37 protein-coding genes and 2 pseudogenes are annotated in these 44359 nt (G+C 66.4%); 14 read left to right on the top strand and 25 right to left on the bottom strand.

Features of this window, described 5'->3' with window-relative positions; all coding sequences use genetic code 11:
• Positions 1 to 142: 142 nt before the first annotated feature.
• The 4 genes from HNO81_RS17245 to fdhA all read left to right on the top strand — a co-directional run bounded on the left by HNO81_RS17245 (position 143) and on the right by fdhA (position 6906).
• A complete protein-coding gene (locus tag HNO81_RS17245) occupies positions 143 to 2497 on the top strand; it encodes an FdhF/YdeP family oxidoreductase (RefSeq protein ID WP_175319326.1) in 2355 nt (784 codons plus the stop codon).
• Positions 2498 to 2847: 350 nt separating this feature from the next.
• Positions 2848 to 4152, top strand: coding sequence for an SRPBCC family protein (locus HNO81_RS17240; protein ID WP_175319325.1), 1305 nt, complete (start codon positions 2848 to 2850; stop codon positions 4150 to 4152).
• A complete protein-coding gene (locus tag HNO81_RS17235; RefSeq protein ID WP_175319324.1) occupies positions 4149 to 5558 on the top strand; it encodes a ferredoxin reductase in 1410 nt (469 codons plus the stop codon). The genes HNO81_RS17240 and HNO81_RS17235 overlap by 4 nt, the downstream gene beginning before the upstream one ends.
• Positions 5559 to 5691: 133 nt before the next feature.
• Positions 5692 to 6906 (top strand): formaldehyde dehydrogenase, glutathione-independent, encoded by a 1215-nt coding sequence (gene fdhA, locus HNO81_RS17230; RefSeq protein ID WP_175319323.1) that lies wholly within the window; start codon positions 5692 to 5694, stop codon positions 6904 to 6906.
• Between the two features lie 216 nt (positions 6907 to 7122).
• Here the strand turns inward: fdhA and HNO81_RS17225 are convergent, their stop codons facing one another.
• Together HNO81_RS17225 and HNO81_RS17220 are read right to left on the bottom strand one after the other, a co-directional pair.
• The gene (locus HNO81_RS17225; RefSeq protein ID WP_175319322.1) at positions 7123 to 9630 is read right to left on the bottom strand and encodes an FAD-dependent oxidoreductase; all 2508 of its coding nucleotides are present in this window, start codon (positions 9628 to 9630) and stop codon (positions 7123 to 7125) included.
• Between the two features lie 255 nt (positions 9631 to 9885).
• On the bottom strand, positions 9886 to 11217 hold the full coding sequence (locus HNO81_RS17220) for an MFS transporter (protein ID WP_254703548.1): 1332 nt from the start codon (positions 11215 to 11217) through the stop codon (positions 9886 to 9888).
• On the opposite strand from HNO81_RS17220, the gene HNO81_RS17215 reads away from it, so the two are divergent.
• Entirely contained in the window at positions 11192 to 11587 is a 396-nt protein-coding gene (locus HNO81_RS17215; protein ID WP_175319293.1) for a hypothetical protein, read from the top strand. The two genes, HNO81_RS17220 and HNO81_RS17215, sit on opposite strands and share 26 nt — an antisense overlap.
• A gap of 160 nt (positions 11588 to 11747) precedes the next feature.
• On the opposite strand, the gene HNO81_RS17210 is transcribed toward HNO81_RS17215, so the two are convergent.
• Genes HNO81_RS17210 through purU form a run of 4 tightly spaced genes read right to left on the bottom strand, consistent with a single transcriptional unit; the run spans position 11748 to position 16728 of the window.
• On the bottom strand, positions 11748 to 12653 hold the full coding sequence (locus HNO81_RS17210; RefSeq protein ID WP_175319320.1) for a bifunctional 5,10-methylenetetrahydrofolate dehydrogenase/5,10-methenyltetrahydrofolate cyclohydrolase: 906 nt from the start codon (positions 12651 to 12653) through the stop codon (positions 11748 to 11750).
• Positions 12650 to 13276, bottom strand: coding sequence for a cyclodeaminase/cyclohydrolase family protein (locus HNO81_RS17205; RefSeq protein ID WP_175319319.1), 627 nt, complete (start codon positions 13274 to 13276; stop codon positions 12650 to 12652). Before HNO81_RS17205 ends, HNO81_RS17210 begins: the two co-directional genes overlap by 4 nt.
• Positions 13277 to 13280: 4 nt before the next feature.
• Positions 13281 to 15773 carry an FAD-dependent oxidoreductase gene (locus HNO81_RS17200; protein ID WP_175319318.1) on the bottom strand — a complete coding sequence of 831 codons (2493 nt, stop codon included), beginning with the start codon at positions 15771 to 15773 and terminating at the stop codon, positions 13281 to 13283.
• A gap of 49 nt (positions 15774 to 15822) precedes the next feature.
• Positions 15823 to 16728 (bottom strand): formyltetrahydrofolate deformylase, encoded by a 906-nt coding sequence (purU, locus tag HNO81_RS17195; protein ID WP_175319317.1) that lies wholly within the window; start codon positions 16726 to 16728, stop codon positions 15823 to 15825.
• A gap of 122 nt (positions 16729 to 16850) precedes the next feature.
• Here purU and HNO81_RS17190 point away from each other — a divergent pair, with 122 nt between their 5' ends.
• Both HNO81_RS17190 and HNO81_RS17185 read left to right on the top strand, forming a co-directional pair.
• Positions 16851 to 17531 (top strand): GntR family transcriptional regulator, encoded by a 681-nt coding sequence (locus HNO81_RS17190; RefSeq protein WP_175319316.1) that lies wholly within the window; start codon positions 16851 to 16853, stop codon positions 17529 to 17531.
• Positions 17532 to 17685: 154 nt separating this feature from the next.
• The gene (locus tag HNO81_RS17185) at positions 17686 to 17967 is read left to right on the top strand and encodes a hypothetical protein (RefSeq protein ID WP_175319315.1); all 282 of its coding nucleotides are present in this window, start codon (positions 17686 to 17688) and stop codon (positions 17965 to 17967) included.
• Positions 17968 to 18061: 94 nt separating this feature from the next.
• Here HNO81_RS17185 and HNO81_RS17180 read toward each other — a convergent pair whose 3' ends face one another.
• The 8 genes from HNO81_RS17180 to HNO81_RS17145 all read right to left on the bottom strand — a co-directional run bounded on the left by HNO81_RS17180 (position 18062) and on the right by HNO81_RS17145 (position 26031).
• A complete protein-coding gene (locus HNO81_RS17180; protein WP_175319314.1) occupies positions 18062 to 19996 on the bottom strand; it encodes a BCCT family transporter in 1935 nt (644 codons plus the stop codon).
• A 323-nt stretch (positions 19997 to 20319) separates the two neighbouring features.
• Positions 20320 to 21129 carry an IclR family transcriptional regulator gene (locus HNO81_RS17175; RefSeq protein WP_175319313.1) on the bottom strand — a complete coding sequence of 270 codons (810 nt, stop codon included), beginning with the start codon at positions 21127 to 21129 and terminating at the stop codon, positions 20320 to 20322.
• A gap of 82 nt (positions 21130 to 21211) precedes the next feature.
• Positions 21212 to 21550 carry a hydroxyisourate hydrolase gene (gene uraH / locus HNO81_RS17170; RefSeq protein ID WP_175319312.1) on the bottom strand — a complete coding sequence of 113 codons (339 nt, stop codon included), beginning with the start codon at positions 21548 to 21550 and terminating at the stop codon, positions 21212 to 21214.
• Entirely contained in the window at positions 21547 to 22044 is a 498-nt protein-coding gene (gene uraD, locus HNO81_RS17165) for a 2-oxo-4-hydroxy-4-carboxy-5-ureidoimidazoline decarboxylase (protein WP_175319330.1), read from the bottom strand. Before uraD ends, uraH begins: the two co-directional genes overlap by 4 nt.
• Before the next feature lie 166 nt (positions 22045 to 22210).
• Positions 22211 to 22639, bottom strand: coding sequence for an ATP-binding protein (locus HNO81_RS17160; protein ID WP_175319311.1), 429 nt, complete (start codon positions 22637 to 22639; stop codon positions 22211 to 22213).
• Positions 22632 to 22964, bottom strand: coding sequence for an STAS domain-containing protein (locus tag HNO81_RS17155; protein ID WP_175319310.1), 333 nt, complete (start codon positions 22962 to 22964; stop codon positions 22632 to 22634). The genes HNO81_RS17160 and HNO81_RS17155 overlap by 8 nt, the downstream gene beginning before the upstream one ends.
• Positions 22964 to 24922, bottom strand: a complete 1959-nt coding sequence (locus HNO81_RS17150) for a glycosyltransferase family 2 protein (protein ID WP_175319309.1) — start codon at positions 24920 to 24922, stop codon at positions 22964 to 22966. The genes HNO81_RS17155 and HNO81_RS17150 overlap by 1 nt, the downstream gene beginning before the upstream one ends.
• Entirely contained in the window at positions 24919 to 26031 is a 1113-nt protein-coding gene (locus HNO81_RS17145; protein WP_175319308.1) for a PP2C family protein-serine/threonine phosphatase, read from the bottom strand. The genes HNO81_RS17150 and HNO81_RS17145 overlap by 4 nt, the downstream gene beginning before the upstream one ends.
• A gap of 243 nt (positions 26032 to 26274) precedes the next feature.
• Here HNO81_RS17145 and HNO81_RS17140 point away from each other — a divergent pair, with 243 nt between their 5' ends.
• The gene (locus HNO81_RS17140) at positions 26275 to 26577 is read left to right on the top strand and encodes a hypothetical protein (protein WP_254703547.1); all 303 of its coding nucleotides are present in this window, start codon (positions 26275 to 26277) and stop codon (positions 26575 to 26577) included.
• A gap of 252 nt (positions 26578 to 26829) precedes the next feature.
• On the top strand, positions 26830 to 28209 hold the full coding sequence (locus tag HNO81_RS17135; protein WP_175319306.1) for an MFS transporter: 1380 nt from the start codon (positions 26830 to 26832) through the stop codon (positions 28207 to 28209).
• Positions 28210 to 28278: 69 nt separating this feature from the next.
• Here HNO81_RS17135 and bcp read toward each other — a convergent pair whose 3' ends face one another.
• The 7 genes and pseudogenes from bcp to HNO81_RS17100 all read right to left on the bottom strand — a co-directional run bounded on the left by bcp (position 28279) and on the right by HNO81_RS17100 (position 35706).
• Positions 28279 to 28758 (bottom strand): thioredoxin-dependent thiol peroxidase, encoded by a 480-nt coding sequence (gene bcp, locus HNO81_RS17130; RefSeq protein WP_175319305.1) that lies wholly within the window; start codon positions 28756 to 28758, stop codon positions 28279 to 28281.
• 81 nt (positions 28759 to 28839) lie between these two features.
• Complete coding sequence (locus tag HNO81_RS17125) at positions 28840 to 29508, bottom strand: winged helix-turn-helix transcriptional regulator (RefSeq protein ID WP_175319304.1); 669 nt, start codon at positions 29506 to 29508, stop codon at positions 28840 to 28842.
• A 9-nt stretch (positions 29509 to 29517) separates the two neighbouring features.
• Entirely contained in the window at positions 29518 to 30861 is a 1344-nt protein-coding gene (gene allB / locus HNO81_RS17120) for an allantoinase AllB (RefSeq protein ID WP_175319303.1), read from the bottom strand.
• Positions 30854 to 32047, bottom strand: a complete 1194-nt coding sequence (locus tag HNO81_RS17115) for a glycerate kinase (protein ID WP_175319302.1) — start codon at positions 32045 to 32047, stop codon at positions 30854 to 30856. The genes allB and HNO81_RS17115 overlap by 8 nt, the downstream gene beginning before the upstream one ends.
• 2 nt (positions 32048 to 32049) lie before the next feature.
• Complete coding sequence (gene gcl / locus HNO81_RS17110; RefSeq protein ID WP_175319301.1) at positions 32050 to 33840, bottom strand: glyoxylate carboligase; 1791 nt, start codon at positions 33838 to 33840, stop codon at positions 32050 to 32052.
• Positions 33841 to 33975: 135 nt separating this feature from the next.
• Positions 33976 to 34878: pseudogene (locus HNO81_RS17105) on the bottom strand (2-hydroxy-3-oxopropionate reductase); the annotation flags it as partial.
• Positions 34879 to 34905: 27 nt separating this feature from the next.
• Positions 34906 to 35706 (bottom strand): hydroxypyruvate isomerase family protein, encoded by an 801-nt coding sequence (locus tag HNO81_RS17100; RefSeq protein ID WP_175319300.1) that lies wholly within the window; start codon positions 35704 to 35706, stop codon positions 34906 to 34908.
• A gap of 194 nt (positions 35707 to 35900) precedes the next feature.
• Here HNO81_RS17100 and HNO81_RS17095 point away from each other — a divergent pair, with 194 nt between their 5' ends.
• Entirely contained in the window at positions 35901 to 36800 is a 900-nt protein-coding gene (locus tag HNO81_RS17095; RefSeq protein ID WP_175319299.1) for a hypothetical protein, read from the top strand.
• Between the two features lie 112 nt (positions 36801 to 36912).
• Here HNO81_RS17095 and HNO81_RS17090 read toward each other — a convergent pair whose 3' ends face one another.
• Both HNO81_RS17090 and HNO81_RS17085 read right to left on the bottom strand, forming a co-directional pair.
• The gene (locus HNO81_RS17090) at positions 36913 to 38166 is read right to left on the bottom strand and encodes an MFS transporter (protein WP_371818300.1); all 1254 of its coding nucleotides are present in this window, start codon (positions 38164 to 38166) and stop codon (positions 36913 to 36915) included.
• Positions 38167 to 38271: 105 nt separating this feature from the next.
• Positions 38272 to 39492, bottom strand: a complete 1221-nt coding sequence (locus HNO81_RS17085; protein WP_175319297.1) for a M20 family metallopeptidase — start codon at positions 39490 to 39492, stop codon at positions 38272 to 38274.
• Between the two features lie 138 nt (positions 39493 to 39630).
• On the opposite strand from HNO81_RS17085, the gene HNO81_RS17080 reads away from it, so the two are divergent.
• Positions 39631 to 40653, top strand: a complete 1023-nt coding sequence (locus tag HNO81_RS17080) for an Lrp/AsnC family transcriptional regulator (protein WP_175319296.1) — start codon at positions 39631 to 39633, stop codon at positions 40651 to 40653.
• Between the two features lie 11 nt (positions 40654 to 40664).
• Here the strand turns inward: HNO81_RS17080 and HNO81_RS17075 are convergent, their stop codons facing one another.
• Positions 40665 to 41450 carry a hypothetical protein gene (locus HNO81_RS17075; RefSeq protein WP_254703546.1) on the bottom strand — a complete coding sequence of 262 codons (786 nt, stop codon included), beginning with the start codon at positions 41448 to 41450 and terminating at the stop codon, positions 40665 to 40667.
• 373 nt (positions 41451 to 41823) lie between these two features.
• On the opposite strand from HNO81_RS17075, the gene HNO81_RS17070 reads away from it, so the two are divergent.
• The 3 genes from HNO81_RS17070 (at position 41824) to HNO81_RS17060 (ending at position 44044) form a co-directional block, all read left to right on the top strand.
• Positions 41824 to 42123, top strand: coding sequence for a putative quinol monooxygenase (locus HNO81_RS17070; RefSeq protein WP_175319295.1), 300 nt, complete (start codon positions 41824 to 41826; stop codon positions 42121 to 42123).
• A gap of 33 nt (positions 42124 to 42156) precedes the next feature.
• Positions 42157 to 43035, top strand: a complete 879-nt coding sequence (locus HNO81_RS17065; protein ID WP_175319294.1) for a Rieske 2Fe-2S domain-containing protein — start codon at positions 42157 to 42159, stop codon at positions 43033 to 43035.
• 181 nt (positions 43036 to 43216) lie between these two features.
• Positions 43217 to 44044: an MBL fold metallo-hydrolase gene (locus HNO81_RS17060; protein WP_175319327.1), complete on the top strand. Its 828-nt coding sequence runs from the start codon at positions 43217 to 43219 to the stop codon at positions 44042 to 44044.
• A gap of 50 nt (positions 44045 to 44094) precedes the next feature.
• Here the strand turns inward: HNO81_RS17060 and HNO81_RS20025 are convergent.
• Positions 44095 to 44359 (bottom strand): annotated as a pseudogene (locus HNO81_RS20025) (HNH endonuclease); the annotation flags it as partial.

Below are 44359 nucleotides of genomic sequence, written 5' to 3'. Positions count from 1 at the left end.
AACCGGGGGCTCTGTTTCCCCCTTCGCGTTGTCGGCACCCGTGTGCTTGGGGGGCGCGCGGGTTTCCCGGGCGCGCCTCCACTGCAAATGAACAAGACAGCCTGCACGGGAGTTCCCGGGTGCCGGCGAGGAAGTTGGAACAATGAAGTTCGGCAAGCAGCCTGCCCCCGTCGCGGACATCAACGAGGACAACCTCGAAGTCCACAAACCCAAGACCGAGGCCGCCGGCGTCAAGGCCGTCATGGTTGCCCTGGAGCGCGCGGTGGCGCAGGCCGGCGTGTCCCGGACAGCACATTCCCTGCTCCGGCTGAACCAGCGCGGCGGGTTCGACTGCCCGGGCTGCGCGTGGCCGGAGTCGGATAAGAAGCGCAAGACTGCAGAGTTCTGCGAGAACGGTGCCAAGGCCGTGGCCGAGGAGAGCACCCTGCGGACCGTGGGTGCGGAGTTCTGGGCCAGGCACTCCATTGCCGAACTCTCGGGGAAGACTGAGTACTGGCTGGGCAACCAGGGCCGGCTCAGCGAACCGATGGTGATCCGGGAGGGTGATACCCACTATTCGCCGATTTCCTGGGCTGACGCCTTTGAGTTGATCGGGGAGCACCTCCGTGCGACCACGCCGGACCGCAGCGTCTTCTACACCTCCGGCCGGACCGCGAATGAGACCGCGTTCCTCTATCAGGTGTTCGCACGGTCGCTGGGCACCAACAACCTGCCGGACTGCTCCAACATGTGCCACGAGTCGTCCGGGTCCGCGTTGAACCCGACCATCGGCATTGGCAAGGGCACCGTGTCCCTCGATGACATCCACGACGCCGAACTGATCTTCGTGGTGGGCCAGAACCCCGGCACCAACCATCCGCGCATGCTCTCGGCGCTGAAGGAATGCAAGGACAAGGGTGGCAAGGTGGTGGCCGTGAACCCGCTGCCCGAGGCCGGCCTGTTCAACTTCAAAGACCCGCAGACCATCTCCGGCGTAGTGGGCGGCGGCACCCCGCTCGCCGACGAGTACCTGCAGATCAAGGTGGGCGGAGACCTGGCGCTGTTCCAGGCGCTGGGCCACCTGCTTCTGGTGGCCGAAGAACGAAACCCGGGAACCGTCGTCGACCATTCCTTCATTGCCGCGCAGACGGACGGGTTTGACGCCTACCTTGAGGCCCGGGCGCAGCTGGACTGGGACGAGACCGAGAAGGCCACCGGCCTGTCCCGGTCGCAGATCGAAAAGGTGGCCGGGATGCTGGTGGCGTCCAAGGCCTCCATCTTCTGCTGGGCGCTGGGCGTAACGCAGCAGCCGCACTCCGTGGACACCATCAAGGAGATGGTCAACGTCCTGCTGCTGCAGGGCAACTTTGGCAAGCCCGGTGCCGGTGCCTGCCCCGTCCGCGGGCACTCCAACGTCCAGGGCGACCGGACCATGGGCATCTGGGAGAAGCCGAAAGAGTGGCTCCTCGCGGCGTTGGATGCCGAATTCGGGTTTACCTCACCGCGGCACCACGGCTACGACGCTGTTGAGTCGATGGAGGCGTTCGAGCGCGACGAGGTGGACGTCTTCGTGTCCATGGGCGGCAACTTCTCGCTCGCCTGTTCCGACACCGAAGCCCTTGAAGCGGGAATGCAGCGGATCGGCCTGACAGTGCACATCAGCACCAAGCCCAACCGCTCGCATATCGTGCACGGCCGCACCTCGCTGATCCTGCCCACGCTGGGCCGCACGGACAAGGACGACAAGCATCCCAAGGGCGCGCAGTTCCTGTCGGTGGAGGATTCCATGTCCGTGGTCCACTCCACCCAGGGACGCCTCAGCCCCGTCTCCGAGCACCTGCTGGCCGAGCCAGTGATCGTGGCCCGGATGGCGGAGGCGACGTTCGGGCCGGACCACTCCGTGGATTGGCGCGGCATGGCCGAGGACTACGACGTGATCCGCGACCACATCGCCCGCGTCCTGCCGGGGTTCGAGGACTTCAACGCGCGGGTCCGCACAAAGAACGGGTTCGTGCTGCCCAACCCGCCGCGGGACACCCGGTCCTTCGCCACCGACATTGGCCGGGGCCGGTTCACGGTGAGCCCGCTGGAATACCTGACGCCCCCGCCGGGCCACCTGGTGCTGCAGACCATCCGCAGCCATGACCAGTACAACACCACCTTCTACGGTTTGGACGACCGCTACCGCGGCATCTCGGATGGCCGCCGCGTGATTCTGATCCACCCGGAGGACCTCGCCGAATCCGGCTTCCAGGACCGGGACCTGGTGGACGTGGTGAGCACGTTCCAGGGCGTGGACCGCAGGGCGGACAAGTTCCGCCTGGTGGCGTACCCCACCGCGAAGGGCTGCGCCGCCGCGTACTTCCCGGAGGCCAACGCCCTGGTCCACAAGGAGAACGTGGCCCGGGTGTCCAACACCCCCGGCTTCAAGGCAATGTTCGTCCGTTTCGAGCCGCACCAGGAGGACGTGGCGGCGGCCCAGGCCTCTGCCGGGGAACTGGCAGGTACCCACGCTTAGCCGGCGGTTGGACCCCTGCAACAGCCCCGCGACGGCGGCGCACCGGCAGCCCGGTGTGCCGCCGTTTTCATGCCGGCGGGCGGAGGTTGGCGTGGGGTGGATGGCCGCTCGCCCGGTGCTTTTTCGTCATATCTGAAATTCATTGACAGTGGCCGTGGCAGGAGTCACACTGTTGCATATGGTGATCGCTGTTGCGTTGGATGCTTCCAGTCTCCCTTTGGAGTCATCCCTCTGTTACTGATGGACCTCCCCCCGTTCACGAACAGAACGTCCCGGAAACTTTCCGGTGGCCCACCTGCTCCTTAATCACTTCATTTCGTTCAATATCCAGCCCGATCGGGAGGAAACCCATGACTACCTCAGTGAACGCGCCCCTCAGCGCCCGCGGAAAGCTCGCCGCAACAATGCCCGCCGAGCAGCTGGCTGAAATCACCGAACTGTTCGCCATGCGGCGCACGGGCTACTCCCTCGATGCCCCCTTCTACACCGACCCCACCATCTTCAAGCTCGACATGGAGGCCATCTTCGGCCAGCACTGGATCTTTGCCGGCAGCGTCGCCGAGCTTCCGGAGCCGGGCGACTACATCACGGTCGACTACGGCCCCTACTCCCTGATCGTGCTGCGCACGGACGAGGGCGGGGTCAACGTCCTCCACAACGTCTGCCGCCACCGCGGTGCACGCGTCCTCACTGAAGCCGCCGGTTCCACCGGAAACCTGGTCTGCGGCTACCACTCCTGGACCTATTCGCCCGAGGGCAACCTGATCCACGCCTCCGCCCCCGGCGAAGCCAAGTTCGACAAGAACTGCTTCGCCCTCAAGCGCGCCCACAGCCGCGAGGTTGCCGGACTTATCTTCGTCTGCATCGCAGACGTTCCGCCCGCCGACTTCGACGAGACCGCCAAGATCTTCGAGCCCTACCTCGCACCCCACGACCTCGCCAAGACGAAGATCGCCTACCAGCAGAACATCATTGAAGAGGGCAACTGGAAGCTCGTCATGGAGAACAACCGTGAGTGCTACCACTGCGACGGGCACCCGGAACTTGCCTGCTCGCTCTTCCCCACCTGGGGCCTGACTGAAGGACTGATCCCGACCCACCTCGAAGAGGTCTGGGACCGCAACAAGCAAGCCCAGGCCTCCCTCGAGGAGCGGTGCCGCCGCTACGGCCTGCCCTACGAGGTGGTTGAGGAACTCGATACCCGCATTGCCGGTATCCGCATATCCCGCGAATCCCTGGACGGCGAAGGCGAATCGTTCTCGGCCGACGGCCGCAGGCTCTCCAAGAAGCTGCTCGGCGACCTGCGTGACTTCCGCCTGGGCCGCTGCTCCATGCACCTGCAGCCCAACAGCTGGTTCCACTTCCTGGGCGACCACGTCATCACCTTCGGCGTCTTCCCCATCAACGAGCACCAGTCCCTGGTCCGCACCACCTGGCTGGTGGCCGACGACGCCGAGGAAGGCGTTGACTACGACCTCGACAAGCTCACCTACACCTGGAAGCAGACCAACATCCAGGACAAGGCGTTCGTGGAACTCTGCCAGCAGGGCGCTGCCAGCCCCGCCTACGAGCCCGGCCCGTACATGAAGAGCGAATACCAGGTGGAGGCTTTCATCAACTGGTACGTCCAGCGCGTGCAGGAGCACTTGGCATGATTGAGGTCCTCACCGACACGCCGGTCCAGCAACCACCACAGCGGATCCGCGGCCTCGAAATGCCGTGGAACCGGGTGATGGGCAGCATCGAAGGGCCGGCCAGCGCAGCCAAGGCCCTGGGCCCCTGGCATCCGCAGGAGTTCATGGCCGAATGCGTGGAGACCGTTCCCGAAGTGGGCGGCATGATGACGTTTGTGTTCCGCCGCTGCGACGGTGCCCCGCTGGCGTTCCGCCCGGGCCAGTACGTGAACATCGCCTTCCCCGTAAACGGCGGGGACCAGGACCCCGTGGACCGCAGTTACTCGCTGTCCAGTTCGCCCACCGAACCGTGGACCTTCAGCGTCACCGTCAAGCGCGACGCCGGCGGGCTGGTTTCCCCCTGGGTGCACCAGAACGTCCGGCCCGGCACCGTCCTGGACATGCTGGGACCCGTGGGGGCCTTCCACCTGCCCGATGCCGACAGGCGCGCCCGGTACCTTTTCCTGGCCGCCGGCGCCGGCATCACTCCCATCATGTCGATGGTGCGGACCATCCACTCCCTGCCCGGAACCGCCGACGTGGTGGTGCTCTATCACGGTGCGGAAGCCGGCGGTTTTGCCTTCCACCAAGAGCTGGCCTACATCGCTTCCGTGGACTCGCGGGTCAAGGTCTTCTATGCCCTGGGTGACCGTGGCAGGCCCGAAAACTGGGAGGGGTTCACCGGGCGGCTGACGGCGGCCATGATCGATGAGGTGGCGCCGGACGCCAACGGCCGCCAGGTATACGCGTGCGGACCCGAGGGGTACCTGAACACCGCCACCGAGCTGCTCAGGAACGTGGGCGTCGACGACACCTCCATCTATATGGAATTCTTCTCCGGCGACCGGCAGACCCTCCTTGAATACCAGGCCGAACTCGCCCTGGCCGCAGACATCGCCGAAGAGATCGCCGAGGAAATCGCCGAGTCCGCAGAGGACTACTTTGAAAGCCAGCCTGCGGCATTCGGGATGTACGAGCCCGGCTACGACCAGGATGGCACCCTGCAGGCAACGGGACTCGCGCTGGAAGCCGCCGGCCCGGAAGCCGCTGCCGCCTCCGGCGCGCCGGCCGAGGCGCCGGAGACGCAGTCCCCGGACGCCGCGAGCTTCGACACCGTGGGAACCGGCAGCCTCACCCTGTCCTTCATGCGCACCGGGATCAACGTACGGATCGACCCTGAGGAGCACATCCTGGAGGTCGCCCAGCGGGCCGGTGTTCGGATCGGCGCGAACTGCAAGGAAGGCATGTGCGGCTCCTGCAAGGTGGTCAAGCTGTCCGGAGAGGTCGACATGAACCACCAGGGCGGAATCCGCAAACGGGAAATCGACGCCGGCAAGTTCCTGCCCTGCTGCTCCACCGCGCGCACCGACATGGTGATCGACGCCTAGCCCCTGGAACGGCGCGAGCCGGCGCACCCCCAATGTTTTCACCGCAAGTGAAAAGCAAGACCACACGGAAGGCCTGAGGCACCAGCGTCAGGCCTTCCGTGGCAACCGAATGCCAACCATAGGAGCCAAGCCCATGTCAGGTAACAAAGCAGTTGCGTACAAGGAGCCCGGAGTCGTCGAGGTCATCGACACCCCATATCCGTCGTTTGAGCTGAAGGCCGGCCCCGGCGTCAATCCCGCCAACGTGGGCCGGAAGGTACCGCACGGGGTCATCCTGCGCACCGTGAGCACCAACATCTGCGGGTCCGACCAGCACATGGTCCGCGGCCGGACCACCGCCCCCGCCGGCCTGGTCCTGGGGCACGAGATCACCGGCGAAGTCATCGAAACCGGGCCCGACGTCGAGTTCATCAAGGTCGGGGACATCGTCTCGGTCCCCTTCAACATCTCCTGCGGGCGCTGCCGGAACTGCAAGGAACGCAAGACCGGAATCTGTCTCAACGTGAACCCGGACCGCCCCGGCAGCGCCTACGGCTACGTCGACATGGGCGGCTGGGTGGGCGGGCAGGCCGAGTACGTCCTGGTTCCCTACGCCGACTGGAACCTGCTGCGGTTCCCGGACCGGGACCAGGCCCTGGAGAAGATCATGGATCTGACCATGCTCTCCGACATCCTCCCCACCGGCTTCCACGGCGCTGTCACGGCAGGCGTCGGCGTCGGTTCCACCGTCTATGTAGCCGGTGCAGGCCCTGTGGGTCTTGCCGCAGCCGCCAGCGCCCAGCTCCTGGGAGCGGCCGTGGTGATCGTGGGCGACCTCAACGAAGACCGCCTGGCCCGGGCCCGGTCCTTCGGCTGTGAAACCGTCAATGTGGCCAACGGCGACCCCGCCGACCAGATCGAGCAGATCCTGGGCGTCCGGGAAGTTGACTCCGGCATCGACGCGGTCGGGTTCGAGGCCCGCGGGCACGGCCACGGTGCCCAGGAAGCGCCGGCCACAGTGCTTAACTCGCTCATGGACCTCACTACCGCAGGCGGCGCCGTGGGCATACCCGGCCTCTACGTCACGGGGGACCCGGGTGCTGCGGACGAGGCCGCCCGGAAGGGAAGCCTCTCCCTGTCACTGGGAACCGGTTGGGCCAAGTCCCTGTCCTTCACCACGGGCCAGTGCCCGGTGATGAAGTACAACCGTCAGCTGATGATGGCGATTCTGCACGACAGGATCCAGATCGCCAAGGCGGTCAACGCTACGGCCATTCCCCTCGACGACGCCCCGCGCGGGTACGCGGAGTTCGACGCCGGAGCGGCCACGAAGTATGTCCTGGACCCGAACGGCTACCTCCTCAACTGATATCCAGAGCCCGGTTGGAGACCGGTTTCTGAAGCGCATGGAACCAGTCCCAAGGATCAACCTTGGGACTGGTTCCTTTTTCGTTTCCGCAGTGCGCGCTCCGCTGTGCCCGCTCCGCTGTGCCCGCTCGGCACTGCCCGCTCAGTGGGCAACAAAAAGGTGGTTGGGCCTGCTGGTCTCAAGCAGGCCCAACCACCTGGCGTGGTGGGGGCAGGGTCAGCCGCGGAGGCGTTCCATGCCCGGGTCCACCAGCGGCTCGGCGGAGACGGTGGCGGCCACGCGGCGCCCAAAGTACTCGATCTCCACAGCGTCGCCGATCTCCACGGCGCAGGGCAGCCAGGCGTAGGCGATGGGCTTGCGGACGGTGTAGCCATAGGCCGCGCTGGTGACGTATCCAACGGCCTCGCCGGCCACGAACACCGGTTCCTTGCCCAGCACCACTGACGTGCCGTCGTCGACCGTCAGGCAGCGCAGCGTCTTGGCAGCCGGCTGTTCCTTGAGTCCTGCCAGTGCCTCTGCGCCGACGAATCCGGTCTTGTCCTTGGCCACGGAGAAGCCCAGGCCCGCCTGGTACGGGTGGTGCTCGGTGGTCATGTCCGTGCCCCACAGCCGGTAGCCCTTCTCCAGCCGCATGCTGTTGAAGGCGCCCCGTCCGGCAGCGATGATGCCGTGCTCGCGGCCGGCCTCGAACAGCAGGTCCCACAGCTTCAGCCCGTACTCGGCGGTGGTGTAGAGCTCCCAGCCGAGTTCGCCGACGTAGGAGAGCCGCATCGCCGTGACAGGGATGCCGCCCACCGAGATCTGCTTGGTCCGGAAGTACTTGAGGCCGTCGTTGGTCAGGTCGTCGTCGCTGACCTTGCCGATGACCTCGCGGGCCAGCGGGCCCCACAGGCCGATGCAGCAGGTGCTGCCGGTGATGTCGGTGACGTGCGCCCACTGGGAGGGATCGGCCGCCGACTGCCGGCGCGCCTCCACCCGGAGGTAGTCGAAGTCAACATTGCTGTTCACGCCCAGCTGGAACTCTTCCTCCGCGAGCCTGGCCACCGTCACGTCGCTGCGGATGCCGCCGTCGTCCGCCAGCAGCAGGCAGTACGTCACGGCACCGGGCTTCTTGGCGATGTTGCCCGTGCTGAGCCGGTGCAGCAGTGCCTGCGCGCCCGGGCCGGTGACGGAGAGCCGCTTCAGCGGCGTCATGTCGAAAAGTCCGACGGCGGTGCGCGTCTTCCACGCTTCGGCGGCGGAGATAGGGGAGTGGAACATGTTTGCCCACTCCTCGCGCTCCGGGGCGCGCCATTCTTCCGGCAGTTCGGCCAGGAGTCCCCGGTTGGCTTCGAACCAGTGCGGGCGCTCCCAGGCGGCGGACTCGAGGAAGAAGGCACCGAGTTCCTTCTGGCGCACGTTGAACGGGCTGACGCGCAGGTCCCGCGGCGATTCGCGTGGCTGCAGCGGGTGCAGAACATCGTAGATCTCCACGAAGTTCTGCTGTGAGGTCTCGCTGACGTAGGCGTCGGAGGTCTGCACCTTTTCGAAACGGGTCAGCTCGCAGCCGTGCAGGTCTGTCTGCGGTTGGCCGTCAATGATCAGCTCAGCCATGGCCTTGGCCACGCCTGCCGAGTGCGTGACCCAGACGGCCTCGGCCACGAAGAAGCCTTCGAGGTCCGGTGCCTCGCCCATGAGGGGGCCGCCGTCGGGGGTGAAGGAGAAGATGCCGTTGAAGCCGTCCTGGATCTCGGTGTTCCGCAGTGCCGGCAGCAGGTCCTGGCTGTCTTCCCAGGCGGGCACGAAGTCTTCGAGGGTGAAGTCCAGGCGCGAAGGCATCCGGTGGTCGGACATGTCCTCGGCAGCGACCTTCGGCAAAGCGGACATGTCCACGGGCATCGGGCGGTGGGCGTAGCTGCCGATGCCGATGCGGTCGCCCCACTCGCGGTAGTACAGGTCCTTGTCCTGGTAGCGCAGGATGGGCTTGCCGGCGCCGTTGGGGAGCTCGTTGACGTTCTCCAGTTCGGCAAGGGGCGTGGTGATGGCGTACTGGTGGGCCAGCGGCAGCAGGGGCACTTCCAGGCCCACCATCCGGCCGAGTTCACGGCCCCAGAACCCTGCGCAGGACACCACGATGTCGGCAGGGATCACGCCGGCGGAGGTTTCGACGCCGGTGACCTTGCCGCCGTCCCGGGCGATGCCGGTGACGGTGGTGGAACCGCGGTAGGTGACCCCGCGTTCGCGCGTGCGCTCGATCAGCAGCTGCACGGCCCGGGCCGCCAGCGCGAGTCCGTCCGTGGGGATGAGCAGGCCGCCCAGGACCTCGCGGCCGCCGGTGAGCTTGCCGGTGTTCAGCAGTGGGTAGATCTTTTCGCATTCGTCGGCGTCGACGATCCTGCTTTCGACACCCCAGGAGGTCATGACGCCCATCTTGCGCTTCAAATCGGCCAGGCGCCCGGGGGTGGTTGCCAGCTCCAGGCCGCCCACCTGGTTGAAGCAGGACTGGCCGTCCTTGCCCAGGGCGAGGAGCTTGTTCACGGTGTACGTGGCGAATTCCGTCATGGTCCTGGACGGGTTGTTTTGGAACACCAGGCCCGGTGCGTGCGACGTGGAGCCGCCGGCAAGCTCCAGCGGGCCCTGCTCGACGACGGTGATGTTGTTCCAGCCGCGGCTTGCCAGCTCGTCGGCGAGGTTGGTGCCGACGATGCCGGCTCCGATGATGACGACGCGGGGTGATGCGCTCATGATTTTGGTTCTCCTGGTTGGTGCTGGACTCCGCCTGACCGGGTGATGACATTGGCTTCGCTATGAGCAACACACATCACTATATGCAACAGAGTGTCCTAGCTCACAGGGGATGTCAAGGCTTTCCCGCTTTGTTGCGGAGGCCGGCGGCGCCGCGTCAAAAGGCGGCAAAGAGGCCCCCGCCGCTGGTGCGGCGAAGGCCTCTTTCGTAGTGGTTACGGTGACCGGCCGGCGGGTGGCCGGGCAGCTGCGAAGTCAGTGGGAAAAGTTTGCAGAGATCTCGGCGAGGGTGCGCCCCTTTGTCTCCGGCGCGAGCCATTGCGAGAGGATTGCGCCGAGTAATGCGACGGCGGCGGCCACCACCATGCTTGGGCCCATGCCGATGTTGCTGATGGCCCACGGCAGGGCGAAGGTGCCCAGTGCGGCTCCGATGCGGCTGAAGGCCGCGGCAAAGCCCATGCCGATGCCGCGCAGGTGGCCCGGGAAGACCTCGGCCGGATAGACCTGGGTCATTGTGGTGTAGCCGGCGTTGAAGAAGGAGAAGGCGAGGAACAGGGCGAGGATGAGGATCGCCGGCGCGTCCGCCCAGAGTCCGATGACCAGCAGGATGCCTGCACAGAGCCACTGCCCGGGCACGGTGAGGATCCGGCGGCCCAGCCTGTCAATCAGAAGCACGCTGGTGACAACGCCCGCGGCCGCAAGTGCGGACAGTCCCACCCCGCCGGCCCAGCCGCCGCCGAAGCCGAATTGGGTGAGGACGTCGTCGGCGAAGGTGGCGATCGCGAAGTACGGAGTGACCGCGCAGAACCAGAAGCCCGAGGTGAAGAGAGTGGCGCGCCAGTTCTCCTTCGAAAACAGCATGCCGAAGGAGGCGCCCTTGATTTTGGTCCTGTTCCGTGCCGCCTGGGCCTCCTGGATCATCCTCAGGTCGATCTCCTCGGTGATGCTGTCATGCATCTGTGGCGATTCGACGTACCGGCGTGCGATCGCGAGTGCTTCCTCATTTCGTCCCTTGGTGATGAGCCAGCTGGGGGATTCCGGCAGGCCCAGGCGGGCGATGAACAGGATGAAAGCCAGTATTGTGCTGGTGCCGATGACCAGGCGCCACGGGGTGCCGGCGTCGTGCAGGAGTGTGCCAATGATGAAAGCCATCATGAATCCGACGTACCAGGCGATCAGGGTCAGCCCGAGCAGCCGGCCGCGGAGCTTGGGCGGGGAGAACTCCGACAGCAGTGGCCCGCCGATGGAGTATTCGCCGCCGATCGCGACGCCCATGAGGAACCGGATGATGGCGAGCTGGATCACGGCTCCGTCTCCGGAGGTGACGAAGAACTGTGCGGCTGAGGCGGCCAGGAACAAACCCATGTCCACGAGGAACATGGGTTTGCGTCCGAACTTGTCAGTGGCCCAGCCGGCCAGCGGGGAGCCGACGAAAATGCCGGCCAGTGGGCCGGCGGCGATCATGCCCAGTGACAGTTCGTCGAGCTGGAGGTCTGACCGCATGGGGCCGGTGACGGGGCCGATGATTCCGAGGATGTAACCGTCGAGAAACATCCCGCCGATGAAGACAGCAACAAGCCGCACCATGAAGCGGCGTTTGAACGCGGAGCTGGTCTCTCTTGAGCTGGAGGTGCCGGCGGAGGCCCGCGTCCTGGTCGGATTGATCATTGAGATTCGTTCCCTTCTGGCTTCAGCGCTGACCGCTGACAGCGCCAAGGCGCCGATTGGTGGGCGCGCGGACAGCCGCAGCCATTGGCGGCCGGTGGGTGGGGCCGGCCGGCTTGATGCCGGCCGCTATGGCCCCGAAGGATGTTTTTGGCGTCCCAGGTTCCCGCGCACCGCGAATCTGGGCGAAGTTCGTTCCGTGATGATCAACAACGTTCGCTTTGTGCAACAAATCGTGCGCCAGCCCACATTCAATGTCAAGAGTATGACTCGTGGACGGCGGTCTGTGTAGGCGTTTCTGCGATAAGCCTTGGGCACGCCGGAAGCCCTTGGCCAGTTGTGGGGCCCCGTTTTTCGAAAACGGTGCTTCGATGAGGAATACCTCCCCAGGTCTTAGGCCCACCGAAGCACCTTTCACAAAAACGGGACACCCGTTGCCGGCACCGTCCCCCTTAGCCCGCGGCTTCCAGGACCTGGGCCCCGGCGGTTCCGGCCGCCAGCGGCAGGGACGGGAATTGCCGGCGTGCAGCCTCCACGGTGTGCAGGAGCAGCAGCGCGGTGGTCACGGAGCCGACGCCGCCGGGAACAGGGGTCAGCCCCGCTGCGGTCCCGGTGACGCTTGCTTGGTCCACATCACCCACCAGCGAACCGTCGGAAAGGACATTCGTGCCGACGTCGACCACCACCGTCCGGGAGGAGACCTGGCTGCCGGTCAACAGTCCGGCGCGGCCGGCGGCGACCACCACGACGTCGGCATCCTTGGTATGGCGCTCCAGCGGGCCCGACCTGGAATGGCAGACCGTCACGGTGGCATCGCGTGCCAGCAGGAGGAGGGACAGGGGCTTGCCGACGACGGCGGAGCGGCCCACCACCACCACGGCCTTGCCCGCAACGGGAATTTGGTAGTGGTCAAGGATGTCGACCACCGACCGGGCGGTGGCGGGAGCAAAGGCCGGCTGGCCGACGGCCAGGCGTCCCAGGCTCAACGGATTTGCGCCGTCAATGTCCTTTTCCGGGGCGATGAGGCCCACCAGGTTGTCCGTCCGGACCCCCGCCGGCAGCGGGGTTTGCAGGATGATGCCGTGGGCGGACGGTTCAGCGCTGACGTCCCGCAGGACGCCGGCCAGCTCGGTTTCCGTTGCATCATGGCCCAGGTCGATGATCCGGCAGCCGACTCCGGCACGCTCCGCTGCGCGCTCGATGGAACGGACGTACCAGCGCGTTGACTCATCGGCGGTGGCCATGACCACCGCCACGACCGGCCGGACGCCGTCCAGTTCAAGCGACCGGGCCTGCTCCTGGACCTCCCGGTGGATCAGGCCGGCCAAGGGCTTTCCGGAAAGTATTGCGGTGCTCAACCCAGGATCCTTTCCCGAACGCGGGCGGAGAGGCCATCTGCTGCCAGGACCACCTTCTCTTCGATGCTGTCCGTCTGTTGGGCAAGCAGCGCGCGTGCCTCCGGATCCTTGACCGCCACCACGTTGATGTCGATGTTGACGCGCGCCGTGGTGGCAGCTGCCCGCGCAGCGTCAGCAGCGGCGGCAACGTCGCTGATGACGTTGGCGTTGGCGACGTCGAACAGCTCGGTAGCGAGGTCCACGATCCGTCCGGACAGCTGAATGAGCCGGGCGGGCGTTTCTGCCGCCTGGATGAGGGCGGACTGGATCCCGGCTGCCCGGGCGGCCTTGAGGTCATCGGTGCCGGACGGGAGCTTGTATGAGTCGATGACTGCCTGGAAGGCTTGTTCATCCGCTTCAGCAAGGCGCAGTGCCTCGGCCACAAAGTCGTCGGCAGCCTGGGTGATGCGCTGCACCAGCGGTGCGTGCTGGTCGTATTTGGCGCCGGTGGTGTATCGAGCCACCATGGCCACCAGTGCCGCCGCCTGGGCCGCGTGCAGCGCCGCCGCGGCGCCGCCGCCCGGCGTCGGCTGCTTGGCGGCCAACCGGGCGAGGTAGCTGCTGACTGTCTCGGAACTGATCATGGCGCTAGCCGCGGAGCCGGGTCATGGTGGGGTCGTACAGCGGATCCTGGGTGACCGTGGCGACGATCCGGCGTCCGAAGTACTCGATTTCGACGGAGTCGCCGATGGAAACCTCGGCGGGAAGGTAGGAGTAGGCGATCGGCTTCCTGACCGTGTAACCGTAGGCGGCGCTGGTGACGTAACCCACCGCCTGGTCTTTGTAGAACACCGGTTCCTTGCCCAGCACCAGGCTGCGTCCGTCGTCGACCGTCAGGCAGCGCAGGCGGCGTCCGGAGTTTTCTTCGGTGCGTCCCTCCAGGGCCGCCTTCCCGACGAAGTTCTCCTTGGCCATCTTCACGGCGAAGCCCAGGCCGGCCTCGAAGGGGTCGTGCTCGGTGGTCATGTCCGTGCCCCAGGAGCGGTAGCCCTTTTCCAGGCGGAGCGAGCTGAAGGCGGCGCGGCCGGCGGCGATGATGCCGGACGGCTGGCCGGCCTTCCACAGCGCGTCCCAGAGGCGCTGGCCGTTGTCGGCGCTGGTGTACAGCTCCCAGCCGAGTTCGCCCACGTAGGACAGGCGCATGGCGGTGACCGGGACGCCGCCGATGACCACCTGCTTGGACCGGAAGTACTTCAGGCCGTCGTTGGAGAAGTCGTCGCTGCTGACCGCACCGACCACCTCCCGGGCCAGCGGGCCCCAGAGGCCGATGCAGCAGGTGCCGCCGGTGGTGTCGCGGACCTGGACCCAGTCTTCGGCGCTGCCGCTCGCTGTCTGGTGCCGGGCTGCCCGGTCGAAGTAGGCGGTGTCGATGTTGCCGTTGGCGCCAAGCTGGAAGGTCTGCTCGTCCAGGCGGGCCACGGTGATGTCGCTTCGGACCCCGCCCTGCCCGTCCAGCAGCAGAGTGTAGGTGACGGCTCCGGGCTTCTTGTCCATTTCCGCGGTGGTCAGTTCCTGCAGCAGCTTCAAGGCGCCGGGCCCGGAAATTTCGAGGCGCTTCAGCGGGGTCATGTCGTACATGGCGACGGCGGTGCGCGTCTTCCAGGCCTCAGCCGCGGCAATGGGCGAGCTGAACATGCCGGACCATGAGTCGCGGGCCGGCGGCTGCCAGTCAGCGGGCATTTCCTTGAGGAGTTCGGCGTTGGCCTCGAACCAGTAGGGCCGCTCCCAGCCGGCACCTTCCAGGAAGAAGCCGCCCAGCTGCTTGTGCCGGGCGTGGAAGGGGCTGACGCGCAGATTCCGCGGCGAAAGCTTGGGCTGCAGCGGGTGCAGGACGTCGTAGATCTCCACGAAGTTCTGCTGCGAGGTTTCGCTGACGTATTCCGGGGTCAGCTGGACGTCCTCGAAGCGGTGGATGTCGCAGTCGCCCAGGTCGATGGAAGACTTGCCGTCCACCAGGAGCTCGGCCACGGCGCGGGCAATGCCCGCCGAGTGGGTGACCCACACGGCTTCGGCCACGAAGAAGCCGTCCAGTTCCTTGGACTCACCCACCAGCGAGCCGCCGTCCGGGGTGAAGGAGAAGATGCCGTTGAAGCCGTCCTCGATCTCGCTTTCGCGCAGGGCAGGCAGAATCTGCTTGGTGGCCTCCCACGCCGGGAGGAAGTCTTCCACGGTGAAGTCCAGTCGGGAGGGCATGTGGTGTTCGCTGATCTCGTCCGGCGTGAAGCTGCCGAGTTCATCCAGGTCCACGGGCATGGGCTTGTGGGCGTAGGAGCCAATGCCGTACCGGTCGCCGTGTTCGCGGTAGTAGAGGTCCTGGTCCTGGTGGCGGAGGATGGGGAGCTGTGCACCGTTGGGCAGCTCGTTCTTCCCCTTCAGGGCCGGCACCGGCGTGGTCTTGACGTACTGGTGTGCCAGCGGCAGCAGCGGCACGGACATGCCGATCAGCTCTCCCACCTTTGCGCCCCAGAACCCGGCGCAGGAGACCACGATGTCTGCCGGGATCACGCCGTCGGGCGTCTGGACTCCGGTGACGCGGCGGCCGGACTGTTCGAGGCCGGTGACTTCGGTGTTTCCGATGTATTTAACGCCGGCTGCCTCGGTGCGCTTGATCAGCAGCTGGACCGCGCGGGCGGCGCTGGCCAGGCCGTCGCTGGGAACGTGGAGGCCGCCCAGGATGTCCTCGTCGTTGATGAGCGGGTAGAGCGCCTTGCATTCTGCCGGGGAGAGAATGGAGCCCTCGATGCCCCAAGCCTGCGCGTAGCCGAGCTTGCGCTTCAGGTCCGCGAGCCGGGTTTCGGTGGTGGCGACTTCCAGGCCACCCACCTGGTTGAAGCAGCTGACACCGTCTTCGGTGAGGGACAGCAGTTTCTCCACGGTGTACTTGGCGAACAGGGCCATGGACTTGGAGGGGTTTGTCTGGAAGACCAGTCCCGGGGCGTGCGAGGTGGAGCCGCCGGGCATGGTGAGGGGTCCCTGGTCCAGGACCGTGATGTTGTTCCAGCCGCGCGTGACGAGTTCATCCGCGAGGATGGTGCCGACGATGCCGGCTCCGATAATGACAATGCGTGGTGACGATACCAAGGGAGTCTCTCCTGCTGCTCTACGGGTTATGTCTGCGGACGGGGGCTGCTTACCGGAACACCACGGTGCTGGTCTGGTCCAGCAGCACGCGGTGCTGGCAGTGCCAGCGAACGGCCCGGGAGAGGGCCAGTGCCTCGGCGTCCTGGCCCACGGTGGACAGCTGCGCCGGGCCGTAGGTGTGGTCCACCCGGATGACTTCCTGCTCGATGATCGGCCCCTCATCCAGGTCGGCGGTGACGTAGTGGGCGGTGGCGCCCACCAGCTTGACGCCGCGGTCGTAGGCCTGGTGGTAAGGACGGGCGCCCTTGAAGCCGGGGAGGAAGGAGTGGTGGATGTTGATGGCCCGGCCCTCGAGTGCGCGGCAGAGGTCATCGGAGAGCACCTGCATGTATCGGGCCAGGACCACGAGGTCTGCCTCGTACTCATCCACGAGTTCCAGCAGCCGGCGCTCTGCGTCGGCCTTGGTGTCCGGAGTGACGGGGACGTAGATGAAAGGGAGCTCTGCGGCTTCCGCCATTGCCCGGTGGGTCTCGTGGTTGGACACGACTGCCACCAGTTCACCGCCGAGGCTGCCGCCGCGCCAGCGGAAGATGAGGTCGTTAAGGCAGTGGCCGAACTTGGACACCATGACCAGGACGCGCTTGGGGGTCTGGTCATGGAAGCTGAACTTCATGTCGAACCGGCCGGCGATGCCCGCGAACTCTTCCTCGAGCATGGCGGGCGTGTAGCTGGGGGAGCCGGAAAACGCCGTGCGCAGGTGGAGCGTCTCGCGCAGGCTGTCGTCGAACTGCTGGTGCTCGTCGATGTTGAAGCCACGCTCGAACAGGAACGTGGTCACGGCCTGCACAATTCCGGCCTGCTCCTTGCAGGACAGGGTCAGTACCAGCTTCTGCGCCTTCTCTTCCTTGAGCGCCGGCAGGGTGATGGTTGCTGAGGCTGCTTCGATGAGGGTCATAGCCGCTCCTCCTTCTAGATATATTCAAAAGCTGCGGACTGATATATTAGATTGAGTGTCAGCGTATACTGGTCCAAAGGTGAGGTCAATAGTTTTTTTCAGTTGCTAAGAAGGGGCTCGGCATGGCATTCGAAGCTTTGGCGGTGGCGGACGACGCGGCGCGGAAGTCCTTGGCCGACGTCGCCTACGAGAGTATCCGTGACTGGCTGCTGACCCTGGAAATCAAGCCCGGCGAACTGCTCAACGATGAGCTCCTGGCCAAAAACCTTGGTGTTGGGCGGACTCCGGTGCGCGAAGCCCTGAAGCGGCTGGAGCTGGACCGGCTGGTGAAGACCTATCCGCGAAGGGGAACGTTCGCCACCCGGGTGGACGTCACCGATCTTTCCTTCATCTCGGAGATCCGCGCCCAGCTTGAGCCGCTCGCGGCAGCCCGTGCCGCACGGGTGGCGTCCCCTGCGGTCCGGGACGGGCTGCGTGCCACCCTGGGCAAGGTGGAAGCTTTCGATGCGTCCTCGGCAACCGTGACGGAGACGCTGCAGCTCGACGCCCAGGTGCATCAGGGGATCTACGCCGCCGCTGCCAACCCGCACCTGGAGGATATCCTGATCCGCTACGACAACCTGGCGACGCGCATTTGGTGCATGGTGATCGACCGGCTGCCGGACCTGTCCCACCATGTCCGTGAACACCTCGACCTGCTCCGTGCCGTCATTGACGGGGATGAGGAGCGGGCCGCGGAGCTTGCCCGAGTGCACGTCAGCGGCTTTGAAAATGCGGTCCGGGAGGCGCTTTTCAAGGCCTAGCTGCCCCCAGGCATTGCACCGGGCGCCTCCAGGGCCACATGCTGCACGTTGACACCCGGTGTGACCTGGGACATACTCTGAGTCCAGATTGATATATCAAACAAATATCAGTGATGGATGTGAGCGGCGACGACGCCGGCGATCGGAGTGACCAGTGAATTCCCAGGCAACCCATGAAGCGCCCCGTGGCGCCGTCGCCCTCGACGCTGGGCAGGAGGCGCCGGACGCCGACGTCTCGAAACAGCTTCCCGGCCTTCGGGCCGACTGGGCGCGCCTGGCGGGCCGCCGAGTGGAAGTGTGGCTGCAGGACGAGTGCGTGGCCAGCGGGGTGGTGGACCAGGCAGCTGAGGACGGCTCGGTGCTCTGGATAGCTGCCCAGGGCATCAGCACCCGGCGCATCTTCGACAAGTCGTCGGGCTACCAGATACGGGTGTAGTCCCTCCGTAGGGGGAGCCGCGGCTCCCCCTACGGACAGCAAAGATTGGAGCCCCGGCGCTGCAGGCGCCGGGGCTCCGTCCGTTCCGGATGTCCTACCGCAGGGCGGCCCTTTCCGGCTCCGGCTCTTCCGCGTCCGGACCCGTGCCGGCGCAGTTGGCGCCTTGGGCACATCCTTCGGCGCATTCATGCTTCGTCACAAGTTCAAACTGGACACCCCGGTGCTGCTCGACGCCGGTCCGGATGGCCCGCTCCACCACGGAGTCCGCCAGCCTGCGGCGAAGGGACAAGGGGTCCCTTCGCAGGTCCTTGGTGAGGGCGAAACAGAGCAGCAGCATGACGATGACAAAGGGCAGGGCAGCGACGATGGTGATCCGCTGCAGGCCCGACAACGCTTCGGATGGCTGGTCGCCGCCGGCGAGAAGCATGACGGCGGCCACGGCGCCGGTGAGGGCGCCCCAGAAAATGACCAACGCACGCTTGGGCTCGGAACTGCCATTGGAGCTCAGCGACGCCATGATCAGGGAGGCGGAGTCGGCGCCGGTGATGAAGAAGATTGCCACCAGGACCATGGCCAGAACGATCACTGCCGCAATGGTCCAGTCCGGCAGGGGGAGGTTCTTCACCAGGTTGAACAGGGCGCCGTCAAAATCGATGGTCGCCTTGCCGTCGGTGACGGTCATCAGGCCGGGCGTGCCGGCTTTGTCTGCCTCCTGCTGGATGTGGAACGCGGTACCGCCGAAGATGCCGAACCAAATGACACTGACAACGCTGGGGACCAGCAGGACGCCGGTGACGAACTGCCGGATGGTCCGGCCCCGGCTGATCCGGGCGATGAACATGCCCACGAAGGGCGTCCAGGAGATCCACCAGGCCCAGTAGAAGATGGTCCAGCCGGACATCCAGGTCCGGAGCGCCTCGTCGCCGACGGCCTCCGTGCGGGACGACATTTCTGCCAGGTCGCGCACGTAGTCGCCCACGGCCGAGGGAATGAGGTTGAGGATGAACAGGGTGGGGCCTGCGACGAACACGATGACTGCAAGGACCACCGCGAGCACCATGTTGACGTTGGACAGCCACTGTATGCCGCGGCTGATGCCGGACACTGCGGACGCAATGAAACACGCGGTCAGGATCGCCACGATGCCCACGAGCACGGGGGTACCGATCTCGCCGGTCCAGCCGTTGGAGGTGAAGCCGCTGCCAATCTGCAGGGCGCCAAGGCCCAGTGACGCGGCGGTGCCGAAGAGGGTGGCGAAGATGGCCAGGATGTTGATGACCTTGCCCACCGGCCCCTCCACGGTCCTGATGCCGAACAGGGAAGTGAAGGCGGCGGAGATCAGCTGCCTGCGTCCCAGCCGGTAGGTGCCATAGGCCATGGCGATGCCCACCACCGCGTACATGGCCCAGGGGTGCAGGGTCCAGTGGAAGATCGAGGTGGCCATGGCCGTCTGGATGGCTGCGGGGGTGCGTCCGTCAACCGTTCCGGGCGGGGGAGAGACGAAGTGGTACAGCGGCTCGGCCACGCCGTAGAACATCAGGCCGATGCCCATTCCGGCGGCGAACATCATGGCGATCCATGACACCGTGCGGAATTCGGGCTTCTCCCCGTCCTTGCCGAGCGGAATGTTGCCGAATTTGCCCAGGGCCAACCACAGGACGAAGACGACGAACAAGGACGCGAGGACCATGAAGAGCCACCCTGTGTACTCCATGACCCAGTCCAGGGCGTCCTTGGACGTGGTGGCCAGGCTGTCCTTGTCGAGGAATCCGCACGCCACGAAGGCCAGTGCGATGGCACCTGTTATGCCGAACGTCGCCTTGTCCATGGTCAGTTTCCGGTTGCGGCGCTGGGAGACGGCCTGCTCCCGGTTGCTCTGCCGCAGTTCCTCCAGGATTTGCTCGTGCTCGTTGACGGTGGGAAGGGCCGCCGTCGCTTCCCCTTGATCGGTGTCCGACGGCTCACGGGGAACGTCCCCTGATGGCGGAACTTTTGGCTTGATGGAACTCAGATCACTGTTAATGGCCATGAAAGCGGGTCCTTTGGCTAGTCCATGGGCTTGCGTTTGGTGCCGGCTGCGGGCGGCGCAATCCGCCGAGGGATTGCCGCCTGGCCGTTGGCCGGCAGGTGTCAGGGCCTCAAGCCCTGTGGGGGAGGTGTTCCGCAAAGATCAACAAGGTTCGCGCTAAGCAACAAGAGTGCGGTACGTCACTTTCAAAGTCAAGGTGCACTTGACCGTGGGACCTTGTGAGGGGCAATGTGTCGCCGGGCGAACTGCGGCGGGGCAGTTAACAAGGCAATGACCCCGGGTTCATGGAACCCGGGGTCATTGCCTTGAGGACTAAACGCTTTTCAGTGGTGGGTGTAACCCATGTTGGTGCTGACTTTGAGCCCGGCATCCTTGAGGGCTTCCAGCAGGCCCGGGATCTTTTCCGGGTCGAAGCGGAAGGCCGGCCCGGAGATACTGAGGGCCCCGATCACGACGCCCTGGTGGTTGTAGACGGGCACGGCAGCGGCATTCAGGCCGATCTCGAACTCCTCCCGCACCACCGCATACCCTTTGGCCGCCACCTCGAGCAGTTGGGCATCCAGTTCCTTGCGGGAGGTTATGGTCCGGGAAGTGCGGGCCGTCAGGCCTGTCTCCTTCAGGATCCGGTCCCGGTCATCCGCCGCCAGTGCCGCCAGCAGGACTTTGCCGCTGGAGGTGGCGTGCAGCGGCGTCAGGCTTCCCACCCAGTCGTAGGTGGCCAGGGTTGAAGGGCCCATGGCCTGGTCCACGTTGACAGCGTAGTTGGAGCGCAGGACCGCGAGGTTGACGGTCTCCTTGAACTCCTCGGCCAGGCTTTCCACCACCGGCCGCGCCTCATGGACCAGGCTCAGCCTGCCTGGAATGGAGCTGGCCAGGCGCAGGATGCCGAACCCCAGCTGGTACTTCCCGCGCTCGCTGTTCTGATGGACCATTTCCCGGCTGACCAGGGACCCCATCAACCGGGAGACTGTGGATTTGTGGATGCCCATCTCCTCGGCGATCTCGCTGACACCGGCATTGCCTTCCCTGGCCAGGATCTCCAGGACGGTCAGCGCGCGCTCCACGGACTGGACTCCGCCTGACTGGCCGCCTTCGGCATCGGTATCGGTTTCCGGTTCATTTTTGGGAGCCATACTTCCTGATCCTATGCCGGTTAGTGTGATGGCCGTGACATTGGGGCAGGTCAGGGGAGCACTGCGGGCCCGCGATGACTCGCTAGCTGCCGCGGTAGGTGGAGTAGGCGAACGGGCTCAGGAGCAGCGGTACGTGGTAGTGCTCGGGCCCGGTGACTTCGAAGACCAGGTCCACTTCCGGGAAGAACGTCTGCGTCTGCAGGCCCGCGTAATACCCGCCCGTGGCGAAGTTCAGTTTGTACTGCCCGGGTTCCAGCTGTTCCGGCCCCAGGTCCTTGGCCCGGCCGTCAGCATCAGTGCTGGAGGTTGCCAGCTCGCGCCAGGAGCCGGCCTCCTTTTGGGAAAGGACGACGGCGACCCCCGCCGCCGGGCGCCCGGCGCCGGTATCGAGGATGTGGGTGGTCACGTGGGAGACGCTCATTCGCTGATCAGTCCTTCGAGCCGGAGTACGGCGATTTCGCGCAGCTGCTGGGCCACGATCCGGTCTTCTTCTTCGGGGGAGTTGGTGAGCCGCTGGTTCAATGCGGCCAGGATGTCCTGCGCGCTGCGTCCGGCAGCGCGGATTAGGAAGACCCGGCCGAACTTCTCCTCGTACTCCCGGTTCCCGCGTGCCAGGGCCTCGGCGACGGCGGTGTCGGCCGGATCCACCCCGGCCTGTTCGGAACGGGACATGGACGCCTCGGTGCTGGCCGCCGTCGGGCGTTCCCCGATCCTGGGGTGGTGGGCCATGGCGGCCTCAACCTCGGCGGAGGTAAAGGGGTTGGCGGCCCGGGCGGCGAAGTCCAGGAGTTCGTTGCGGCCGGTGAAGGGCCGGGCTCCGGCCACCGCCTCCACCCAGCGGCTGACGTCGATGCAGGGGCGGAGTGTGGCCTGGGCGGAGGACGGATCCGCGCTGTTGAATTCGGCAAGCTTCATGCTGGCAATAATCCTTGAGGTCATGCTGGCATCCATGGCGACGGCTATGCGGATGCCGGACGGCCCGGCGCCTGCACGCAGCAAGGCTTCCGCATCATGGAACTGTTATTTCAGCATACGTAATATTCAAGAGCAGCCGCGCCCCACTGTCAAGCGTCCCGGGCGATCACGCGTCCTGTGACGACGTCCGGGACAGGACCCACGTGTTCGTGCCGTCCTGGCGTTCGAACGTCACCGTGGTCACCAACGCCTCGATCAATGCCAGCCCGCGCCCGGACTCAGCCTCCTCACCAGGAGTGGCCGGCTCCATGGGGCCGAACGGCGGCTTCGCGTGGTACGCGCTGACCCGTGCCTGCAGCATGGCCTGCTGCACGGTGGTTTCCACGCCCAGCTCCACGCCCCGGTCACCGGCCGGCTGCGCGTGCTGGACGATGTTGGACGCGGATTCGATGACGGCGGTGGTAAATGTCATCTTGTCCATGTCGCTGACGAAGGGGACGTCCAGCCACAGGCTGTCCAGGTCGTTGTGGACCGCCTCGATGGCGTCCCCGGCAGCCGGCCCCCGGAAGCTTCGCGACGCCAGGACATCAGTCATTGCTGAACGCCTCCTCGGCCGTGGTGTAGGCGGTGAGGACCTTGTCCATGCTGGTCAGTTTCAGAACCATGTTCACCTGCGGCTGGACGGCGGCGATCCGCAGGTCCCCGCCGGCCTGGCGTGCGGCCTTCAGGCAGCCAATCAGCGCACCGAGGCCCGAGGAGTCCATGAATGCGGTGTTTTCCAGGTTGACCACGATCCGGTTGGATCCACCGGCGATCACATCGGTGACAAACTCGCGCAGCTTGGGCGCGGAGACCATGTTGAGCCGCCCGTCCGCCTTGACCTCCGCGTACGAGTCTTTGACCTCATAACTGAACTCCATCAGGATTCCTCTCTGTTTGCAGGTTCTGCGGCCGGCTCGTACCCCTTGTAGAGGACGGCGCGGACCAAAATGCTCATGACCACCAGGTCAAAGACCACCCAGACAACATTGACCAGGGTGCCCAGCGGTTCGGCGAGCCCGGTGGCCAGGCGGACGATGCCGACGACGGCGGCCAGGGCGAGCAGGATGGACACCACGATCTGGGGCCGGATGAGGCTCCAGCTGGGTCCGCCGCTTTGGCGCGCCTTGGGGGTGACGGCAAACCCGAGGGGACGGCCGAACCAGACGTTGCGGGCAGCCGTCGTGCACGCCTTGATCCAGGTGGGGAACAGCGCCAGGCTGTACTGCTGGCCACGCCAGGTGGGGATGCCGCGGCCGGCCACGGCGAACAGCAGCTGGTTGACCACCATGAACGGAATGAACCGGATGAAGAAGTCCCAGCTGAGGCTGCTCACGGGCAGGATGCCCAGCAGCAGGTAGATGATGGGGGCCGCAAAGTAGATGACTGCCGCAAAGCCGCTGAGGTACGTCCACATGGTGGCGAAGTACATCAGGCGCTGGCCGATCTTGAGGCCCTTCTGCACCAGGGGGTTCTCCCGCAGCAGCACCTGGATGGTGCCCTGGGCCCAGCGGAGGCGCTGGGTGAGCATGGTGGCGATGTCCTCCGGTGCCAGGCCGTACGCCAGGATCTCGTGGTGGTAGACGCTCTCCCAGCCCATGGCGTGCATGCGCATGGCGGTGGCCATGTCCTCGGTCACCGAGATGGTGGCCAGCGGCATCACCGGCTGCGCCTCGTTGCTGCGTTCCACGGTCAGCGCATCCAGGACCGCCTGGACGGATTCCAAGGCACCCAGCGGAGACCAGTCGCGGGCGGACATGCGCTGGACGGCATCGTCCGCCACCACCGGGACACCGGACTCGCCCACGTGGGCCAGCTCCATAGCGGCGATTTCCTCCAGGTCGGCCTGCAGGGCTGCGACGTCAGCCTGGACCAGGGTCTGCACGGCGGCGTCCACGCGGCGGCGCACCCGGTAGGTGACCTCGCCCAGCGGCTGCCCCGCGTCGACTTCCTGCTGGGCTTCGCGGGTGGCGGCCTCCACCTCATCCAGGACCCCGGCCACCAGGGGCGATTCCACGTCCGCGGATTTCCGGGCCTGCCTGATGGCTGCCCGGGATGCGGCCAGCGCGCGGCGGATGCTCTTTTCGGTTTCCTTGACGTACCCCACCAGGCCCAGCTGCATGAGGGCCTCGCGGCGGAGGATGGCGTTGGAGCCGCAGAAGAAGGCGGCGTTCCAGCCGTCCTTGCCCTGCTGGATGGGCCCGTAGAAGAGGGGCGCCTGGCTGCCCAGGGGGTCGCTGGCGGGGACGTTGCTGAAGTACTGGGGCGTCTGGACCAGGGCAACCCGGCGGTTGTTGAAATAGCCCAGCGTCTTTTCCAGGATGTCCGGCTCCGGGATCTGGTCCGCGTCCAGGATCAGCAGGAATTCACCGTGGGTGACCATGAGGGCGTTGTTGAGGTTGCCGGCCTTGGCGTGGCGGGGAAGGTCCTTGGTCCATTCCCCGCTGCGGGTGACGTAGCCCAGGCCGTGCTGTTCACACAAGGCCTTCAGTTCCGGCCGCGCGCCGTCGTCCAGGATCCAGGTGCTGTGCGGGTGCCGGATCCTCTGCGCCGCCAGCGCCGTGGTGAGGACCATGTCCAGGTCTTCGTTGTAGGTGGTGATGAATACGTCCACGGTGGCGTCATGCGGGGGCTGCGGCGCACCTTTGCGGATCTTCAGGTTCCACACGGTCATGCCGAAGAGCATGACGTCGATGAGGCTGTAGGTTTCGGCCGCCACGAGGGGGAGGGCAATCCACCATGCGTCCCAGTTGAGCGAGGACATCCAGCGCCAGGCGATGTAGTTCAGGCCGGTCAGGACGGTCAGCACCACCACCAGGCGGGTCCAGAACCGGGTCACGCGGCAACCGTCCGGGGCAGGCGGCGGACCACGACCACGGTGACGTCGTCCTCGGCGGCTTCCGCGGGTGCCAGGGCCAGGATGGAGTTGGTGGCTTCCTGGGCCGAACCTGCCCCCTGCGTGGCCCGCTGCACGGCGTCGGTGAAGTCCTCCACCGACTCGAAGACGTCCAGCACACCGTCGCTGACCACCACCAGGGAGTCGCCGGGCGCCAGGTCCATCCCGGCCTGCGGCCACTGCGTCCCCGGCCACGCCCCCACCGGGGGGCCGCCGGTGGGGAGGCGGTGCGCCGGCCCCTCGGGCTCGACGTGCAGCGCAAGCCCATGCCCGGCGTCCACATAGCTGACCCGTCCGGACGCCGCATCCAGCCGGGCGTGGAACAGTGTGACGAAGGAGTTCGATGAATCCAGGTCCGCGGCAATCGCCTTGCTTGCCGCGGCGAATCCGGCGTCCAGGTCCTGGCGCAGGCCGGTGGAGCGCATCACGGCGCGGACCGTCGCGGCGATCAGCGCTGCGCCCATGCCCTTGCCCATGGCGTCGGCGAAGGTCAGGTGGAGCCCGTCCGGGGTCTGGTACCAGTCGTAGAAGTCCCCGCCTACGTTGCGGGAGGGCCGGAAGAGGCCTGCTACGTCGTAGCCGTCAACCCGGATGTCTTCCTTGGGCAGGAGGCTCTGCTGTACCTCGGTGGCGCGTTCCAGTTCGCCCCGGGCGGCGGATTCGGCCGCGGCTGAGGGCCGGCGTCGGAACAGCGCATTGATCCGCGACTGCAGTTCCCTGGGGCTGAAGGGCTTGCTGATGTATTCGTCGGCGCCGTTGTCCAGCCCGGTCAGCTTGTCGAGCTCGTCGGCACGGGCGGTGAGCATCACGATGAAAGCGTCGGAGAATTCGCGCAGGAGCTTGCAGACTTCCAGCCCGTCGAGGTCCGGCAGATTCAGGTCCAGGGTGACCAGGTCAGGTTTGCGGCGGCGGACTTCTTCCACTCCCGGCAGCCCCGCTCCCGCGTGGGTGACATCGAAGCCCTGCTTCACCAGGACGCGGACCAGCAGCCCGCGGATGTCCGGGTCATCTTCGATGACTACCGCACGGCGGGATTCGGAGGGAGAGACCATAGCTCTACTTCTACAGTATTAAGGCGCACAGGGCATGTCTTATGGTTCACAGTTCCCGTGAGTTCGCTGACATGGCCATGTCAGGCACCTGCATCCAGCGGATCTTGCGGAAATCTTGGCACCTGCTTGCCGGGACGTTGAGGATTGCCGATCACACTCGGATTACGGCAGCAGCTGTCCGGGCATGGGGTTCGACGACGATCCGCACGGTGGCTGGAAGGCTTGCGGAAGGCGGGGAAGCCGATGGAACACGTCACAAAGGGCGGGATGGACAAAGCCAGGGCGCTCCTGCGCGTCCTCTTCCACTCCCGAAAGGTGCGGGCCGCTGCAAGGGAACTTGAGCGGGCGCTGGCCGAGTCGCGCGAAGTATCGAGCTGGCCGGGGGACAGGCTCCAAGTGGGGGAGGACATGTCCCGCCAGGTGGAGCGGCTCACCCACAGGCTCAAACTTGAGACCGAGGCGCACCGAAGGCTTGAAGCCCTGGTGAAGACTGCGGGTGGAGGCTTCAAGACTGCGGGCCGGGGGCATTCCGTAGCGGCCCTGTAGGTGCCACACTTAGCAGCAATCGATTGGCTGGGGGATAGTCAGGAGATTGTTGTGAGTTTGTTGCTGGGCTGGTCGTACCTGATGGCAGGACTCATGACCATGGACGCGTTGCTGCTTGCGTTGTGGGCCATGGAAATCGACTGGGGCAAATACTGGCGCCGGAAATAGACCGCCCACCCCACCGGACCGGACTGCCGCCCGGTCCTGCTTCCACCCTGTTGGCGCCTGCTGCCCCTCACTACACTGGGACGCATGACCCAGCAGGAACCGGGCAGCGCTGCCGTGGATCCGGATACCGTGGCAGCCCCCTTGCGGACGCCGGCTGAACGGTCCAGGACCTTTGCCGGAATCCTGGTCAATACCGCGCTGGCGAACATCACCACCAGCTACCTGTGGTTCGCCTTGACGTTCTGGCTGTACCTGGAGACGCGCAACGTTATTGCCACAGGGGTGGTGGGCGGTGCCTACATGCTGCTGATTGCCTTGTCCAGCGTCAGCTTCGGCACATTTGTGGACCGCTACCGGAAGCTTGCCGTGATGCGGTTCGCGGCAGCCTTCACCCTGGTGATGTTCGTGCTGTCCGGGGTGATGTTCCTGCTGACCCCTGCCTCCGCCCTGCTGGACCTGGGGCGGCCGTGGTTCTGGATCTTCACGGTGATCATCCTGGCCGGTGCAGTGGTGGAAAACATGCGGAACATCGCCCTGTCCACCACGGTGACCATCCTCATCGAGCCGGAGCGGCGGGCAAATGCCAACGGATTGGTGGGGATGGTGCAGGGCCTGATGTTCATCGTCACCTCCCTGCTGTCCGGCCTGTCCATCGGATTGCTCGGCATGGGCTGGACCATCGCCGTCGCACTGGTGCTCACGGCCGTGGCCTTCGCGCACCTGCTGGCCCTCCGAATGCCGGAGGAACTGCAGGTGGCGGCAACCGATGCCCACGGCAAGTTCGACCTGCGGGGATCCTTCACTGCCGTGCTGGCCATCCCGGGGCTGTTCGCGCTGATCCTGTTTTCCACCTTCAACAACTTCATCGGCGGCGTCTACATGGCGCTCATGGATCCGTACGGGCTGGAGATGTTTTCGGTGGAGATGTGGGGCGCCGTCTTTGCGCTGGGTTCCACCGGGTTCATCCTCGGCGGCGCCCTGATCGGGAAGTTCGGGCTCGGTGCCAACCCGCTGCGCACCCTGCTGCTCGCGGTGGCAGCCATGGGCGTGCTGGGGGCGGTCTTCACCCTGCGGGAGTGGGCGTGGCTCTACATCCTGGGAATCTGGCTGTACCTGGTGCTGGTGCCCTTCGTGGAGGCGGCAGAACAGACCGTCATCCAGCGGGTGGTTCCCCTGGAACGGCAGGGACGCGTGTTTGGCTTCGCCATGGCCTTCGAGTCCGCAGCGGCACCGGTCACGGCGTTCATGGTGGCACCCATTGCCCAATTCTGGATCATCCCGTTCGCACGGTCGGCGGACGGCGCCGCCCTCCTGGCACCCCTGCTGGGGGAGGGCACGTCGCGAGGCATCGCCCTGGTGTTCCTGGTGGCCGGGATCATCATGGTCGCGGCGGCCCTGCTGGCCTTCCTGGCCCCTGTCTACCGCCGGGTGTCGGCATCGTATGCGCAGGTGGCCGGGGGTTGAACACCGGACGCCCCGGCACAGTAAGTGCCGGGGCGTCCGGGGAAATGCTGCAGGAAGTGGTGGCGGGTTCTAGAGACCCAGGGCTTCCTTGAGGCGGGAGACGTGGCCGTCCGCCTGCACCTGGTACTGGGCCAGGGTGACGTTTCCTTCGGGGTCCACCACAACCGTGGAGCGGACGATGCCCTCGTGGATTTCACCGTGGACCAGCTTTTCGCCCCAGGCGCCGTAGGCCAGGGCAACTGCGTGGTCGGGGTCGGAGAGCAGGGGGAAGGTGAGGGAGAAATCGCCGCTGAAGCCGGCCAGGGCTTCCTGGGCATCGGGGGAGATACCCACTACCTCGTAGCCCTTGCCCTGCAGGGAAGCCAGGCTGTCGCGGAAATCGCAGGCCTCGGTGGTGCAGCCGGGGGTTGCCGCCTTCGGGTAGAAGTAGACAATGACGTTCTTGCCACGGTAATCAGCCAGAGAGGTCTCGCGGCCCTGGGCGTCCCGAAGGGTGAACTCAGGAGCCGGCGTGCCGGGCTGAAGCTTGGTGGTCAGGGTGGGGCTCATGGCGTTCCTTTGTAAGACTCGGTCAGTGATGGCCAAACATCAAGTGAAGCGGGTTGCCGCTTAGTGATACAAACCATCGCGTCATATGCAGTATTCCGCCGGACCCCGAACGGCCGCGTGCGGGCCCGCTATGAACTGGTATCCGCCGCCGCGCACGGTGGCCACAGCGTGGCGGGCGTTGCCCAGTTTTTTGCGGATCCGTCCCACGTAGACGTCGATGGAGCGGGCGGTGGCGCCGGGGAAATCCAGGGCCTCCAGGAATTCCTGCAGTTCCTCGCGGCCCACTGTGCGGGACAGATGGGTCACCAGGTAGCGCAGCACTTTGTATTCGACGCCGGTCAGCGCCACCGGCCTGCCGTCCAGCAGGACGGAGTCGGCGGCGAGGTCCACGGCGACCCTGCTGACGGGGCCGGCCGACGGCGGCAGGCGGGTGCCGCCGTCGGTTCCGGTTGCGCCGGGGTCCTCCGCCGTGGAAGGGGCGCGAGAGGAGTCGGCTGCGGCTCCTTCCACGCTGGCGGAGACCCCGGACGTGGGGGCTCCGGCGGCAGGCCAATGGACTTCCGCCTCCGGAGCAGTTTCGAGGGCCCTGGCGAGGACCATTTGCGCGGCGTGGCGCAGGACTTCCGGGCTGGTCCCTTCGGCCGGCACCACCCACAGGGCCAGCCCGTGCGCGGTGGCACGCCGTACGGGGGCCCGGTGGGGGAGCGGGTGCGGACCCGCCGTCCTTGGATGATGGGCTTCCACTGCCATGGCGCGTCCTTATACGCCGCCGCGGCGGATCAGCTTGCCCGTGGGGGTCTGGCCGTCCACTACGGTGCCGCGGAGGAAGGTTTTGCGCACAACACCGGACAGGGCCTTGCCGTCGTAAGGGGTGATGGGGTTCTTGTGCTTCAGCTTTGACACGTCCACCACGAAGGCCTCGTCCGGGGCGAAGACGGCGAAGTCGGCGTCGTAGCCCAGTGCCAGCTGGCCCTTGGTGGTGAGCCGGGCCAGGTTGGCGGGCTTCTCCGCCATCCAGGACACCACTTGTTCCAGCGGGATGCCACGGTGCCCAGCCTCGCTCCAGATCAGGGAGAGACCCAGCTGCAGGGACGAAACGCCGCCCCAGGCCACGGCGAAGTCGCCGTTCTCCAGGTCCTTGAGGTCCAGCGTGGACGGGGAGTGGTCCGAGACGATGCAGTCGATGGTGCCGTCCTGCAGGCCCTGCCACAGCAGCTCCCGGTTGGACGCTTCCCGGATGGGCGGGCAGCACTTGTACGCGGTGGCGCCGTCCGGAATTTCCTCCGCCATGAGCGTCAGGTAGTGCGGGCACGTCTCCACGGTGAGCTTGACGCCGTCGCGCTTGGCGCTGGCGATCATGGGCAGCGCATCCGACGACGACAGGTGCAGGATGTGCGCACGCGCACCGGTCCAGCGGGCCCGTTCGATGACCTCGGCGATGGCCTTGTTCTCGGCACCGCGGGGGCGGGAAGCGAGGAAGGTTTCGTAGTGGTCGCCCCCGGGATGGGGTGCCCGGTCAATGGCGTGTGAGTCCTCGGCATGGACGATCATGAGCGAGTCGAAGGACTTCAGCTCAGCCATGTCCTCTTCCATCTCGTCCGCGTCCAGGTGCGGAAACTCGTCCACGCCGGAGTGCAGGAGGAAGCACTTGAAGCCGAAAACGCCTTCGTCGTGCAGTGGGCGGAGGTCCGCCTTGTTGCCCGGGATGGCGCCGCCCCAGAACCCGACATCGATGAAGGCCTGGTCCTCGGCCACCTCGCGCTTGAGCTTGAGGTTATCCACGGTGGTGGTGGGCGGAACGGAGTTCAGCGGCATGTCGATGATGGTGGTCACGCCGCCGGCCGCGGCGGCACGGGTGGCGGAGGCGAAGCCCTCCCACTCGGTGCGGCCGGGCTCGTTGACGTGGACGTGGGTGTCCACCAGGCCGGGCAGCAGGGTTTCGTCGTCGGCCAGCTCGATGATTTCCGTGCCGGCCAGGCCGTTGCCGAGGGGCTCGATGGCCACGATCTTGCCGCCGCGGACACCAACCTCACGGGGTGCGATGCCGGCGGTGGTCAGGATGCGCCGGCCCCGGATGACGAGGTCAAAACGTTCTTCAGACACGGAGGTCCTCCTTGGTACTTGCGGCGGCAGGCCTGTTGGCCGCCAATCCCGCGCTGATGTGGGTGCCCAGCTGCTCCAGCAGCGGCCCTGCCTCTGCTATGCACCTGTTTACATCGGTTTCGAGCGACGTCAAAGCATGGACATCCTCGAATCCTGCAGCCGCCGCCTGGCCCGGCTCCAGGGTGGACCGGCCGCACACGGCGATGACCGGCACACCCTGGGCTGCCGCGGCGCGGGCAACACCCATCGGGGTCTTGCCCAGGAGGCTCTGTTCGTCCAGGCTGCCTTCGCCGGTGATCACCAGGTCGGCGCCGGCCAGGCGCTCCGCCAGCCCCGTGAATTCCAGGACGACGTCGATGCCTGGCCGGCGGGTTGCGGCCAGTACTGCGATGGCGGCGTAGCCCACGCCGCCGGCTGCCCCGGCTCCGGGAGCCTCGGCGGCCTTGACGGCGCGGAATCCGATTTCCCTGGCCAGGACTTCGACAAACCTGGCCAGGGCGGCGTCGAGCATGCCGACGTCTTGTGGTGCGGCGCCCTTTTGCGGACCGAACACCGCCGCGGCGCCCTGGGCGCCGAGCAGCGGGTTGTCGACATCGGATGCCAGCACGAAGCGGGTGTCCACCAAACGGGGTTCGAACTCGGTGAAGTCGATGCTGTGCAGGTTGGCCAGCGCAGCCCCGCCGGCGGGAAGTTCGTTGTTCCTGCTGTCCAAGAACCTGGCGCCCAGGCCCTGCAGGAGCCCGGCGCCGCCGTCGGTATTGGCGCTGCCGCCCACGCCGAGGATGATGCGCCGGCAGCCCGCATCCAGCGCAGCCCGGATGAGCTGGCCCGTACCCAGGCTGCTGGCGGTGGCGGCGTCCGACGGGTCCGGCCGGCCGGACTTGCGGACGTTTGGCACCAGGGCCAGGCCGGATGCGGTCGCCATTTCAATGACGGCCTCGTGCCCGCGGACTGCGAAGTCCGCCTGCACCGGCTGCCCGGTTGGCCCGGTAACCGTTGCCGTGCGGCGGGTGAAACCGGAGCCGACGGCGGCGTCGAGGGTGCCCTCGCCGCCGTCGGCCACCGGAATCCGGACCACGTCAAGGTTGCCGCCGGCCCCGCGCTGCAGGCCCTTTTCCAGATGGCTGCACACCTCCGGAGCCGACAGCGATCCCTTGAACTTGTCCGGGGCGATCACGATGCGCATGGTTAGGCCTGCAGTGCCAGGATGGCGGTGGGGGCGTCGGCGGCGGATTCTGCCAGTTCCTCGAACTCGTTCACGGCATTGATTTCCACGCCCATGGAGATGTTGGTGACCTTTTCCAGGATCACTTCCACCACCACGGGAACCTGGAACTCGCCCATGAGCGCCTTGGCCTTGTCGAACGCAGCAGCGAGGTCGTTGGGGTCCTCCACGCGGACGGCCTTGCAGCCCAGGCCTTCGGCCACCTTGAGGTGGTCCACGCCGTAGCCGCGGGTGTCCTCGGACAGGTGCGAGCTGTTGATGTTCTCGAACGCCAGGGACACGTTCTGTTCCATCTTGAAGCCGCGCTGGGACTGGCGGATCAGGCCCAGGTAGGAGTTGTTCACCACCACGTGGATGTACGGCAGGTTGAACTGCGCGCCCACGGCCAGTTCCTCAATCATGAACTGGAAATCGTAGTCGCCGGAGAGCGCCACCACGGTCTGGTCCGGGTTGGAGCGGGCGACGCCGAGGGCTGCCGGGGCGGTCCAGCCCAGCGGGCCTGCCTGGCCGGCGTTGATCCATTTGCGCGGTCCGAACACGTGCAGCATCTGGGCGCCGGCGATCTGCGACAGGCCGATGGTGGACACGTAGGTGGTGTCGCGGCCGAAGGACTTGTTCATCTCCTCGTACACGCGCTGCGGCTTGATGGGGATGTTCTCGAAGTGGGTTTTGCGGTGCAGGGAGGCCTTGCGGTCCTGGCATTCGGCCACCCAGGCGCTGTAGTCCGGCAGGGACCCGGCCGCAGCCCGCTCCTTGGCGAGCTCAACCAGCCCTGCCAGCGCCGCGCCGGCATCGGACGCGATGCCCAGGTCCGGCGAGAACACGCGGCCGATCTGCGTGGGCTCGATGTCGATGTGCACGAACTTCCGGCCCGCCGTGTAGGTCTCCAGGCCGCCGGTGTGGCGGTTGGCCCAGCGGTTGCCGATGCCGATCACGAAATCGCTGCGCAGGTAGTTCTCGTTGCCGTAGCGGTGGCTGGTCTGCAGGCCCACCATGCCGGCCATGAGCTGGTGGTCGTCCGGGATGGTGCCCCAGCCCATCAGGGTGGGGATGACCGGAACGTTGAGGGTTTCGGCCAGCTCCACCAGCTGCGCGGAGGCGCCGGCGTTGATGATGCCGCCGCCGGCCACGATCAGCGGGTGCTTGGCGGCCAGGAGCATGTCCAGGGCCTTTTCCAGCTGCTTGCGGGAGGCCTTGGGCTTCTCGACGGGGAGTGGCTCGTAGGTGTCGATGTCGAATTCGATCTCGGCCATCTGCACGTCGATGGGCAGGTCCAGCAGCACCGGGCCCGGGCGGCCGGACCGCATCAGCTGGAAGGCCTTCTGGAAGGCGCCGGGAACCTGGCCGGGCTCCAGGATGGTCATGGCCATCTTGGTGACGGGCTTGGCGATGGACTCGATGTCCACGGCCTGGAAGTCTTCCTTGTGCAGCTTGGCCACCGGGGCCTGGCCGGTGATGCAGAGCATGGGGATGGAATCTGCCCAGGCGGCGTACAGGCCGGTGATCATGTCGGTGCCGGCAGGGCCGGAGGTGCCAATGCAGATGCCGATGTTGCCGTCCTTGGCGCGGCTGAAGCCGTCGGCCATGTGGCTGGCGCCCTCAACGTGGCGGGCCAGCGTGTGGCGGATGCCGCCGTGGGCGCGCATTGCGGAATAGAAGGGGTTGATGGCAGCGCCTGGCAGGCCGAACGCCTCGATGGCGCCTTCCTTTTCCAGGATGGCCACCGCTGCATCAACGGTACGCATCTTGCTCATGGGGTGCTCCTTGAAAGCTTGGAAAGTCTGTTTTTGGGTGTGCTGGAGGGACCGCCGTCGTTGTGGTGCACGACGGCGGGGCCTCGCCGGTGTTGTTCGGGCGCCTGAGCGCCGGGCCTGGTTGTGCGGCCTGTCCTATTTCCTGCCGCTGAGCTGCAGGACCTGCTTGAAGAGTCCGGAGTGGTCCAGTGCGCCGTCGCCCTGGTTGACGGTGGCGGCGACGAGCTGGGCGGCGACGGCGCCAAGGGGGATGGCGACGTTGGCTTCGCGGGCTGCTGCGGTGACGATGCCCAGGTCCTTGTGGTGCAGGGCCAGGCGGAAGCCGGGGTCGAAGTTGCGGTCCAGCATCTTCTGGCCCTTCTGTTCCAGGACCTTGGAGCCGGCCAGGCCGCCGCCGAGGACCTTGAGGGCAGCGTCGGTGTCCACGCCGTAGGCCTCCAGGAAGGCGACGGCTTCGCCGAGGACCTCGATGTTGACGGCGACGATCAGCTGGTTGGCAGCCTTGACCGTCTGGCCGGAGCCGGAGGGGCCCACGTGGACGATGGTCTTGCCCACCGCGTTCAGGACGTCCTGGGCGTCGTCGAAGTCTGCCTTATCGCCGCCGACCATGATGGACAGGACGGCGTCGATGGCGCCCTGTTCGCCGCCGGAGACCGGGGCGTCGAGGGGACGGATGCCGGCTTCGCGGGCTTCTTCAGAGAGGCGGACCGCGACGTCGGGGCGGATGCTGGATGCATCGATCCACAGGGTTCCCTGCTTGGCGTTGGCGAAAACGCCGTCCTTGCCGCTGACAACGCCCTCAACGTCGGGGGAGTCCGGCACCATGGTGATGACGACGTCGGCCTCTTTGACAGCGTCAGCGATGCTGGAGGCGCCCTGGCCGCCTTCGGAGACCAGTTTGTCGATCTTGTCCTGGCTGCGGTTGAAGCCGGTGACGGTGTGGCCGGCCTTGACCAGGTTGATGGCCATGGGCAGGCCCATGATTCCGAGTCCGATGACTGCAACGTTGCTCATGATGGTTCTCTTTCCTGAAGTCTTGGTGGTGGTGCCTGTGCGCGGCGGTGGTCAGCGTGCGGCGTGTTCGCGGATGGCCCAGCTGAAGGCCGTTTCCTGCGGTTCCTTGTATTCGAGGCCGATGTAGCCCTCGTAGCCGAGTTCGCGGCTGCGGGCGATCCACTCGCCGAGCGGAAGGGTGCCGGTGCCGGGGGCGCCGCGGCCCGGGTTGTCAGCGATCTGGATGTGGCCGAAGTCCTTGGCATGGTTTTCGATGACGCTCTGGACGTCGTCGCCGTTGACCGCAAGGTGGTAGAAGTCGGCGAGGAGCTTGATGTTTCCGGCGCCGGTTTCCTCCTTGACGCGGGCGATGACCTTGAGTGCGTCATCAGCGGTGAGGAGCGGGTACTTCGGTGCGCCGCTGACGGGTTCGAGGAGGACGGTACCGCCAATGCGGGCAACGCCTTCGGCTGCGGCCGCGAGGTTCTTGACGGCCAGCTCATCCTGCTCTTCCGGGGTGAAGTCGTCCTGCCGGTTGCCGTAGAGGGCGTTGAAGGCCTTGCAGCCGAGACGCTCGCCGATGCCGGCCACGACGTCGATGTTGTCCTTGAATTCCGAGCAGCGTCCCTTCCAGGAAACCAGGCCGCGGTCGCCGCCGGGCATGTTGCCGGCATTGAAGTTCAGGCCGGTGAGCTGGACGCCTGCATCCGTGATGGCGTTCTCGAACTTGGTGATTTCGCTGTCCGCCGGGACGGAGGTTTCGAAAGGCCACCAGAACTCAACGGCGTCGAAGCCGGCTGCCTTTGCGGCGGCGGGGCGTTCGAGCAGGGGAAGCTCCGTGAGGAGGATGGAGCAGTTCACTGTGTACGTCATCGTAGGTCCTTCCGAGGAGGGGCTTGGATCTATCTTCCTTCGCTTCCCGGCACCCTCGCCGTTTCCGCTTTGTGGAATTTAGATTCTGCTTTATGAAAAGTGTAGGGAAGGTGGGGTGGGGTAGTCAAGGGGAGGCGCGGGCGGGAGACTGGTAGCAGGCACGCCCGCGCCGCGGGACCGGACAGGGAGGGATCATGACTGGCACCTGCCTTCGGATTGTGGCCTGGCTCCTTGCCCTGGCCGGAGCGCTGGCGGGATGCACGCCCGGGGTGGCCGGGGGCCCGGCGTCGCCCGTTGCCGCAGCCGCTCCGCCTGCGGCAACCGCGGCCGCGTCAGCCACCACCGCTGCGGGCGCGGCAGGCTCCCCCGTTGCGGGCGCGGCAGGCTCCCCTGGGGGCGCGGCCGATGCCGTCGCTGCAGCCGATGCCGCTCCTGCCCCCGTCCCGACCGCTGCGCCGGCGCCGGCTCCTGCCGCTGCGCCCGCGCCGGTACCCCAACCGTTCGCCCTCAACCTGTTCCGGGAAGGCGACTTCGTTCCGCAGTACACCTTCGACTGGTGCGTGGCCGCAAGTATCCAGATGGCTCACAACCTGATCGATGACACCGGGGGCGGCACCTGGGCTGACCGCGCGCAGCAGAACGAACTGTGGGAGATGGCGAGGGCGCGGTCATCCGACTCGTTCAACGGTGCCAATCCGTTTGGCTGGGCGCAGGTGCTGACGGAAGCGGGCATGGGGCCGTACGCCGTCGTGAGCGTCCCGGGCTATGAAGAAGCGGTGCGGACGGCGGCACGTGCCATTACCGAGACCGGCAGGCCAGTGGGGCTGGTCATGTGGAGTGGCCGGCATGCCTGGGTGATGAGCGGTTTTGAGTCGCTGGGTGATCCCCGGCAGTTCGCCGACTTCTCCGTGACCGGCATCCATGTCCTGGATCCGCTCTATCCGTACGGCAGCGGGCAGTGGGGGCCGTCCCCTGCGCCGAACGCACTGCTGACCCCGGAACAGCTGGCCACGCAGTTCGTGGTCCGCGAACCGCGGCGCTGGAGCAGCGGGCTTCCGGCCGGGTACCTCCTGGTGCTGCCCACCGCCGCGTAGCAGGTCTGGTATCCGGCCGGCCGAGATCCGGCTTGGCCGCCGCGAACCCCTGGAACACCAAACATCCCCGGCGCGACAACGGCGCCGGGGATGTTTGTGCGGAGGCCGCGGGCTAGTGCGTCAAGTCCTTGCCCTTGGTCTCAGGGATGGTGAACACGAACGCTGCGCTGACCACCAGGAGCAGCACTGCGTAGATGTTGAACACCTGCGGTGCCCCGAGCGAGGTGCCCAGCCACTGCTGCAGGTACGGGGCGGTGCCGCCGAACAGGGCAACGCAGATGGAGTAGGGGACGCCAACGCCCACGGTGCGGATGGACGTGGGGAACAGCTCGGCGTACACGGCGGGGACGATCGCGGCGCTCGCGGCAATGAACACGAGCATCACGGACATGCTCACGGCCAGCTGCCACGCGGAGTCCTTCAGCAGCCAGGTCATTGGGAAGTGGAACACTGCGGAGCCGATCGCGCCCGCCCAGAGCACCTTCTTGCGGCCGATCCGGTCCGAAAGCTTTCCCCATACCGGCAGTGCTGCGATGAAGACGATGTTGGCGATCACGCCTGCCCACAATGCCTCGCCGCGGTCAATCTTGAGGGCCGTGGTGGCGTAGCTTGGCGCCACGACGCCCCAGATGTAGTAGATCACCGTCAGGCCCACGGTTAGGCCGATGACCTGCAGGGCCTGCTTGCGGTAGCGGACAATCTGCGGCCAGATGGGGGCGCGCTTTGTGGTGACGGCCTCGCCCTGGAATGCCTCGGTCTCGTGCAGGCGCGACCGCATGATCAGTGCGTACAGGCCCAGGGCCGCGCCGATCAGGAACGGAATCCGCCAGCCCCAGGCGTTCATCGCCTCGGTGCTCAGTGCCATGTTCAGGATGGCGCCCAGCAGCGTGCCGAAAAGGATGCCCAGTGTGCCGGACGTGTAGATGAGGGTGGCCCAGAAGCCGCGGTGCTCCTTGGGTGCCATCTCGGAGAGGTAGGTCTGCGACGACGGCAGCTCGCCGCCGTGCGCCAGGCCCTGCACCAGCCGAGCCACCAGCAGCATCAGCGAGGCGAACGCGCCGACGCTGGCGAACGTGGGGGCGACGCCGATCATCAGGCTGCCGAGGGAAGCGAGGCCGACGGCGAAGGTCATCGAGGTCTTACGGCCCACGCGGTCGCCGATCCAGCCGAAGAGGAAGCCGCCGAAGGGCCGGGCCACGAAGCCGACCGCGAAGATCGCCAGGGTGGACAGCACCGCCGACGCCGGGTCCGCCTTGCTGAACAGCTGGCTGGCGATGAAGGGCGTGAACGTGGCGTAGATGGCCCAGTCGTACCATTCGACGGCGTTGCCGATGCCGGTGCCGATGACGGTCCTGGTGGTGGACATGCGTCCAGTCTGGGGCTTGCTTACTGCAACTGACATGGTTTTCTTCCTGGTCGGTTGGTTTGTTGGGGGCGGCAGCAGCAATGCTGCCGGTGACGGGAGGGAAGCTCAGGCCGTCCGGGACAGGGCGGCGAGCCGCGAGATGGCGAGTTCGGCGTAAAGTGCGGCCCCGTCTGCCAGGACGGCGTCGTCGAACGTGGCATACGGGGAGTGGTTGAAGGGTGAGGCGTGCGGGTCGCCGCCCGGGGCAACTGCGCTGAGTCCCACGAAGGTGCCCGGCACCTCGGCGAGTACGCGGGAGAAGTCCTCGGAGCCGCTCAAGGGGGTGGCCCAGCGCGAGAGGCGGCGCTCGCCGAAAAGTCCGGTGATCACCTTTTCGGCGGTGTGCGTTTCGTCTTCATTGGTGATGGTGAGCGGGTATTCCTGCAGGTAGTCGACGGCGACCTCTACCCCGTGTGCGGCGGCGATCCCCTTGAGCAGGCGGGGCACGGCGTCCATCATCTTCAGGCGGGATGCTTCCGAGAAGGTCCGGATGGTTGCTTCGATGCGGGCGGACTCCGGAATGATGTTCCGTTTGGTCCCGGCGTGCAGCACTCCCACGGACAGGACCACGGGATCGAACATGTTGAATTGCCGGGTGACCATGACCTGAAGGGCCGTCACCATCTCGGCAGCCACTGTGACCGGATCCTTGGCGGAATGCGGGGCCGAACCATGGCCGCCGGCGCCGAGCACCGTGACTTCCAGGCCGTCCGACGCGCTGAGCATGACGCCGGGCTTGGTGCAGAAGGTCCCGTGCGGCTCCAGCGAAGAAAACACGTGCATGCCGTACGCTGCCTGGACGCGTGGACCGGCGGCGTCCAGGACGCCCTCCCGGATCATGTAGCTGGCCCCGTCGCAGCCTTCCTCGCCCGGCTGGAACATGAGTACCACGTCGCCCTGGAGTTGGTGGCTCTTCTCCGCCAGGAGCGTCGCGGCTCCGGCGAGCATGGAGGTGTGGAGGTCGTGGCCGCAGGCATGCATGGCGCCGTCCGCCTGGGAGGTGAAGTCGATGCCGGTCTTTTCCTGGACGGGCAGCCCGTCCATGTCGGCGCGGAGCAGCACAGCCGGACGCTGGACGCCGGGACTTGGATTACCGCCCCGCAAAACCGCGGTGACCGACGTCGTTTCCTTGCCCAGGGTGATTTCAAAGGGGAGTCCATCGAGTGCTTCAAGGACCCGCTCCTGGGTCCGCGGAAGATCGAGGCCGATCTCCGGCTGTCGGTGAAGGTCGTGGCGCAGGCGGACCAGGTCATCCTGCAGGGCTCTTGCGTCGTCGGTTATGGACACGTGCTGCTCCTTGAGTGCTCGGCGTGTGGGCTCGGGGACTATTCTGAAGTGGCGTGGTTCACATTTGCGGAAAGCGCTGGAATTATTCTTTGGATGCCCTCTATGGGCACGATTCGTGCACGCAAAGGAGGGGCGGCTATGGAGTTGACCGAGGATGATCTTGCCCTGATCCAGGTGCTTCAGGCCTCGCCGAGGCTTGGCTGGGCCGACGCGGCAAAGGTTTTGGACGTGCATGCAACCACCCTTGCTGCCCGTTGGGACCGGCTGGCATCGCAGGGTGCGGCGTGGGTGACGGCGCACCTGGCGGGTGATCCCAAGCAGATGCTCCTGGCGTACGTGGCTGTTGACTGCGAAATGAACCGGCGGGACAGCGTGACGGCGCACCTGGCCGCTGTTCCCGAGATCGTCACCGTGGAGGAGGCCGCCAGCAACCGGGACCTGATGCTGACTGTCATCACCCGCTCCCTGGAGGAATTCAGCGAGCGGGTGGTCTCACGGCTGAAAACCATCGAGGGGCTGACCAAGTACCAGGTGGCCCTGTGTACCCGGCTGCACAGCAGCGGCGATGACTGGCGGCTGAATGTCCTGAGCCGTGCCCAGTTGGCCACGCTGCGGACGCTGGTGCCGGTGGCCGGCGCAGACGCGGCGCAGGTGGCCGGGCAGCTTCCGCAAAGCCACCTTGACCTGCTGCCGTTCCTGGCCCGGGACGGCCGCGCCACGGCTGCCCAGATTGCGCGCGCCCTTGGCCGCCATCCCGCCACTGTGCAGCGTCAATTGAACCGGGTGCTCGCCAGCGGCGTCCTGTCGTTCCGCTGCGAGATTGCCCAGCGGTATTCGTCGTTCCCGGTGACCTGCCAATGGTTCGTCAATGTCCCGGCCGGCCAGCACGAGCTTGCTGCGGCGGAGATCCGCACCATCAGCAACGTGCGCCTGAGCGCTTCCACTACCGGCCCCACCAACTTCGTGATCATCATGTGGCTGCACACGCTGGCAGACGTCATGTCCGCTGAGTTGGCGCTGCAGCAGAAGGTGCCCGGCATTGAGATCGTCGAGAGCGCCGTGATGCTGAGGACGGTCAAGCGGGTGGGCTGGATGCTGAAGGAAGATACGACGGCGAGCGGTGCCGTCGTCCATGCCGGAAGCCTCGGCGCGGCGGAGTGAGCGGTGCCCGCCTAAAGCCGTCCGCCGGCATCGAGCGGCGCTGTTCGGCGTCCCTGTCCCTTCCGGCTTAGGAGAGCCAGGATAAGCGCTCCGACCAGTCCGATGCCCAGGGCCAGCAGCACGATAGGCCCCGCTCCGCCCGCAGGACCCAGGGTGGCGGCCAGGATATCGCGCGACAGCATGGCCATCTCGGAGAAGTTGCCGAGGTATGCGCGGGTGCCCAGAACGTAATTGACGCTGGTGAACAGGGCGGGAACCAGCCACAGCAGCGCGAGGTCTGCCGCCCACACCCACAGGCGGGCGGGAGGTTTGAAGCCGCACCAGGCCAACGCCAGGCCCACTAAAACGGCGGGAAGCCAGTGCCACACGATTGTCAGGAAAATCGGCACCCCGCCCGGGCCGCCCAGGAACGCGGCGGCGGCAGCTGCCAGCCATGAAGAGAACGGCACCGCCATCAGGCCAACGCCCAGGGTCACGACGGGACGGGATAGCGAGGCGAACAACACGAGGGCCATCACTCCGGCTGCTATCGCAGCGATGGTCCCGCCGAGCAGGCCGGCGACGTAGATGGAAGACCTAGGCTCCGGGTCCAGGCCGCTGCTGAGCGCTGCGAACGACTGGACGGCGGCCCCTCCGTGGACCAGGAGAAGGCCGGCTGCTGCGCATGCCAAGGCAGGGCCGCGGCGGGCCGGCCCTAATGCGCGCAGGGCGAACCCGGTGGCGGAAGCGCCCACTGTCAGCAGCGCAACGATGGTGGTGGCGTGATACTGGCTGAGGGGCAGGAGGGCAAAAGGCATATCGCGAGGCTGTGTTTCCTCTCCCCAGAGGTTCTGCACAGGAAGTTGGGCCCCTGTGATCAGCCAGGGTGCCAGCCCCAGGAGTCCTCCCAGGATTCCCAGGAGTGCAGCAATGGCCGCCTCTGCAGCGGGTGGCCGGGCTGCGGTCCGGCCACCGTTAGTGCCGGCCGAGTGTGGCTTGCTGTTTTCCACGGGGAGTCCCTCTGGTTGCAGGTGGGCCGCCACCGGATCGATAACAGGCCGCAGCAATAATACAGCGTTTGGATTAAATAAGGCGACGCTGCATGCTGAAGGAAAACCTACGACGGCGAGTGGCGTCGTCGTCCGTGCCTGAACCCTGGCCGCCGTCCGCCGCAGGCTGCAGACTGTCCCTATGACCTTTGCGAATGTGGGAATGCTCGGAACCAAGCCCGGCCAGCGCGACGCCCTGGTGGCTATCCTGCTCCGGCCGAAGCCGGAGATGAAGGAGGCCGGGTGCCTGCTGTATGAGGTGGGAATCAACGCTGATATGCCGGATACCGTGTTCGTCTCGGAACTCTGGGAATCCGCCGAGGCGCACCAGGCATCGCTGCAACTGGACAGCACCCGGGCCGCGATCGCTGAGGCGATGCCCCTCCTGTCCGGCGAAATGGGAGGCCACCGGTTCACGGTGCTGGGGTCGCCGCTCCGGTGAGTGGATTGCGACAAACGGGGTAAGGGAGGACACATGAAACCGTTGCCCGCACTTGAGCTTGTGACCCGCCTCGAGGATGCTGACTGGCTCGATCCAGTGGCCAAGAGCGTTCGGAAAGCCGTCCTGAAGGTGGTCAAACCGCGGTGGGTCCGCGATGTCCTCCACGGCGTCCCCATCGGCCATCCGGTCCATCCCCTTGCCGTCCAGATACCCATTGGTGCATGGCTCTCGGCAGGTGTGCTCGACGCGGTTTCGGGTGGTGAAAAAGCTGCCCGGCTGCTCATCGGCGTGGGCACGGCCAGTGTGATTCCGTCTGCCCTGGCAGGGTTCACCGACTGGTCCCAGCTGCACCCGCAGCAGCAGCGGGTAGGCCTGGTGCACGCCGCGGCCAACGTCACTGCCACAGGCCTTTACGTTGCATCCCTGGTGCTGCGGGCGACGGGGAGCCAGGGCGGCGGCAAGGTGCTGGCGTATCTGGGGCTTGCCACCGTCAGCGCCGGCGGGTTCCTGGGCGGCCACTTGTCGTACCGCCAGGCCGCGGGCGTGAACCACAGCGAGGAGATTCCGCACCGGTTCCCGTCCGGCTGGCATGCGCTTGCACCCCTGGCCGAACTGCCGGAGGGCGGGTTGCACAAGCATGAAGTGGCCGGCATCCCGCTGCTGGTGCACCGGGACGGCAAGGACGTCAACGTGCTGTCCAACGTTTGCAGCCACCTTTCCGGACCGCTCCACGAAGGCAGGATCAAGGATGACGACGGCGACCCGTGCGTCGTCTGCCCGTGGCACCGCAGCATGTTCTCCCTTCGCACCGGTGAAGTGAAGGCTGGCCCGGCCACTTCACGGCAGCCGCTCTTTGAAACGCGTGTCACCGGTGGACTCGTGGAGGTCCGTCTGCCGGGTGCTGATGGCTAGAAAGGCCGTTCGGCCCTGTTGGGCACGGCAGGGCGGCGAAAAACTGGGTGCATGGCGAGGTCCAGGGGAGTAAAACGGTCCGGCCGACGCCGGCTGCAACGAACCGACGCAACTGTGCTGGTTGATTTCGGCCGTGCCTGCCTTTTGCCAGCTCTGTTCCCGGCGGAGTGACGCCACGGTGATGCGAGTGTCGGAACCGCGGGAGGTCGCGTCCGGTGTGTTCCTTATGACCACCGGCGCCGGCCCGATGGCATCAAATATCTACGTGGTCCGGTCAGGTGCGGCATGGGCGCTGGTTGACTGCGGGTGGGCGGGCAGTGCGGAGCCGGTGCGCCGGGCCGTGGAGAATCTCCTCGGACCGGGGGTTGTACCGAGGGCCATTTTCCTGACTCATATCCATCCGGACCACTCCGGGGCTGCCGGCGCACTTGCCCGCTTCTGGGAGGTCCCGGTGTACGTGGGCCAGTCCGAGCTCCCCCTGGCTGCCGGGCGCTACATCCCTGAACTCTCCATGCCGTTGGACCGGTGGCTGGTGGCACCGTTCCTGTGGTCCCTGCCGGCCCGGGCCCGGCGTCGGATTGAGTCCGCAGGGGACATTACCGACGTCGTCCAGGGACTTCCGCAGGGTGGTGAAGTGCCGGGTATGCCCGGTTGGGCCGCCGTTCCCACCCCTGGGCATACCCCCGGGCACGTCGCCTATTGGCGCGCGCAAGACGGCATCCTGATCACCGGGGATGCCGTGACCACGGTGAATCTGAACTCAATGCGCGGTGTCCTCCTGGGAGCCCCCGATCTATGTGGACCGCCCTGGTACACCACCTGGAACCGGAAGACGTCCATGGATTCGATCAGCCGCCTGGCGGACCTGGGTCCCCGGGTGATTGCACCAGGCCATGGGCAGCCCCTTGCCATGGGGGTTGTTCCCCGTCTCCGTGCCGTCGCAGAGGGGGAAAAGGCGCACCGGCTGGCCCTTCGACGCCGCATCGCCGGGGCGCCCGAAGCTGCCTGACCAGGGCCTGGCGTTCGCGCCTGCGGCACTGCCGGTCACCGGGAGGGCCGTCATTCTGACAGGGCGAATGGTTCCGCGAGGAGCTCGTCCCAGAGTGGGTCGTCCGGTGAGAGGTCATCGGGGTCGATGAGTGAGTCGTCGTCGGGTTCCCAAGGTGGGAGGTCTTCCGGGCCGGCGTCTGTGAACCTGGCATCTGCACACCTGGCATCGATGACTTGGCCTGCGGCGGGCATAAGCCATTGCGGCCAGTGGGTTGGTGTGGGGTCGGGGTGTTCTGGGGTGTAGTGCCTGCCTGTGGGTGAGGTCCAGCCTGGT

The organism is Pseudarthrobacter sp. C4D7, assembly GCF_013359725.1.
Classification (GTDB): domain Bacteria; phylum Actinomycetota; class Actinomycetes; order Actinomycetales; family Micrococcaceae; genus Arthrobacter.
The sequence above is the reverse complement of the archived record's forward strand: the minus strand, read 5'-3'. Positions and strand labels throughout refer to the sequence as shown.

Excerpts from the sequence above, each read along its gene's own strand:
- HNO81_RS17220 (WP_254703548.1), bottom strand. The coding sequence starts at position 11,217 with ATGGTGCGGCTTGTTGCTGTCTTCATCGGCGGGATGTTTCTCGACGGT.
- HNO81_RS17070 (WP_175319295.1), top strand. The coding sequence starts at position 41,824 with ATGACCTTTGCGAATGTGGGAATGCTCGGAACCAAGCCCGGCCAGCGC.
- HNO81_RS17215 (WP_175319293.1), top strand. The coding sequence starts at position 11,192 with ATGAAGACAGCAACAAGCCGCACCATGAAGCGGCGTTTGAACGCGGAG.
- gcl (WP_175319301.1), bottom strand. The coding sequence starts at position 33,840 with ATGAGCAAGATGCGTACCGTTGATGCAGCGGTGGCCATCCTGGAAAAG.
- HNO81_RS17075 (WP_254703546.1), bottom strand. The coding sequence starts at position 41,450 with ATGCCTTTTGCCCTCCTGCCCCTCAGCCAGTATCACGCCACCACCATC.
- HNO81_RS17240 (WP_175319325.1), top strand. The coding sequence starts at position 2,848 with ATGACTACCTCAGTGAACGCGCCCCTCAGCGCCCGCGGAAAGCTCGCC.
- HNO81_RS17145 (WP_175319308.1), bottom strand. The coding sequence starts at position 26,031 with ATGGTCTCTCCCTCCGAATCCCGCCGTGCGGTAGTCATCGAAGATGAC.
- HNO81_RS17160 (WP_175319311.1), bottom strand. The coding sequence starts at position 22,639 with ATGACTGATGTCCTGGCGTCGCGAAGCTTCCGGGGGCCGGCTGCCGGG.
- HNO81_RS17235 (WP_175319324.1), top strand. The coding sequence starts at position 4,149 with ATGATTGAGGTCCTCACCGACACGCCGGTCCAGCAACCACCACAGCGG.
- uraD (WP_175319330.1), bottom strand. The coding sequence starts at position 22,044 with ATGAAGCTTGCCGAATTCAACAGCGCGGATCCGTCCTCCGCCCAGGCC.
- HNO81_RS17080 (WP_175319296.1), top strand. The coding sequence starts at position 39,631 with ATGGAGTTGACCGAGGATGATCTTGCCCTGATCCAGGTGCTTCAGGCC.
- HNO81_RS17090 (WP_371818300.1), bottom strand. The coding sequence starts at position 38,166 with ATGTCCACCACCAGGACCGTCATCGGCACCGGCATCGGCAACGCCGTC.
- purU (WP_175319317.1), bottom strand. The coding sequence starts at position 16,728 with ATGACCCTCATCGAAGCAGCCTCAGCAACCATCACCCTGCCGGCGCTC.
- HNO81_RS17100 (WP_175319300.1), bottom strand. The coding sequence starts at position 35,706 with ATGACGTACACAGTGAACTGCTCCATCCTCCTCACGGAGCTTCCCCTG.
- HNO81_RS17115 (WP_175319302.1), bottom strand. The coding sequence starts at position 32,047 with ATGCGCATCGTGATCGCCCCGGACAAGTTCAAGGGATCGCTGTCGGCT.
- HNO81_RS17245 (WP_175319326.1), top strand. The coding sequence starts at position 143 with ATGAAGTTCGGCAAGCAGCCTGCCCCCGTCGCGGACATCAACGAGGAC.
- fdhA (WP_175319323.1), top strand. The coding sequence starts at position 5,692 with ATGTCAGGTAACAAAGCAGTTGCGTACAAGGAGCCCGGAGTCGTCGAG.
- HNO81_RS17190 (WP_175319316.1), top strand. The coding sequence starts at position 16,851 with ATGGCATTCGAAGCTTTGGCGGTGGCGGACGACGCGGCGCGGAAGTCC.
- HNO81_RS17135 (WP_175319306.1), top strand. The coding sequence starts at position 26,830 with ATGACCCAGCAGGAACCGGGCAGCGCTGCCGTGGATCCGGATACCGTG.
- HNO81_RS17065 (WP_175319294.1), top strand. The coding sequence starts at position 42,157 with ATGAAACCGTTGCCCGCACTTGAGCTTGTGACCCGCCTCGAGGATGCT.
- HNO81_RS17060 (WP_175319327.1), top strand. The coding sequence starts at position 43,217 with ATGCGAGTGTCGGAACCGCGGGAGGTCGCGTCCGGTGTGTTCCTTATG.
- HNO81_RS17205 (WP_175319319.1), bottom strand. The coding sequence starts at position 13,276 with ATGATCAGTTCCGAGACAGTCAGCAGCTACCTCGCCCGGTTGGCCGCC.
- HNO81_RS17155 (WP_175319310.1), bottom strand. The coding sequence starts at position 22,964 with ATGGAGTTCAGTTATGAGGTCAAAGACTCGTACGCGGAGGTCAAGGCG.
- uraH (WP_175319312.1), bottom strand. The coding sequence starts at position 21,550 with ATGAGCGTCTCCCACGTGACCACCCACATCCTCGATACCGGCGCCGGG.
- HNO81_RS17175 (WP_175319313.1), bottom strand. The coding sequence starts at position 21,129 with ATGGCTCCCAAAAATGAACCGGAAACCGATACCGATGCCGAAGGCGGC.
- HNO81_RS17140 (WP_254703547.1), top strand. The coding sequence starts at position 26,275 with ATGGAACACGTCACAAAGGGCGGGATGGACAAAGCCAGGGCGCTCCTG.
- HNO81_RS17225 (WP_175319322.1), bottom strand. The coding sequence starts at position 9,630 with ATGAGCGCATCACCCCGCGTCGTCATCATCGGAGCCGGCATCGTCGGC.
- HNO81_RS17180 (WP_175319314.1), bottom strand. The coding sequence starts at position 19,996 with ATGGCCATTAACAGTGATCTGAGTTCCATCAAGCCAAAAGTTCCGCCA.
- HNO81_RS17125 (WP_175319304.1), bottom strand. The coding sequence starts at position 29,508 with ATGGCAGTGGAAGCCCATCATCCAAGGACGGCGGGTCCGCACCCGCTC.
- HNO81_RS17095 (WP_175319299.1), top strand. The coding sequence starts at position 35,901 with ATGACTGGCACCTGCCTTCGGATTGTGGCCTGGCTCCTTGCCCTGGCC.
- bcp (WP_175319305.1), bottom strand. The coding sequence starts at position 28,758 with ATGAGCCCCACCCTGACCACCAAGCTTCAGCCCGGCACGCCGGCTCCT.